Below are 57,671 nucleotides of genomic sequence, written 5' to 3'. Positions count from 1 at the left end.
GCTGGAGCAGCACGGGATGGCCCCCGGCAAAGGGAAGGTGCTCGTCACCGGGGCAACCGGCGGCGTGGGTGCTACAGCCGTGGCCCTGCTGACCCGGGCAGGCTATGAGGTGGCCGCAAGCACAGGCAAGGCCGATGCCCATGACTACTTGCGCTCTCTTGGAGCGCATGAAATGCTGTCTCGGGACGAGGTCTATGACGGCGTCCGCATCAAGGCGCTCGACAAGCAGCTTTGGCAGGCCGCCATCGATCCGGTCGGCGGCCCATCGCTCGCTGCTGTCCTGAGCCGCATTGCCTATGGCGGCTCCGTCGCCGTCAGCGGCCTTACGGGCGGAGGCGGCGTGCCGACTACCGTGCATCCGTTCATTCTGCGCGGCGTCAATCTGCTCGGCATTGACTCGGTCTTCTGCCCTTATGACGCGCGGCTGCGGATTTGGGAGCGCCTCGCGGGCGATCTGAAGCCACAGCAGCCTGAGCTGCTGGTGGAGAAGGAAGTGTCCTTGGAAGCTCTGCCTGGCTCCCTGGCCGGTATTTTACAGGGACAATCGCGAGGAAGAACACTCGTACGCTTCTCTTAATTTTACTCACGACACAGGGTATGCACGGAGCATCGGAGAGATCGAATTTGAGCGTATCGTCACAATATCGAAAAAAAGAGCGCCCCCCGGTCGATGGACCGTTGGGGCACTTCCCTTTTCATCCATATTACTTTACCGACCCCTGTGTAACCCCGTTAATAATCCATTTTTGTGCGAACAGGTACACGATGATCATTGGCAGCAGCGCCATCAGATATGAGGCGAACGCCAGATTGAAGTCGGTGTTGAACTGCCCCTGGAATACATATTGTACAAGCGGCAGCGTGTACTGTTCCTGGTCGCTGATGATGATCAGCGGCAGCAGGAAGTCGTTGTACGTGGACAGACAGGTCAGAATGCCGACGGTGGCGCTGATCGGTGTCATCAGCGGGAAAATAATGCGCCAGAAGGTGCCCCACGTCGTAGCCCCGTCCACCCGGGCCGCCTCCTCCAGCGCTTCCGGTATGGAGCGAATGTAGCCCACATAGACGAACACGTTGAACGCCAGGCCGTATACCGTATGCAGCAGTATGAGACCTACGAGATTTGTCATGTTGAGTCCCGCCGCCAGCTTGACAATCGGCAGCATGATGATTGGAAACGGGATGAACATGGCGCTGACGAAATAGAAGTACAAACCCTTAAAAAACCTGTGCTGCATATTGCGGGCAATCGCGTAAGCGACGAGCGAGTTGGACAGCAGCGTCAGGATGACGGTGGCCGTCGTGACGAGCACGCTGTTGCCGAAGGCCTGAAAGAAGTTGGTCATTTCCACGGCACGGGCAAAGTTATCCCATTGCGGCACCGCCGGAAAGGCGAACACGGACTGGCGCATTTGCTCCGGATTTTTCAGCGCAATCGTCACGGTCATATATAATGGAAACAGAACCATGATGGTGCCGAGCGCCACCAGAAGCATTACAATCCAATTTGTACGTCTCATAGTCATTACATGTCCATCTCCCTTCTCTGCAGGAATCTGAGCTGAGCAAAGGAGATGAGCGCGATCACGATAAAGTAAATGACCGAGTTGGCCGACTGATAGGCAAATTCTCCTCCCTCGAATCCCCCTGTAAATATCAGGTGCGAGATGGACTGTGTCGCACGCCCGGGTCCGCCGTTCGTGAGGGCGACGATCTGGTCAAACACCATCAGCGAGTTTTTCATCGCCAGCACCATATTAATCGTGAAGAACGGCGCAATCAGCGGAAAAGTAATGCTCCAGAACTCACGCCATTTGCTGGCCCCGTCCAGATTCGAAGCTTCATACAGGCTGGTGGGTATCGTCTGCAGACCTGCCAGATAGAGAATTGTATTAAAAGCAATTCCCTGCCAGACAGCCACGATGACGACCCCGATCCAGGCGTGGCTTTCGCTGCCAAGAATATTGGTCGATAAGACTTCAATCCCCAGATTCTGTCCCCATACCGTGAACACGTTCGAGAACAGGTAATTGAATATGTATCCCACAATCAGGACGCTCAAAATGTTGGGCAGAAAATAAATGCCGCGAAAGAAATTGCGAAATTTGATTCTGGCATTCAGGCCGAGTGCGATCAGCAGGCTCAAAATGTTGATGAGTATCGTGACCACCACGGCAAATTTGAACGTAAACCAGTAAGCATTGCCAACATTATTATCCTGGAAAAGATTGATGTAATTCTTCAACCCGACGAAATCGTAGTTATCGCCAAAGCCGTTATAATTCGTCAGCGAGTAATACACGCCCTGCAGAGCCGGCAGGGTCAGGAACGTGAAGAATAAAACAACGGCAGGCACAGTCATCCAGTAAAAAGGCAGCAGACGTTTTCTCATCATTCATCCTCCTTGGAAGCAACGCCGGTGTTAACGGCGATTCGCCACTTTATCCCATTCGGTATCAAGCGTTTTCAAATAATGATCGATATCCCTGTCCTGCAGGAAAGCCTGGACGATGGAGTTAAGCTGTACGGCCGCCGGAATATAGTGGTCCGCAAAATCGACGATCCTTCCGCTCCGCAGATAAGGCTGAAGCTCTGCTACAGCCGGGTCGTCCTGCACTACGCCCTTCACCGCCGAAAACATCGTCTGCTCGGTAATGTACTGTTTGCTGTGTGCCGGATCGAGCAGGAAATCAATGAACCGCTCAGCCTCCTCCTTATGCGGCGAATCCTCCGCGATGGCAAACAGCGTATCCACCCCGGAGATCAGCTTGTTCGTCTCTGCTTTATTCCCCGTAGGGAGCGGAAAGAATCCAAGCTCAATATCCGGATTGGCCTTGCGGATTTCCGGGATCGCCCATGTGCCCTGAATGTACATGTAAGCTTCCCCGTTGGCAAAAGCACGGTTGCCGTCCGCATAGGACTTGCCGAAGTTGTCGCTGTGCCCGAACTGCAGCAGCTCCAGCTGCTTCTCCGCGACTTCGTGGAACTTCTCCTGGAAGGTGACCTGGTTCTCCCTGCGCTTCAGAAAGAAATCAATCCCGACCAGATTGGGAGCAAGCTGGTTGAAGGGCAGGTTCGTCTGCCAGTCATCCTTATATGTATAATAAAAAGGGATTTTGCCCGCATCCTTGATCTTCTGCGCCGTGGTGATCAGCTCGTCCCAGGTGCGCGGAACACTCAGCCCCATTTCACGGAACAGCGCCTTGTTGTACATGACGCCGTTTGCATTTGCCGCGAAGGGGATGCCCGTTATTTCCTGCATGCCGGTAACATCCTTCAGCATCTGCACATAAGCCGGTTCAACCTTGTCCACGAGCGGGCTGGCAGTCAGGTCCGCAAAAATCCCGCTGTTGGCCAGCACCGAATATGTATCTGTCGCGCCAAGCGCGATGATATCAGGCACATCCTCCTTGACCACCCGCGTCATGAGCACCGTCTCCGCATCCGGCGGATTCACCTGTGCTACTTCGACATCGGGATTTTCCTGATTGAATTGGGCGATCAGCTTGTCAAACGATGCTTTCGCCTCGGGCTTGTTCTGGAAAAACTCCACTTGCACCCTGCCGTTCGCTGCCCGGTCCTGCCCGCAGGCAGCAAGCAGCGTTGTCAAGAGCAGCAGCGCGGCCAGAACAGCCGGCATTTTGCCTATTCTTCTCATCCTCATTCCTCCTGTCCTTCCGACTCCCGGTTTTCCAAAAACATTTACCCAATTCAGTGATATAAGAAACCAATCAGTAATTAGAAATTATACCCAAAATAATAGACATCCAAACGATGTTACAACGAATTCAATACTGTATTCTTATGTATTCAAATAGCCTAATAGCTAGAAATAATGGTATAATTGGAAGGACAGAGCAACCGGTGGGAAAAGGCACGGTGAAGCTAACCCGAGAGGGGGTGGCACCGTGTCACTTCTTGCATTAGTGCAGAATTTCCTTGAGATCAGCGATAAGCTGGTGAGTATTGCCGTGGGGATAGTTACCTTGTGCATTACGTGGAAAGCAGCGCGAGACAAGAAAAACCACCGGGAATAGGTTGGCTACCTAGGAATCCGGTGGTTTTTCGTAAACCCTTATGAAAATCTCGCCGTGGTACCTTGGAACTGCTTGTCATTAGTTTCAACCCTCCTTGTGTGATATTTTAGGTTTTTATGTCAAATAATTGCACAGTAAACGGAAGGCATTCCACCAGTTATTGGAATTCAAAAATTAAAGCTCTATGGGTATTTCCAAATAACTGTAATAGATAAAAAGGCACTCCACACGAGCATGGAGCACCTTGGTCAACAGAATCGAAATTATTCAGCCGTTTTAATAATATTACCCTTATTGATAGTAAGCACGCACATCCCCGTTTACTGAATGCATTTATTCATTTCACATAAGCTTCTTCATATCCATTTTGGGGTCCAACCTCAGCATCATACTCTACTGATCCATCTAAATTCACCAGTACACTGCGATATTGCAATTTATATTTCCCATTCTCAAAAGCCATATTATATTCGATAGGTGGTAATTCACCATCCGCAAATTTCATTGTGGCCGTTACAACCACGTTTGACGGATCGGAGCTATCTACGGAATCAATCTCGTAATCAAGAACCGTTTGGTTGTCCTTCAGGAAATTGATTCGTGCCTTCACTGTTGTAAACCGGCTGTCTTCGGACAATTCTACCATTTCTTTGTAGTCATTCTGTTTAGCTGCATCCATATACTGCGTAAATGTAGATACGGCCGCCTCTTTTGGATTTCCAGGCAGTTCGTTGGTATTTCCTACGGTAACAAAGCCTGTAGCGATAATAAAGGATAGTCCCAGAATTGAGCCAATTAACAGTGTTTTAGATTTTGATGAAGCCACTTGTTCATTCCTCCTTTTTTATAGATTATACCACGAAAAAAATACCAAATATTTCTATTCCGCAAAATGTAAAAAAAGACCTTCCGCTTGGAAAGTCTTTTAAAAAAACGAAATTTAGAAGAATTATCACGTACCCGCACCATGACCTAATGTTGATACGACTTGGACCGCCGTGACAACTACAGCTACAAAAGCTGATTTACCTCTCTTGATAGCTGTTTGAATTTCTTTTTAGCATCCTCATTCGCCCATTCCCGGTCCATTTCAAATAGTGTCAAACAGTTAACAATATTCCGTACACTGTTGATATTAACAGATAAATGCAAACCATCGAGTAAGAGATTCATTGCATTACTATGGCCCCTTTTGAATCGATACACTCCTAAATCGCTATAAAATTGGACAATTCTTTCCTTCACCACAGAGTCTTTATATTGACCATATTCCCCCTGCATCTCAAGTGATGGAATGTACGCCGAAAAGCGCTCCAATATTCGATCAATATCAAAATTAAAACGGTTAGCCGCTTTGACCATATATCCCAACGCAATAAAGATTTCCTCTGGCCGGGAAGCAACAAAATCGGAGTATTCCTCTAACGCCTCAGCTTGGCCAGATAATACCCGGTACAAATATCTATTGGCAGTTGCCCATTCAGAAAATTGGTGAATATACCTACGTGCTTCTTCATCTTTCTCACGTATCCACAATTCTCCTTGTTCGTACTGTGAAACATAATCTAAAGCCCCATCGTAATCCTGGAATTCTTCACAGACAGTAGATCGAATAAGCCAACCATACAAAATATAGTAATAGAACGGCCGTTTCGGTTTGCGCTCAGTTGAGGGACGTTCATACTGGATCGTAGCGATCCGCAGCATTTCCACTGCAAGTTCATCTACCTTTTTCCACTTATGAGCGGTCACCATAACATCAATCAATTCTTTCAATGCATCGAGCTGATCCGCTTCATCCAAACGACTCACATACGCCTCAAACAAAATAGCCGATCTTAAATTCTCTTCCAGGTCATTCCCTAACGAGAGTTCGAATAAGCGATAACGGCAAATGGCCAATCGTTCTGAATGCTGGAATCTTTCCGCTTCGCTCACCTGGTTATAAATAATCGCCGCAGCCTGTCTATGTTCAGAAGCAAATAAGTCTTCTGCTACATCGGACAAAGCAGAAGTGTACGACAGATCATCCAATAACCGATGAACCATCCGTTCGATCAAGTCTAAGCGCTTCAGTTCCGCACATCGAAAAATAAAAGGGCGAATCCGCCGCATGCTCGTAGTAAAAGCAAAGCATTCTTCTACGTAGGATTCAAAAAAGTAATCTTCTGGAAATTGTATAGCTGTCGTAATCGCCTCTAATTGCCGGATTGAAATTGGCTTCGTCCCTTGAAGAATTCGGCTCAAGGTGCCGGCATTCAGGTCGGCTATGCGTAAAAATTGAGTGAAACTTATATTATGTTTCTGCATGTATGTACTGAGTGTTTCACGAATTGTATTGTCTGACTTCAAATCAGACTCACCTCCTCTAGCACACAAACAAAAACCAAAATTTAGTATTTGTTTATAGATAATAGTACACCTCAAATTGAACAGCGGTCAACAGTATATATACGTCCAATTTGTACACCGAAAATCGCCCAACCAGAAAACCCACGTCTTTTTATTTTTGTTAGTTTCGTAGCGTACAATGCCTCCTCAGTTTGAATTTATGTTCATTATAGACGATGAGAGGAAAAAGCACCGGCCCATGCCGGTGCTCACCCTGTAAAATTATTCTTCATAAAAAATAAAGGCCCGGTTCATTGACCGCAGCCTTTGTTTTTTATAAATTTAGATATTCAGAAAGAAGAGGTGTTTCTCCATCCAACTGTTATCTGTTTTATGCGAACGATGGTTTTTTTCGATCTACATCGCCGCTTAGAACCTTAACATACACTTTATCTTCTTCGTCAACAGAAGGTCCAACATACTTTTTCCCACTATTAACATCATGATAAATTACGCCTTTAAGGTTAGTTTCTACTTTTGAATTAGTAGAGCGCAGTATTTTTCCTGCGAGTCCTTCATCATTTAGCACTTTATTGACGACCTCTCGATCTATCCTAATAACTTCATTTTTGGTGGTTCCATGACGCCCTGTTAAATTATCGCGTATCATACGGAATCCCCTCCAACTAAATGAGTAATTACACTTACTTAGTAAAGTTTAACGAATCGCTCCAAGCACCTCATAGAGCATGGCGGTAAATGCCTCCCGGTTCACTTCCTCGCACACTCTAACATTGCGTGGACGCTCCAACCGGTTGTTGATGTCCACGAGGCTGTAACCCCGGGTCAGCTCACCCGCCGTCTCCACATCCACATGGTACATGCCGGAACGGGCCATGATCGATTCATCAGCCGCTACTGCCATTAGCAGCGTATCCGGGTGCGTCGTGCCCGGCAGCCGGTGCACCTCTTTGTTGAACTGCTTGACGACTTTATTAATGTCGATGAAAAACTTCGCCCCCGCTGTACCGATCTGCTCAATTTCCTCATGATTGGCATCGTCCATTACCGAATAACGGGTACACATCTCCCAGCCGACCATCGTGATCGGCACGCCGGAATGCAGCACAATTCTTGCCGCTTCCGGGTCAACCCAGAAATTGTATTCTGCCGCAGGCGTAATATTGCCCAGGGAATTATTTGTTCCGCCCATGATGTACAGGTGCGGAATTTTCGGGATGATCGCCGGGTCCTTCTGCATGGCCATGGCAATGTTGGTCAGCGGCGCAATCGCCAGCAGATGAATCTCACCGGGATGGGCATGGATTTTCTCAATCAGAAAATCCACCGCATGCCCCTGCTCCGGCCGCTGTACAGCACGCGGAAAGTTCGCTCCGCCCATGCCGTCCGAGCCGTGCACATCCTCCACCGTCCGGTGCCGCTGCTCTCCGATCGCCAGCATCGGCTTCTCATGCCCTTTGTAGACCGGGATGCTGCCGCCCTTGCCGGCAACCTGAATCGTATAAAGCGCATTTTCCACCTGCTGGTCAAACTGCACATTGCCGCCGGTAATCATCACGCCTTCAACCTGAAAATAATGCATGGCCGTCAGAAGGGCTATCGTATCGTCCCCTGCCGTATCGGTGTCTATGATGACTTTTTTTCTGTCTGTCATTGCCTTGCTTCCCCCTTCTGCTCATCGAACCTTCTGGTTCATCGTCATTATTCATTGAAGCATTCCGGGGGCGTCAGCGCAACTATTCCAACTCAATCCACTCGGCAATCAGCACATCAAGCCGTTCTTGCTGCTCTTCGCGAGCAGACCACAACTCCCGCAGCTTCACCGGATCATCATCGGCCTGCTCCAGCTCAACATCCGCAGCGGCCAGCACCGCTTCCTGGGCGGCGATGCGCTGTTCCAGCTTCGCTCGGACAGCCGAGACCCGTTCAGGGCTTTCCGCTTTGCCTGGGTTCGGCTGCACTTTTTTCGCCTTGGGTGCGGCTGCTTCTTTCCCCTTGCCTGATGCGGCTTCTTCCTGCTCCTCCAGGCTTTTGCGAATATCTGCAAGCTGACGCTTCTTCTCCCGGTAATCGTCAAACCCTCCCAGGTAAGAAGTCACGCGCCCTCGCTCCAGCTCCCACACCCGTTGTGCAAGTTTGTTGACGAAGTATCTGTCATGGGAGATGACCATCACTGTGCCGGGAAAAGCTTCAAGCGCCTCCTCCAGCGCCTCCCGCGAATCGATGTCCAGGTGGTTGGTCGGCTCATCCAGCAGCAATAGATTGGGCTTTTTCATCACCAGCAGCGCCAGCCGCAGTCGGGACCATTCCCCGCCGGACAGCATGCGTACAGGCTTGAAGACATCGGCCCCATAGAACAGATATCTCGCCAGAATACCGCGGGCCTCGCCCTCTTCAATCCCAGCTTCCTTCCGAAAAAAGGACAGCACCGTATCTGAAAGCTCCTCCCGCTCCTCCTGCTGGGCCAAATAACCGTACTCCACACGCGAGCCCCATTCCACACTACCCGTGTCGGGCTGCTCCTGACCGAGCAGAAGGCGCAGCAGCGTGGATTTCCCCGCTCCATTATCCCCCAGCAGCGCGACCTTTTCACCAAACTCCAGGCTTCCTTCGGCACCGGCCAGGATCGTTCGCCCAGCGTACGCTTTATGCAGATTTTCAAAGCGCACCACCCTCCTGCCAGATCGATCCTGCGGATTCAGGTCAAAATCGGCGCTTTGCCGCTCCAGCACTGGGCGCTTGATCAGCTCCATTCGTTCCAGGGCTTTACGGATGGAGGCGGCTTTTTTGAAAAACTTCTCATTGTCGCCAATACGGCCCCATTCCTCAAAGCGCCGGATGGCCTCCTTCATTTTCTTGATCCGCTTCTGCTGCTCCTGGTAATCTGCGAACTGGATCAGGAGGCGCTCCTCCTTCTCCTTCACATAACCGCTGTAATTGGTCAGATACGTGTGTGCCTCGCCGTCCTCAATCTCAATCACTTTCCCGATGACAGCATCGAGAAAGTAGCGATCATGGGATACGATCATACAGGCCCCCTCATAACTGCGCAGAAACTGCTCCAGCCATTCCAGCCCTTTCAGATCCAAATGATTTGTCGGCTCATCCAACAGCAGCAGGTCCGGCTTCCCGATCAGCTGCGAAGCAAGCACGATCTTGGTCTTCTCGCCCCCTGACAGGCTGCCGAAGACACGATGATATGAAGACTTGGGAATGTCCAGTCCGTCCGCGACCTGATCAATATTCGCCTCCATCTCATAGCCCCCGGCCTGTTCGAAGCGCTCTTGAAGTGCGGAATAAGATTTTAGCAGCTTCTCCATTCGCTTAGTATCGTCCGCCGCTCCCGGAAGGGACATCTCCTGCTCCAGCCGGCTCATCTGACGGCGGCAGTCCTGCAGCTCCCGGTAACTATAAGCAAGCGTCTCATAAACCGTCATCACATCGAATTCCTCCGGAATTTGCGGCAGATATCCGATGCGGATATCCTTCTTATGCGTCAGCAAACCCTCGTCCGGCTTGTTCTGGCGAGCGATCAGCTTGAGCAGTGTCGTTTTCCCGCTGCCGTTGCGTCCGATCAGCCCGACTTTTTCTCCTTCGTGTATTTCAAAACCCACTCCGTCCAGAATGAGGTTCGCTCCATGATAAGCTTTCAATTGTTGTCCGTTTACAATATACATAATACAGGTCCTCCTCAGTTGATGAAGACCCTGCCCCGCACAGCACAAAAAGGGCCGCAGGAATATGCCTGCGGCCCTTTTCGGATAAAGCAATCCGTTCGGTTAAGGTAGGCGTCTTCTCGCGATAGTTACTTCCGTATGGTTAAAAATGGACAGACTTCTCCCGTTGACGGAAAAAGCATGTACAATGCCAGCCATAGCAATTGGAAGCTGGCTAATACGGTCGTTCACCATCTCGAAATTCACCTACCATCACCTCCTTAACATAGTTAAAAACAATTTAGCACAAAGTCATTTGCCTGCGCAAGCGGCAATTCGCCCAGCCTTCTTTTCCTGCTGTAAAGTTCAAGCCTGCTGTCAGGAGCGTGCACCCGGGAACGAGCTGCCTGCAGCATTCAGAACGGGCAGCATTCTGATCTCCTGAGTCATGGACGAGTCACAGAGAGGACAGCTTGGCTCCCCGTTGAACGTAAATCCCGTACGCATCCACCCGTTGCAGTCATGATTCGTGCATGACCATACCTCCGTATTCTCCTCCGGTATGGGCTCGGGAACATGGCGTTTATACATGGGAATCCCCCCTTGGCGTATGTAGACCATAATAATATGCTCCCGATTGCCAAATTCATGCATACTTTTGAAAGAAAAACAAAGCATGCCTTGACCGGGCGATGAATGAGTCATTAACTATTGACGACTCTGGCTTCTCCGGATGTGTCATGCCACTCTACAGAAGCGCCCATGCTCAAAGAGGTGGATCGAACAGGGAGAAACACCCTTCCATTGTTGATGGTTACTGGCACATCTAATGAGATTTGAACACCATTTATGGAAGCTGTGGTGCTCCCCACCTGCAATTGTACGATCCGTGCCCCTTTGATTAAGGTGACGGTTTGGGTCGTTGGGTCCCATAACACGTTGTTATCTGAGATATCAAGAGCATCCGCTACATAACGAAGCGCCAGATATGTCCGTCCTTCATGGATATACGGTGCGACATCCGCCGTCTTCTCTGTGCCGTTCACCGTATACACCGTCTCTCCAACTTTAAAGCTGGCCTGGCTTACGGTCTCTTCCGGAGCCTTGGTGACAACCCGCGCCAGCGGAACCCTTACTTCTTTCCCCAGGTTATTAAATGGTGTGTAGCTGCTCACTTCGGTCGTCCGGGCCACCTTCAACTCAATTTCCCCTTTGGCAACCGTCCGGTCTAACGTTAATTTGACATTACTGAACTGAAGGGTGGTGCTTTCATCGCTCTCGCCTGTAATTGTAAAAGCGGCCGACCGCTCGTTATTTACCAGCTTCAACGGTTCAAATTGCAGATCCCCTTGATAAACATCAACAGTAGGCGTGGCTGCAAAAGTTACCCCTTCAGGAAGGGTAAGTGTGATCCGCTCCCCATCTTTCAGGCCGCCCGCAACATTTTCCGCTAGGGTGAAGTCAGCAGCTTCCTGTCCAGATCGTCCAATAATCGCATCGGGAACAGCCGATGCAGAGACAGTCAGCCCTGCGTGCACATCCGCAGCTTTAACATTTCCTTTGGCACCCGCGCTGCCGCCAATTTCAATCGTCAGATCTCCCGCAAAATCGGGCGCAGTAACGACATCCATCTCCTGCAGCGTAAACGTCCCGGGGCTGGATGGTGTTGCACCGGTTACTTCAAATACGGCTGTCCGGTTATCCGTACCGGTATATCGCACAAATGCAAGCTCCAAATCTTCCTTATTGTCGGTGTCTCCGGCAGGACTTTCCGAACTGCCTGCATAAACCGGCTGAAACGCCACACCTTCGGGAAGAGTTAAGGTGAGGGTGCGGCCTTCGGGCAGTGTTCCATACAGCGCTTCTTTAATGACGATATCCGAAATCCGCTGTTCCTCGCGCCCGGCATATATGGCAGGCAGCTTCTCCGATGCCGCACTCACCGTGACACCATACTTTGCATGAGTACCTACAACCAGTTCCGTCACATCCAGATCGGCTTCACCGCTAATGCGGGCTTTTATATCCCCGTCAACGGCATTTTCAGGCTTGGTTAAGGTAAATTTCAAACCGCTCAAAGTCCATTTGCTCATCTCATAGGTTGCCCCGGTGACTTCCACGGGCTGCACGCTTCCGTCTCCATCCTCGTCTTCCCAAGTCGTGCCTAGAACGTCTACCGTCAATTCATCGGCCGTGGAGGTAAGTTGGAAGTACATGTCTTGTCCATAAGTCGATCCATATTCCACTTTTCGGATACTATCATTCAGGTTCCATTTATAACCTGCAGGCAATTTAACTTTTACGCTTTCATTCATCGGCTCAAGCGCCCCGGCGGATGCCTCCTTTAAGGTGAGACTGAAGGAGTAATCACTTTCCGTACCTTTCTTGGAACCGGCGGTGACCGCAACCTTGCCACCGCCTACTGTAGCTATGGAGACTTTACCTGCCGGAAAAGCGCTATGACCAGGAGCTGTAAACGCAACCTCCACCGGCCCCTCGTCCATATCCTCCCAGGTAACATCACCCAGCTGAATCAGAAAGGAGGCGTCTTCCTCCAATGTATAGCTCTCTCCCCTGTCCGATATCTCCAGCAGGAAGCCATCCTCGTCCGCCTTTACCACCTCGATGGCAGGTGCGCCCGGAGCTGAGCCGTTTAAATCCCTGAGCGGATTGGAACTGCCCAATATGTATACCCGATTCGAACCGCTGTCATCCATAGGATCGATAACCTCGCCGTTGGAGTCTGTCGACAAGTCCATTCCTCCGGGAAGCGAGATGTACAGCTGGTCTCCTCCGCCAAGCACGGTGTATGCCGGAATCGTTACTTTAATAGAATGCATGGATCCGCTTCCGCTGGCTGGCAATATCATGCTGCCCAGTGCTTCCAGCTTCCCTCCTCCTGCCGCATGAACAGGCCTCAGCCCGGACAGCCCGCTTACCAGCAAAGATGCAACAGCAATCATCTTAATTGATTTTTTCCATTTGTTTTTATGTAATTTCCCCAATTTCACCAAGCTCCTTTAGTGTTATTTAATTATTCATGTTTTTTGGCACTCACCCCCATTCCAAAATTAAGGTTTTAGGATAATGCATGACTTGACTGTGATTTCCTCTGTTTATCGAGACACCTCCATCCATTTTTTGATAATGATAATCATTATCATTAAGCAACATGTTAAAACCTGTCCTTTATCATGTCAAGTATTATGTCAACGTTTTTTGAAATTTGTAAAAATCTCTAGAAATCTGTCCCTAATAGACGCCAGCTTATAAAGACACCGTCACCTGTGTTAACAGCAACACCCCCACGCTCCAGGTATTCCAATTGATAAGGGGAACAGAGTTTCACCTCCTTTCAGCAATTCATTACTTGCTTGGAATCGTCCGATTGGGCGACGCTCTACCTACATCTCAGCTCTCCCTTCACATAACAAGTACTTCCGGCTTCCTGTAACCGTTTTCAAAAATGCATACCATGCTGCAAGAATCACTGCCGATATTAAAAGATAAGCATGTTGCCTGCAATAAGACATTTTTAACTCCGGCTTTATTGGGAGTAATACTTTTTTGCCTTTCTTATCGGCCCCCTTCAAAGTGCAAATAAGCACATGTTTCCGACGGAAACCATGTGCTTATTTGCATCCGCATAATTCATCGCTTGTTCATATGATGTTGATCCATCATTTCTCTCAGCTTTGCCGTTTCAATGTAATTCAGACTCCACTATATCCCCTTTCTGGGGGAAGGAGTCGAGACTTGGTGAAGGGGGATTTTTCAAAAAATAATTAAAATTAAGCTATTAACAGCAACCTATTACCGCCTTGTTGCGTCTAACATGTAGAAGAAAGATTTTGGCAACAGGTTACATTACTGATGTTGTTTTCTTTCTTTTAATAATGGTACTCTAGTAGTATGTTTTCCGTTACCCAACTTTTGCTAGAATGGGAAACGGGTCATCCGCACCGTTAGCGGACATCCATTTTAAGAAAAAGGAGCAGACAAACGCATGAAATTCAAGAAACCCGTCATTATTGCTGCAGTATCGGCCTTGGCCGTATCCGGAGCGCTTTTAACGCAGCCTACATATGCCGCACAAGCTACCAAAACCATCAAAGCGGTGTACAACAACATTGCCATCGTTTATAACGGCAACACAGTGCCTTCGGACGCATCCACAGAACCGTTCATGATTAACGGAACTACTTACCTGCCGCTTCGTATGGTAGGTACAGCTCTGGATAAGAAAGTTACCTGGGACGGTAGCAACAAACGCGTTGTGATTGAGGACAACGCACCTGCCGTTGATCCAAGTACAATTACAGCCCTTAACAACCAGATCAACACCTTGAATCAACAGGTTGCTACGGCAAAGTCCGAAGCAGCAACTAAAGACGCGACTATCGCCCAGCTTCAGAAGGATAAAGAAGCCCTGCAGAAGCAAATTGATGACAACAAGAAAAACAACAGCAGCACCAGCCTTGGCGACCTGGAAGATGACCTGAACGATGATTACGGCAATTATGAAAGCACGAAGGCCGAAGTTAAATTGAGCGGTAACTCCGACAAAGTTACACTTCGTGTAAATGTGTCCAAGACTGGATGGAACAAATTGTCCAGCAGCAAGAAAACGAACCTGATCCAGGACATCGTGGACGACATCCGTGACAAATACAAAGATGCCGACATCTCCGGTACCGTACGTGATGACAATGGTGGAAGCACGTTAGCCGACATCTCAGTAAGAAGCTCAGGTACCGCATCACTGAACGAGAAGTCCTCCGGTGCAGACATTAGTGACCTTCAGAATGACATCCGGGATGATTACGGTAACTGGAAAAATGTTAAATTCGACATTAGACTTACCGGTGACGAAGATGAAGTGAAAGTAACAGTCTACGTTAACAAGGACGACTGGAATAATCTGAACACTACCCAGCGTTACGACTTCAAGCAAGGTATCATTGACGCTATTGAGGACGAGTATAGCGGTGTTGATATCAGAGGAACTATTCTTGACAAGAGCGACAGCAGCAACAAACTGGATAATATCAATAACTAATTATTTTCAGCACGGCAAAGGGCCGGAGTGGATTTCTCACTCCGGCCCTTGTTCATTCCTTTAAACACATGCAAACCTTGTTGGAAAATTTATCACCCATATATTTAGCTAAGATGAACCTTTCTTCAATCGATATTTGGTTATAGTCCAAAAATTCCCGAAACATTTCATAATCCTTCATTTCAATTTTTGGGAGTGGATATCCCTTTTGCAATCTGAATAGTTTCTGAAGTTTATTCCAAAGCTTTTGTGCGTCTTCTTTTCAAAACTTATTTTTTCCTCTTCTTCCATCCGCTTTTCCAATTGAAGATGATATCTTTTTATGGCTTCATTTTTACCACGAGCAATCATCATTTTGAGACTAAACGGCTTCACACGCTCAATAATTTCGTAATGATACCAGAATGGCTCTTCAAAAAGCTCATATTCCATGGCCGTTTGTATACTATCATTTTTATCTATCTCCGAGATATCATGTCCACTTTCCAACAACAGCTGAACAAGCAGGTTGTCATCTATTTCAGACAGAACTTCAATGCAACATTGAAAAACAAACTCTCTGATTATATATTCGTATTTTTCTTCAAATCTATTATGTAACAAACCCATACCACTCATATAGCTAGCCGTAGTTTGACCTGTATACTCATCAAAAAAGTCTTCAACACTGTTATACTCATCAATTGAAAACGATTCATTTGTCCGGAGCAGCATGCCCGAACAATCCCATGGCGGGTCATAGCTGTGAGTGATTTTATATTTGGGCGCGAACATGAAGTCATACGCCAACTCTTCTGCCAAATTAGTCAATAACACTGAAAACCTTGCATCAACCCTATTTCTTATTTGTTCCGAGATACTTTCCACTGAATGTTCCAATACTCTAACCTCCTCAACAAAAAAACCATGCTTAATAAAAAATTAGGCACGATTCTTCCGTAGAAAATAAATATTCGATTGTTTAAAAGTGTACTATATTTACAATGTTAAATCTAGTTCTGCGAGTGTCACCATGATACTCAGTTGGATAATACTTATTGTAACAGAAACGAATTTCTCCCCTTGCCTTCCAATTCATCTATGTAGCCTAATAACATACGAAAACGGGAATTTGGATACTCCATTAACAAGCGATAGTCTCTAGATGCCAAGCCAGGATTTTTTAACCTAATTGCCTGCAACTTAATCATTTCGGCTACATCATAACGTGTTTTATGTATCATAAACCTTGAAATGTAGTTCCCAATTGACAGCTCCGATAAGTTTTCACTGCCATTCCACGAGAACAACTTGATTTGATTTTGGAAACGCTCCACATTTCTTCCTTCGGATAAAAAACGATAAATCAAATCACCTTTAATCAAAGAAGCATGAGAAAGCCCTGTGTAACTCTGCTCCATCAGAAAAACTACAATGCCCATAAAAGTATCAATGATTTGCAGTGGAATAGATTTATGGGATTCCTGCGACTGGACCGAGGTGATTCTGTATCTTTTATTTCGATATACGGAATGTGCATTCATTTGATCTTTAATTTTTGAATATAATTTCAATGAGCTATACTCATCGTTACGGTCGATTTTTATTTTTATATCAACAGGATTGGATAGGTGGCGGGTCACACCGTAAAATAGTCTTTCTGGCATTTTAATGTAGAATAGGCCCCTCAACTCCATCATCGTAAGATTCAGTTGCTTGGCGATTGAGTGAGCCTCAGTATTATTAATAACGAGAATATTAATATTGATTTCCTTGTTAATAATGTGATTCAACACCTTGAAATATTTCTTCAAGTGCTGGTCATGATTGTACTCCCGAAAATGCAATTCACTTTTGGTCTTCAATTCTTTGAAGATATCTCTAACAGATCGAGTAATATCCGTTAAAACATTCTCGCTTCCTCCATAAGCCCCCGTAGTATGAATACACTTTACCAGGCTGGTCAATTTTGTTAGCTTCATCAAAATAAAGTCTGTAGCTCATATTACACATCCTATACTCATCATTAAGAATCAAATGTTTAAAATATTAATTACTACTTGACTTTCAGCCTCGCACATAATATTCTGATTCTACAGAAATACTACAGTTGAGTATAGCTTTCTCCGCTTCGTTAGTAGAGCCGGCTATACTCAAGAAAAACCCTTCTCCGCTTCATTAGCAGAGTTGGGTTTTTTATTATTTTGTACATAAATGGACATGACTCCCCCACACTTCATGGGTTTGCCACACATCATTAGCCCGCAGGCAGAGACTAAACAGTGTGTTTAAAAAAAGAAACCCGCATCCTGAAGCAGATGCGGGTTTCCTGATGATAATGATTCAATATTAATAAGCTAATGCAAACAAACCTTTGATGTGGGACAGGTAGCGCATGTTGCTTCCTTCCTTCATCAAGGTCGCTACCGCGCCTTTCAGTTGGGTCTGGTTCGCACCCACGGTACCGATGGCGTCCGTTCTGCCCAAGCTTCCCAGTGTACCGGAGAATACAGGGGTGAAGGTTTCCATTTGATGTCCGTTGAAGAGTGCGAAGATGTTGTAGCCAACCGTTTCGCCCATCTGCCAAGCCAGCTGTGCCGTTGGCGGATATGGACGCTGTCCTTCCCCAGGGAATACAACCGCGCTGTCGCCAGCCAGGAAGATGTTTTCGTGGGAAGTGGACTGCAGGGTGCCGTTTACTGTAGCGCGTCCGCGGTCTACGTCGATCCCGGATGCTCCGACCAGCACATTGCCTTGAACGCCGCCCGTCCAGATCAGGGTGTTCGTCTTGATGGAACGTCCATCCTTCAGCAGCACTTCGTCAGCCTTCATTTCCGTGATTGCAACGCCGGTGATAAACTCAACGCCGCGTTTTTCCAAGCTTGTTACGGCACGGTCAACCAGTGGCTGGGCAAAGCCTGCCAGAATGGAAGGACCCGCTTCAACGCAGTACAGTTTGATATCATCGTAGTTGATGCCTTTCGCACGGCATACTTCAGGAAGCTTATCCGCGTATTCGCCGACCAGCTCGACACCTGTCAGACCGCCGCCGCCGATAACGATGGTGGCATCCGCCGGATTGCCGGATTTCTTGTATGCATCCAGGCGAGCTTCCACATGCGCGCGGATTTTGTTCGCTTCATCCACGGATTTCAGCGTCAGGCTGTACTGCTCCAATCCAGGGATTCCGAAGTAAGCGGTTTGGCTGCCCAGGGCGATAACGAGCGCGTCATAGCTGAGCGTTGCGCCGCTTGCCAGAGCTACCTTTTGCTCCGCAGGTTTGATTTCAGTTACCGTATCCACCTTCAGGGTGATATCCTTGTTGCGCAGCAGCTTCTCGAGCGGCAGAGCCACAGCTTTTTCGCTGATGGTGCCTGCAGCCAGCCGGTGCAGCTCAGTAATAATTTGGTGTGTCGCATAGCGGTTAACTACAGTAATCGTAGCTTCCTGCGGGCCCATATGTTCACGAGCCGTCAGAGCGGTCAGCAAACCGCCGTATCCGCCGCCAAGAATCAAAATTTGCTTCGACATTTCCATCCTCCGTTCTTGTTCTACCTGTTACCTAACGATGAATCAACAGTTATTTGTTTTGCGCCTGGCGCTCGTTCATAATGTCCAGGAAAGCTGAAGCGAAGCGCAAGCCCTTCTGTACATTCGGATCCTTGAGCATTTTGAGCATAGCAAACAGCCCGATTGTACCCGACTCGGTCTGTACACGGTCACCCGCTTCAATCGCAGCAGAAGCGATACCTTTGGCCGATTCTGTTACAGGCTTCACAAACTCGGTCATGGAGTTTTTCATATCCCCGATAAATACCGGGTCTGTTGCGAGGCTGCGCGCTACATCATAAGCGCCAGTCATAACTGTGACCATCTCGGTCAGCTTTGGCAGATTCTCAACCAGAACGGTCAACGATTGTTGAACCTCCGGCTTCATCAATTGGTCCAGCACATCGCGGGACTCCGTGGTAGCTTCCTGTATTGCTGCCACCTCTTGTTGATTTTCTGACATGACGTGAACGTCCTCCTTTACTATAAAAATAGAAGTCCATTCCTTTCTCGTTACCTGCTTTGCATTAAACGGCTCAACGAATCCCGGTCAAACAAATCCATAACACATTGAAAAAGCCCGCGCCGCCTAAAGGCGGAATCTTGCCACACGGGCTGAATGCCTGGTTGCCTCGGTCTTCGGTGTTTTTGCTGCTGCAATGACCACGCATTTCATGTTCGTGAATCAAACAGGCCGAAACGGAATCCTATAACTATATATTACACCTTTCACAAGCCCAACGTCGAAAAAATTTTTAGTTTTACATAAAATTCTTACGTTCTATGCCTGAATTTTCATGAAAGAACCCGCAACATTCGAAAAATTACCATATTTTTAATAAAAACAGGTTGATTTTTTGACGAAGCTGGTGATCATTGGATATCATTATAGGGTAATATCCTATAGCAGGCCTGCTCCGGTGACCCGGGAAGGTCTGGCTCTGCGATACGAAACTAAATCCTTTGGAATGGAGGCTACAACCATGGCTCTGACATTTATGGATATGCTCAAGCAGGCACAAGCAAACGTAAAAGGTGTAAGCTCCCAAGAAGCAAAGAAAATGATCGAAGAAAATCCGAACACCTTTATTATTGACGTTCAGGATGCCACTGATGCAGGTGCATGCGGCCTGATTCGCGGAAGCGCGAATATTTCACTCGGCATGCTTCCCATCCGCGCTGATCTGGAGCTGCCGCAAAATCTGCGTGATGAACGTCTGGCAGACCGCAACCGTCCTATTCTGACCACCTGCGGTGCAGGCGGACAAGCCGCCCTGGCTGCTTATCTGCTGAAACAGATGGGCTTCACCGACGTGGCCTACATTGAAGGCGGAACGGCAGCATGGAAGGACACCGGCTACGACGTGGAAATATACTGATTAACGAGATACAAAACAATTAAGCTTCCTGTTCTCCATGAACGGAAGCTTTTTTTGTCAGGTCATTTGGTTGATTCTAATCCCATGCCATCGCCCGCATGAATTCATCCGCATCCCGGTCGGCCTTGGACTGGTTGCACTCATTGCACGCGCAGACACAGTTGACAGGGGTTGTATGCCCGCCTTTGGCACGGGGAAGGAGATGATCCAGCGTGTCGCCGTATTTACCGCAGAAATAACAGGTGTACTTGTCCCTCATCATGATATAACTGCGGAATTCCCTATTCGTGTATAAACGCCGGATCGTGGAGCGGTTGACCACCACCGCCATGTGCTCCTTCACCAGGGTTGCCGCCAGCTCCGGGTCGATCTCCTGGTGCCAGCGCCGCCCTTTGTCCGTTTTGCCACGCAGACGGATCATTCCGTTGCGGTTCGGACGCAGCGCCTTTGGGTCCGTGGGGTCCAACTGCAGTTTATTGTTCTTGGAGGGCGGCTGCCGCCTCTCGGGATGAGCAGGATGTGCACGAGCAGCCCCCTTGCCGCCATGAACATGGGCAGCGCCGTTCCCCGCAACGGAAGGCTTCGCTGCAGCTTTTGCAGCTGCCTTTTCTCCTTGCGGACTGTCAGGTAAGGCTTGAGCAGCTTTCTGCTTGCGGCGCCTGCAGTCCAGACATGCCCCTCTGCGCGACAGCGGGCCTGCTTTACGGCCGGTTCTGCGCTGGAATCCGGTCAATGGCTTGTATTCCTTACAATAATTGCAGTATTTCAGTAATGTCTGTTCGGCTGCTTCCATCATGCCCAAGCAGAATGCTTCTGCTCTTCGGGTCACCTCCTTTAAGCTTGTCCGGTATCTATATTTGTCCACAATTTTTTTTCAATAAACCGCCAACCCGTCTTCTAACTAAAATTACCACCTGCTTCATGTATTGTATCACATTCAGTTCAAATCAAGACGTATGTCTGCCACACGCACCCTGCTTGCAGGGAGTTGATTACATGCCGTACCAAAGAACATAGGTATTCTTTTTACTGGCAAGAATAACTACAACGGAAAAGACTGACGGAGATCATGGATAGCGGGAACAGTCTCCTCCATTCATCTGCTGTTTTTTGTACGCTCTTTGGCGGTATGGGAGTTTAGCCTGCCTTGCCTGATGGGTAACTTGTTATATAAAGCAAAGGGAGGGACGTACATGATAAGAAATCATACGATGATGCAGTTTTTTGAATGGAATGTAGAGGCTGACGGGAAACATTGGCAGCGGCTGATTGAGCGAGTCCCCGAACTGAAACGAAAAGGGATTGATGCCTTGTGGATTCCGCCTGTAACCAAAGGGCAATCTCCGGACGATACGGGCTACGGCGTATATGATCTGTACGACCTCGGTGAATTTGATCAGAAAGGAGCGGTTAGAACCAAATACGGCACCAAGAACGAGCTGCTGGAAGCCATGTCCGCCTGCGTCAAGCACGGTCTGTCCGTCTATGTCGATCTGGTCATGAATCATAAAGCGGGAGCAGATGAAACCGAGCTGTTCAAGGTGGTCGAGGTCAATCCGGATAACCGGAACGAGGTAATCTCCAAACCTTTTGACATTAAAGGATGGACGAAATTTACTTTTAAGGGGCGCGGAAACCGCTATTCGGCGTTTCAATGGAACTTCGAGCATTTCAATGGAACCGACTATGATGCCAGCCGGAACAAGACGGGCATTTATCGTATATTGGGCAAGAACAAACAGTGGAATAATAATGTGGATGATGAATTCGGCAACTACGATTATTTGATGTTCGCCAATATCGATTACAACAATCCGGCTGTACGGGAAGAGATGATCCGGTGGGGCAAATGGCTCATCGACATGCTGCAATGCAACGGGTTCCGGCTGGATGCCATCAAACATATCAATCACGACTTTATCCGGGAGTTTGTGGCAGAGATGATCAAGAAGCGCGGACAGGACTTCTACATTGTAGGCGAGTTCTGGAAACCCGATCTGAAGGCCTGTCAGAAATTCCTGGACGCCGTCAATTATAAAATCGATCTGTTTGACGTGGCCCTCCATTACAAGCTGCATAGTGCTTCTCTGGCCGGAAGTGATTTTGATCTGTCCACCATTTTTAAGGATACACTGGTCGGCACACATCCCCTCAACTCCGTTACGTTCGTGGACAATCACGACTCCCAGCCGAATGAGGCGCTCGAATCCTGGGTGGAGGATTGGTTTAAACAGATCGCCTATACGCTGGTGCTGCTGCGGAAGGACGGGTATCCCTGTGTGTTCTACGGTGATTATTATGGAGTTGGCGGTGAGAAGCCTGTCAAAGGCAAGCAGGATAAGATCGATCCTCTGCTCTATGCCCGTTATGAGAAAGCTTACGGCGACCAGCAGGATTATTTCGATCATCCCAACACTATCGGCTGGGTAAGACTGGGAGTGCCTGAGATCAGAAACTCCGGCCTGGCTGTCGTAATATCCAACGGCAAGGACGGAAAGAAGCGAATGCGTGTCAGCCAGCATAGAGCAGGTGAAATATGGACCGACCTGACGGGCAACCGGAAAGACAGCGTCAAAATCGATCAGAACGGATGGGCGGAGTTTCCCGTAACCGGGCGCAGTGTATCCGTATGGGCGCTGAATGGATGAGGCGGTTACGGATTGATCAACTCGAACTCGGCCGACGCCTGCTTCACGCCATTTACGATAATATCCAATCCATGCGTGCCGGGGTAATGCTTCCGCGTGGTGATCGGCTTGATCGTATGCCGCCTGGTAACAAGGCTCGCTCCAGGTGGGTATTCCTTTTCAGAAAGCTTGAAGCGCTTGGGAGCCGTTCTTCCGTTTGCCTTCATGTACAGGATGTCGTATTCAATCCGGAGCTGTTGCGGCTGCCCGGCAGGGTTGAATACGGTAAACGAAAATTCCAGCCCCTCCCCTTCCTTAATCACCGGCCGCGTTAGGCGCAGATCACGGATCTCCACTCCCTCCGCTCTTTGCAGTCCGAACAGCTCCAGTGTCTGCGGATCGCCTTTCTTTAGCAGGGTCCGGCAGCCGTGCCGGACAATCCAGTCCGTGTCCGGCTGCTCCCCTTTCCACGCACGGGCGATGTTCAACACCAGCTCCGGATGATCCTTGGCAATATCATTCAGGTTGTTGGCTACGCTTTTGCGCACATACAAGGAAGGATCTCTCTTCAACAGCTCCAGCAGTTCAATGACCGGGGCCGGGTCGGCAATGAACTGTTTCAGCTGTCCTCCCCAGGGCAAACGGGGCCTGCAGCCCTCGCTTGCAAGACGGCGCACGTGCTCTGAATCATCCGTGGCCCATATCCGCATACGGTTCATGACGCCCTCCGGGTTCCGCCCGATAAAGGCGCGAATGGCAAATTCGGAGGTTGAGTACCTGGTGAGCTGCTTCAGCGCCTCCAGGGAGAGTTCCTCATGCTCAAGCCCGTTCAGCTCTACGAAGTCCGGAAAGAAAATATATTCGACTCCTTTACAATCAGGCGCAGCCGTACATAATATATCCAGCGCTTCCGGATAAGATGGCGGCAGCACCTCCGTAAGCGCACGTGCAATATGGCGGATGCGCTGCTTGAATTCCTCCTGCTCCCATTCCCCGTCCTGGACAAGCTCCACGAAACGGCCACAGTCAAAGACCGGGTAGGCCTTGCGGAACACCGCCGCCGTATTTTCCAAAAATTCAGGGGTAAACAATTCTTTGAATGTGGACATCTCTTACCTCCGGGGGATTTCCCTTAGTGGTTTCCTCATATAACTTGATATTATAGCACATATGTTCCCGTTTCAAACGCAAAAAATTTCGGTTTAGAAAAAGCCCCACCCGTCATGTTAAACTAAGATCAGCAAATTAGTCTTTGGAAAGGAGTTTGAATCCGTGAAACAAGAGCTGATTCAACGCTTGAGCACCTATGCCCAGGTCGATACACAATCTAATGAGGACAGCGAATCCTGCCCCTCGACGCCCGGCCAACTAACCCTTGCACGCATGCTCGTTGAAGAGCTGAATGCCATAGGCATGCAGGAGGTAACCGTGGACGAGAACGGCTACGTGATGGCAACCCTGCCTTCCAATACAGACAAATCCGTACCGGTCATCGGCTTTCTCGCTCATCTCGACACAGCGACGGAAGTTACGGGCGCGAATGTCCGCCCGCAAGTGGTGGAAAATTACGACGGACAGAATATTGTCCTAAATGAGCAGGAGCAGGTTATTCTCACGCCCCGGGATTTCCCGAGCCTGGCCCGATACAAAGGACATACCCTGGTCACCACAGACGGCACCACACTTTTGGGAGCGGACAACAAGGCCGGTATTGCCGAGATTATGACAGCAATGGATTACCTGATCCGCCATCCGGAAATCAAGCATGGCAAAATCCGTGTCGCCTTTACCCCTGATGAGGAAATCGGCAGAGGGCCGCAGCGCTTTGATGTCGCTGCCTTCGGCGCAAAATACGCGTATACGATGGACGGAGGCCCGCTCGGCGAGCTGGAATATGAAAGCTTTAACGCCGCGGCGGCCAAAATCACCTGCCTGGGTGTCAATATCCATCCCGGAACAGCTAAGAACAAGATGGTGAATGCCGCCAAAATAGCGATGTTCATACATACCAAGCTCCCTCCGCTGGAGGCACCGGAGCATACGGAAGGATACGAGGGCTTTTATCACTTGATGTCGATTCAGGGAGATATTGAGCGGACGAGAATGCACTACCTTATCCGGGACTTCGACCGCGAGCAGTTTGAGAACCGCAAAGCCCGGCTGGCCGAAATCGTGGAGGAAGCCCGTTCTGTTTACGGGCAAGAACGCGTTCTGCTGGAAATCAAGGATCAATACTTCAACATGCGGGAAAAAATCGAGCCTGTAAAGCATATTGTGGAAATCGCAGAGCAGGCGATGAACAATCTGAACATTGAGCCTGAAATCAAACCCATCCGCGGCGGAACGGACGGTTCCCAGCTCTCCTATATGGGGCTGCCGACACCCAATATTTTCACAGGCGGCGAAAATTATCACGGCAAATATGAATTTATCTCCGCCGATGTCATGGTGCAAGCAACCGAAGTGATCCTCGAGATCATCCGGTTGTATGAAGAGCGCGGGATCAGCTAATTCCTGGCAACTCCCGACAGGAACATAACCTTTTGAACCGTATCCCTTATTAGGATCGGTTCTTTTTTGTTGCTTATTTGATTTTCCCGGGTGACTCAGAGGTTCCATAGCCGCTCCCGCCGCTCGCGAAATACAGTTTGGCGCTAATGGATTTTTGGAAATATCTCATATACAATGGAATGATCAGCTTTTCGGAGGAGTCGGAATATGGGAAACCAACAATTCAAAACAGCAGTTGAGCTTACGCTTAAAGTGATCGGGGGCAAATGGAAGCCCGTTATTCTCTGCCATCTGACCGATGGAGCCAAAAGGTTCAGCGAATTAAGGCGGGATATGCCGGATATCACACAGAAAATGCTGACCCAGCAGCTGCGCGAGCTTGAAGAGGACGGTATCATTCATCGGGAAGTGTATTCCCAGGTACCTCCCAAGGTCGAGTATTCTTTTACCGAATACGGCCTGACGGTCAGGCAGCTATTGGATGAAATGGCGGACTGGGGAACACAGCACCAGGAGCACCTGAGACAGGACGGATCGTGAAAAAAAGCAATACAAATTATAGCCCCTCGGAAGGGGCTTTTTTGTTGCGCCCAATGCCAGAAACACAGGCTGCATCTGCGTTTTCCTTGGTTCCCATCCGGTAACTGCCTTACCTCATGGGTACTGCGTTCCGAAAAAGTGCGTACTTACATTCTAAAAAGACGGCAAGTACAATGAATCTGACTTCACAACGATTAAAGGAGCGAACATAAGAATGGAACTGCAATTGGCACTGGATCTGGTGGACATTCCACAAGGCATCGCACTGGTAAAAGAGGTTGAATCATATATAGACGTGGTTGAAATCGGTACTCCTGTGATCATCAACGAAGGGCTGCACGCGGTAAAAGCGATGAAGGAGGCCTTTCCCAATCTGAAAGTATTGGCCGACCTGAAGGTCATGGACGCAGGCGGTTATGAGGTGATGAAGGCTTCCGAAGCGGGTGCGGACATCGTCACCATTCTGGCGGTGGCCGAGGATGCAACCATCCGGGGAGCTGTTGAAGAAGCCAAGAAACAAAGCGGGAAAAAGATTCTCGTGGACATGATCGGCGTAAAAAACCTGGAGCAGCGGGCTAAAGAAGTAGACTCTCTCGGTGTAGACTATATCTGTGTGCATACAGGCTATGATTTGCAGGCTGAAGGTGAAAGTCCTTTTGAAGCTCTTAAAACAGTCAAAGGTGTAGTAAAACACGCCAAGACTGCGGTAGCTGGAGGGATCAAGCTGGGCACTCTGCCAGAGGTCATTGCTGCAAAACCGGATCTCGTTATTGTAGGAGGGGGCATCACAGGGGAAGACGACAAACAGACTGTTGCAGCACAAATGCAGCAGCTGGTTAAGCAGGGCGTCTGAGCGTCATGCAGACGGTTCAATATCTCAAGGAAATTCTCACGGAGCTTGATAGGGCTCCGGAGCTGATTTCCGGCGAGGCGGCTGAGCAGTTGGCCTCCGCCATTATGGATGCCAAGCGGATTTTCGTTGCCGGCGCAGGCCGTTCCGGGTATATGGTCAAATCCATTGCCATGCGGCTTATGCATATCGGCCTGAACAGCTATGTGGTAGGCGAGACGGTTACACCGGGTATCGGCAAAGGAGACCTGCTGCTCATCGGCTCCGGCTCCGGTGAGACAAAAAGTCTGGCGGCCATGGCCGATAAAGCCAAATCCTTGGGCGCTGACGTAGCCCTGCTTACCACGTCGCCACAGTCGTACATCGGCTCCGTTGCGGATACTGTGATCCGGCTCCCAGGCTCTCAAAAGGATCAGGCGAATGCCCATTACAAGACCATCCAGCCGATGGGCTCTCTCTTTGAACAGAGCATGCTCCTGTTCGGTGATGCTGTTATTCTGAGGATTATGGAGCACACAAAGCAAACAACGGAAAGCATGTACGGAAAGCATGCCAATCTTGAGTAGACAAAAAACTGGTTGTCCTTTCTGATCAAAGTGGCGTCCCCTAATATTTTGCGGGACGCCACTTTTTTGCAGTTAATTCAGTGTCAAACTATATTAACTCCAGCGCTGCCGTACCCGGCTACTGCTGTAACAGGGTCAACACCGGTGGCTGTAGTGGAGAATACCATTAACAAGCGAGTATTTGCCGCAACCGGGATGGACAACCCGGTAGCCAAACCATTGCTGATCGTACCGATGGCAATCAAGCCGGAAAGCGGCGGAGCCAAAGTGACCAGAGTTCCCGCGATCGGGCTGAAAATATTGCTTGTTCCCGGTGCGCTGTACAGCTGAGCCGTAACTGTAACGGTTGCGCCAAGAAGATTGACCGTGAGTGTATTACTGAACGTAACTGATATATCTGTTATGGTGCCAGCCCGTGGTGTATTGAAGGCAAAATCAAGAAGAGTGCCGGCCGCGCCCGTCAGATCGATAGTTCCTCCCGCCAGTGTAACCGTCGGAGCTGAGTTGCCGAATCCGACAAGCCCAACGGTTCCAATCAGCCCGCCTGCTACAGTGGTCAGTGTAAGCGGTATGCCGGATGCAAAAGGAATTACAGCTCCTGCACCGGGGGGGCCTGTGGGACCCGTAGTGCCGGTTGGGCCTTTCGCGCCCGTTACCCCGGTGCCAGTTGCTCCTGTCGGGCCTGTTACTCCCCTTGGGCCTGTCGCTCCTGCCACACCCGTCGCGCCCGTTGCTCCCGTCCCTGTCGCTCCTGTCGGGCCTGTTACTCCCCTTGGGCCTTTCGCTCCTGCCACGCCCGTCGCACCCGTTGCTCCCGTTGCCCCGGGGTCCGCCGCTCCTGTCGGGCCCGTCGCGCCCGTTGGGCCAGTTGGGCCTATCACCCCTGCTGCCCCTGCGGTTCCGTCGCAGCCTGTCGGTCCGGGCGTGCCTGGAATCCCCCTTGGCCCAGGAGGCCCGGGTGGACCTGGAGGACCCGCAGGGCCGGCTAAGCCCTGCGGCCCTGCAGCTCCTTGGGGACCTCTAAGGCTGCGGCGGTGGACGTGCTTGTGTTTACCCTTGTGGGCGAGATCAATGATGATCGGATGACTATCCGTGTGAACCACTTTTTTTTCTAGCTTCTGTAGTGATCCAAACCTCTTTCTTTTTGAACGATCCAGTTTAGACACCTCCTTATGGAATTGGTTTATCATACGGTCGCTTCTTTTAAACCGCATGGGTTAATGACGCTAGGCGGATGCCTGTTTATAGGTAAACGCGTTTTTTCCATTATGAAACTGAGGCGACTGATAAGCGTCCAAGCACTTATTATTTTTTTGCATTAAATATAGAGAACGATCCAAATAGGACACTCTCCATCATCAAGGTTCCGAATCCGGGATCTTGATTTTTTTGTCCAAAACAGTGTTTACACAAAGTTTACATATATCCCATTTCCCTCTAACAATTAACAGCTACTGTTTGTATGAACAAGCTATCATGTATTCATTCAATAAATGGGAGGGTTAATGATGAAAAATAGAATAATGAAAAAAATGCTTCCAGTTGCGCTCGGTCTGACCCTGAGCACTTCAACCATTCTGGCCGGAGCCCCTGCCGCAGATGCCGCCAACGCTAACGCCAACTCCAACGCCAAAGGCAAAGTGAAAAATGTGATCTTTCTGATCGGCGACGGCATGGGACAATCCTATACTTCAGCTTATCGCTATATGAAGGACGACCCTTCAACACCTGTGATGGAAAAAACGGAGTTTGACAAATACCTGGTCGGAACACAGATGACTTACCCTGAGGACGAGTCCCAGAACGTTACGGACTCCGCATCCGCAGCCACAGCCATGTCGGCCGGTGTTAAAACCTACAACGCCGCCATCGCAGTCGACAACGACCAAACCGAAGTAAAAACTGTTCTGGAGCAGGCAAAAGAGCTGGGCAAATCAACAGGTCTTGTCGCCACCTCCGAAATTACGCATGCAACCCCTGCTGCCTTTGGCGCTCACGATATCAGCCGTAAAAATATGGATGCCATCGCTGATGACTATTACGACGAAATGATCAACGGCCAGCATAAAATCGATGTGCTGCTCGGCGGCGGCCTGACCAATTTTGTGCGTGAAAACCGCGACCTGACGAAAGAGTTCCAGGATGCCGGCTTCGGGTATGTAACCAACCGTGAGGGACTGCTTAATGACAAGCATGACCAGCTGCTGGGATTGTTCGCTGATGGTGGACTTGATAAAGCCATTGACCGCAAACCAGAGACTCCTTCCCTGGAAGAGATGACCAATGCAGCTATTGAGCGTCTGAGCAAAAATAAAGACGGTTTCCTCCTCATGGTGGAAGGCAGCCAAATCGACTGGGCAGGACATGATAACGATGTTGTCGCCGCGATGAGTGAAATGGCAGACTTCGAGAAAGCGTTCAAGGCTGCTGTTGATTTTGCCAAAAAAGACGGTAACACGCTGGTTGTTGCGACAGCTGACCACTCCACCGGCGGTTTCTCCGTCGGCGCGAACGGGGAATACAATTTTGATGTAACACCGATCAAAGCGGCTACACACACGCCGGACTTTATGGCTGCTGAAATTGTTGCAGGTGCTGATCCGGAAGAAACCTTGAAGAAATATGTATCGTTGGACTTCACGGAAGAAGAGCTTCAATCCGTTAAGGATGCCGCCGCTACTGCGAAGGATGTCACTGAAATTGATAATGCGATCGAGAAGATTTTTGACACCCGTTCATTTACCGGTTGGACCACAGGCGGCCACACCGGAGAGGACGTTCCTGTGTATGCCTACGGACCGGGCAGTGAGCTGTTTGCCGGGTTGATCGACAACACCCAAAATGCGGAAATTATCTTCGATCTGCTGGGTTCAAAAAAATAATACGCCAAAACCCGCCAAAGCCGCGAGCACTGATGCTTCGCGGCTTTGTTGTGTCAGGAATAATTCAACTTTGGATAAGCGTCCCTTCTTAACAAACCTGCCTTAATCCCAGTTAAACTTGGCGAGAATTTCACACTGTCTCCCCGCGCATGGTTCAGGAAAAAATTTGCTATAATAGGCCGAAAGAAACTCAGCGTCCTTTTTCCGACGCCAAGGAGGAAAATAACCATGCCACAGACCATTAACCATCCCACCGAAGTTCTACTGGATCATATCACCATACAGGCTCTTAACTTTACCGCCCGCACACTGAAGGATGATGCGAACGGGCGCGAGCGGCAGCTGATCGGATTTGATTTCATAGTCGCCGGCCCTGATCAGTACCATGACATTACCGTGCATTTGTACAAGCAAGTGTTCGAAGTATCCGTCCCGTCACGGCAGCTGGCATTCACCGGAACGATCCACAACTACTCCACCTCCATACCAAAAATGACGCCAGGGGATGATACGGTAGATTTCAGGCTTGAGCTGATCGAAAAGAAAGCTTGACAGTAAATTAAATTGTAACTATCATGATTACATGATAGTAACTTTATTATAGCTGCTCCATATTATTAAGGAGGGAAATTCGATATGAAAATATTGGTGACCGGAGCAACCGGACAACTCGGTTCAAAAGTGGTCGATAACCTGCTCGCCAGAGTCTCGGCCGACAACGTGGCTGTGAGTGTACGTGATCCCCGGAAAGCAGACGCCCTGGCCGCTCGCGGCGTAGAGGTAAGACAGGGTGATTTTGACGATCCCGCTTCGCTTGACAAAGCTTTCGCGGGCATCGACCGCCTGCTGATCATCTCCGCTACGGATGACAACGATACACGGATTCGCCAGCATCAGAACGCCATTTCCGCGGCACAGCGCGCAGGAGTAGGCTTTATCGCCTACACCAGTGTGTCCAAAGCTGATGAAAATCCGTTATTCCTCGCCCCTGTTCACCGGGCCGCGGAGGAAGCCATCAAGAAGACAGGCATCCCCTACTCCTTCCTGAGAAACAACTGGTATCTTGAAAATGAGCTCGGCGTATTTCAGGCGGTGCTGGCAGGCGCTCCCGTAACCATATCCGCAGGCAGCGGCAAGGTCGGCTGGGCACTCCGCGAGGATTATGCCGCAGCCGCTGCGGCTGTGCTGGCAGGCAGCGGTCATGAGAATACGGTCTATGAGCTGTCCGGCGCTCCCGCAACCTATGACGACCTGGCGGCTGCGCTCTCCAAAGCGCTCGGCCGCGAGGTGCCTGTGCAACATGTCGATGATGAGACTTACGGTCGCGTCATGACGGAAGCGGGCGTGCCGCAGGAGGCGCTGCCGATCGTGACCGGCATCCAGTCCGCCATCCGGGATGGCGCGCTCGAAGTTGAGCGGAGCGACTTTGAAGCCCTGCTCGGCCGGCCGGCTGTTGCACTGGACGAAGCTGTTGCCAAGTTTGTAAATCAGCTTAAAGCTTAACTAAACAGACGTTGACACAGCCTATTGAAAAAGCCGTGATCGCTTAAGATCCCGGCTTTTTGGCGTTCTCGGCTGCCTGCCGCCCCGGATTTTTGTCTGCAATGAAAAAAGTTGATGCTAACTACCATACTTGTATGGTAGTATGGTGAACAAGGAGGTGAATACATGGATGAAACCATGTACCGCCATGGCGGCTCTGCCGGAAACTCCGTTTATGCCCAACTGAAGCAGCAGATTATGAGTCTTGAGCTGCCACCCGGTACCGCTTTATCCGAGAAAGAAACCTCCATCCGCTTTCAGGTCAGTCGGACTCCGGTACGCGAAAGCTTCGTCAGGCTCGCCCAGGAAGGGCTGGTGCTGGTGCTGCCGCAGCGCGGTACAAAAGTATCCCTGATCGACACAGCGCTTGTAGAGGAGGCTCGCTTCATGCGCGAGCAGCTGGAATGCGCCGTGATACGGCTGGCCTGTGCAGGCTTCCCTGAGACCCGGCTCGCAGAGCTGGAAGCGAATCTGGCGCGGCAGCGGGACAGTATTGAAGTCCATGATGGACACCGGCTGTTCGATCTGGATGAGGAATTTCACCGCATCCTGTTTGAAGGCTGCGACAAGCTCGCAACCTGGAGTGTCATGCAGCAGATGAACATTCATTTTAACCGGGCGCGTATGCTGCGGCTTGACACGAATCCACAATGGGACCATCTGTATGAGCAGCACAGCAGGATGGTGGATGCGATCCGCGAACAGTTCCCGGACACAGCTGAACGGATCATGCATGAACATTTAAATCTCGGTGTGGCGGATTTGAATGTCCTCCGGGAGCAGTATCCCGAATATTTTAAATGAGCTCTTGCTTCAAGGTTCAGGCGCCAGCCCGCCTGTTCCGCGGGAGCGGCAGTATTTTGTAAGCGCTATCCATTAAAAAGAAAGGCGGTGTCGCTATGCGAATGACATTTCGCTGGTTTGGAGAAGGCAATGACACGGTTTCTTTGCAGCAAATTAAGCAGATTCCGGGTGTAGAAGGCATTGTATGGGCCCTGCATGATGTGCCTGCAGGCGAAGAATGGCCTATGGAGAAGATCATGGAAATCCGGCGGCAGGCCGATCAGGCCGGGCTGCATCTGGATGTGGTGGAGAGCGTCAATGTGCATGAGGATATCAAGCTGGGACGGCCTACACGTGATCTCTATATCGGGAACTACATAAGAACGATCGAGAAGCTGGCCCAGGTCGGCGTTAAGGTGATCTGCTATAACTTCATGCCGGTGTTCGACTGGGTGCGGACCGATCTGCACAAGGAAACGGAAGACGGGGCTACCGCGCTCTTTTTTGAGAAATCCAAAATTCACGGCATTGACCCGTTCGAGCTGGTGCACCAGATTAACGAGAACAGCGCCCTTACAATGCCCGGTTGGGAGCCGGAGCGTCTGGAGCAATTGACGTCATTGTTTGAGGCCTATAAAGACGTAACTGAAGAGGATCTGTGGAAAAACCTGCAGTATTTCCTGGATGCCGTCATCCCTGTTGCGGAGCAGAACGGAATCCGAATGGCCATCCATCCTGACGATCCGCCATGGCCGATCTTCGGGCTGCCGCGCATCATTACGAGCCAGGGCAATCTGCGTAAATTTCTGGCGCTGCATGACAGCCCGGCCAACGGCATCACGCTGTGCAGCGGCTCGCTTGGCGCCAATCCGGATAACGACATCATCGCGATGATTCACGAATTTGCCGACCGCATCCCGTTCGCCCATATCCGCAATGTGCGGGTATTCGATAACGGCGATTTTATCGAGACCTCACACCGGACACAGGACGGGACCGTCGATATTTCCGGTATCGTGAAGGCTTACCACGATGTCGGCTTTACCGGTTATGCCCGGCCGGATCATGGCCGCCATATCTGGGATGAGCAGTGCAGACCGGGTTATGGCCTGTATGACCGGGCGCTCGGCATCATGTATTTGTGGGGCCTGTGGGATGCCTACCAGCGCGGGGCGGATGTGCATGCAGGTGCTAAGGAGGCCGTACGATGACCGCCCTTCCCCTTCATCCGGCCTTATCCGGAAAAACAGCCGTCGTGACCGGCGGCTCCGGCGTGCTGTGCAGCGCCATGGTGAAAGAGCTTGCCCGCCAGGGCGTCAGGGTCGCTATCCTGAACCGTACTGCTGAAAAAGGCGAACAGTTGGCTCAGGAGGTTCGTGCGAATGGCGGAGAAGCTGTTGCGGTGGCCTGTGACGTGACCGATACCGAAAGTATGAAGCAGGCCGAGGAGACGGTTCGCCGTCTGCTTGGGCCTTGCGACATCCTTATTAATGGGGCTGGGGGCAACCATCCGAGCGCCAACACGAGCCGCGAGATATTTTCCCCCGAGGACCTGGATCAGCCGGGGGTGACGACCTTTTTTGACCTAAGTGTGCCGGGCTTCCGCAATGTGCTGGACTTGAACTTCGTTGGAACTTTAATTCCGACACAAGTGTTCGCCAAAGGAATGATCGGGCGCCCTGGCGCTGTCGTGCTCAATGTCTCCTCCATGAGCGCTCCCAGTCCGATGACGAAGGTTCCAGCCTACAGCGCCGCCAAGGCGGCTATCAACAACTTCACCCAGTGGCTGGCTGTGCATTTGGCCGAGGCGGGGATAAGGGTGAACGCGATCGCTCCGGGATTTTTCCTGACAGAGCAGAACCGACAATTGCTCATGAATGAAGACGGCTCACTCACCGAGCGCTCGGCCAAGATCATCGCCCACACCCCGATGCGGCGCTTCGGGGTGCCGGAGGATCTGCTCGGCACGCTGCTCTGGCTCGCCGACGATACTGCCTCCGGCTTCGTAACCGGCACCGTCATTCCGGTGGACGGCGGCTTCATGGCGTATTCGGGGGTATAATTTTCGTATTGACAGATATATCGAGAGCATAAACGGGGCTGTTCCAAAAGCTATGATTATAGCTGAGGGACAGCCTCGTTAGCTTGTATTAACTTCTTCATAAGACAACTTGCAGCCCTGATCCTTTCCAGATTTCCGCAAAAGCTCAGGTTTTCGAGCCGATATTGCACCCACCGGAAATCTAACGGTTGCAGCTGCTGCTATTTTACGAAAAAAGGCCTTTTCTAAATTCTAACGGTTACGACCGCCGTTATTTGCCTTAATCTAAGCGAAAATAACCGGGTTTAGTGAAATAAGCGCAATAGCAACCGCTAGAATTTGAAATCAACGATCTTGGCACCAATAGCGGCTGTGGCACCCATTAGAATTGTTAAATGCCAAGGCGGCGCCCGAAATCCTCCACCGCTTATTGGATAGCCGCTTGCGGTGCGTCAATCATGGGCCCGTGGCCGACAGCCAGCAGCGAAGGCTTCATCTCCAGCAGCTTGCGCGCGCTGTGCAAAGCCGTCTCCTTGTGCCAGGTCGCCAGTGCCGGAAAGGGAAAGAGCGGGACCACTCTCCCGGCAACGGCAACCCTTCCGCGTGTTGTAAAGGCATCACCCGCAAGCAGCGCGCCTGTCCGGGTATCCATGAATGCCATGGAGCCGGGCGTATGTCCGGGGGAACTGACTGCCTGCAGCGATCCTACCAGGTCTCCTTCATCAAGGAGGATATCCGGCCGGGTATGCAGCTTGGACGGAACCCCGCCGCGCACCGGAACGTTGGGCTCGGCAGGGTCCAGGGACACATCGCCGGCCAGCAGCCGCGCATCACGGCGCGAGATGTATACAGGTACCTCCGGAAAATGCTGCTTCAATGCATCCAAGGAGCCGACATGATCGTTATGCCCATGGGTGAGCACAATGCGGGTGATCGGTTTTCCGATCCGCGCCGCCGCGCCGATGATGCCCTTTGCACTGGAAGGGAGCGCAGCATCCACCAGTGTCAGTTCCCCCTCCTCCTCAACCAAATAACAGTTCACAGGAAAAAAATCCGGAAGAAAAGTCAACTGATGCAAATGCTGTCTGCTTTGAACTCGCATAGGAAGGCGTCCCCCTTAACATTGATGATTTGATTTTAACTAATATAATTAGTTTTATCAATAAAAAAATTAGTTTTCGGGTTTGCGATGGCCTATTTGCTCAAGGCCTGCTATAAAAATGTCCATGACAAACCGGAGGCTGTCATCCTTTCCGACAGGCATTTGGAAGCCCCCACTGCCCTCAATGGACGCAAATCCATGCAGCAGGCTCCGCCATCCGCGCACCGCATGCACGACCTCCTCTTCCGTCAAAGAGTATCCGGCAGACAGCACCCTGAACACAACCTCCGCCGTCCTATCGCTAATACGTCTAACTTCCTCATCCTTTAAATTGGCCGCAAGCATCATCGCCTCATATAACCCTGGGCGGGTGCGGGCAAATTCAATATAAGCCGCCGCCATGTTCAGAACAGCCTCCCGTCCCGCATGGCCGACAGCGGCCCGTGCAAGCACTTTCTCCAGCTCCTTCATGCTGTACATGGCGAGTTCCCTGCGCAATCCCGCCAAGCCGCTGATATGGTTATACAGGGACGGCGGGCGAATTTGCAGCTTGCCTGCGAGTGTCGTCAGCGTCACTTCCCCCATCCCCTGCTCGTTGGCGATCTCCTCCGCCGCCTGCAGCACCCTCTGCAGAGTAAGCCCTTGCCTTGGTGACATATTCGGATTCCCCCTTTACTCTCCGCTTTATGAAAGCGGCCATCATAGAATAAGCAAAACCTTAATTGTTATTTTAACTAATCTTCTTAGTTTAGACAAAATAAAAAAATGACGTTATAAATAATTCTATTTTGTGGAAATTTCTATGTTCTTTAACAAAAAGGTTTAATAATTTTATACTGCGTTGATATTACGTTAACAAATGTCGATTATTGTTGAAAAAGAGCGTGATTACGAAGGAAGAAGGAACGCCCATGAATATCAGAGAGCTGCTCCATACTCATCCCATCATTGCCGCTGCGGAGCATGACCATCTGGCGTTGGCCGTCCGTTCCAAAGTGTGCGCGGTGCTGTTGATGCATGGCAAGGTTACAAATCTGCTGGAGCCACAATTTCAGGAGCTGAGCAAGCTGAAGCCCGTGTTTGTGCATACAGATCTCGTTAGAGGCCTCTCCAACGATAAGGAAGCTGCTGCCTTTCTGGCCGGGCATGTACATCCCGCAGGTATCGTGAGCACGAAGAGCGCCATGATTCGAGCGGCCAAGAAGGAAGGTCTGCTGACCGTGCAGCGTGTTTTCCTGATTGATACCGGATCATTTCATACCGCGATTCGCAGTATCAAGGAGAACGAACCGGATGCGATCGAGATTATGCCAGGGATTGCCCCCTCCATTATTCCGGCTTTCCGGGAGGAGACGGGTTTGCCCATCATTGCCGCCGGGCTCATTTCAACGAAGGAGCAGGTAGAGGAAGCTTTAAAAGCAGGGGCAGATGCCGTATCACTGAGCCGGGCAGAGCTATGGGGCGAGTAAGCCGCTGTTAAGCAAGGGGAAATACATCATGGCTCAGCACAATGAATTTCATATTGATAACTTGGGTGGAGACGATGAGAACCCATAGCTATCCTTTCTTGAGTGTGACAAAGGGATACCTATGTGCTTTTTATGGTCTCTTTTTACATTCGGGCGTGTCTTAAAGCAACAAAAAAATTCAGGAACAGGTGGTAATGAAGCGTATGATGAAGAAATTGGCAACAGGCGCATTGAGCGCAGTCCTGGCATTGTCCTTGGCTGCATGCTCAACTGGGACGGGCACAAATGGTGCTGCACAAGCAGGTACAGGTGCAGCCGGCGGGAGCACGGTAGCGATTGCGTACAACAATCCGCCGTTATGGGCCAATTGGGAGGCAGTTCAGGCGAAGTTTCTGGAAGAGACGGGCATTCGCGTTCCGGCTGACAACAAGAACAGCGGACAAGCGATGACCGCGATGATTGCCGAGAAGAACAAGCCCGTCGCTGACGTGGCATACCTGGGCATTACTTTTGGACCGCAGGCGGTGCAGGAGAATGTCGTTGAAGCCTACAAGCCGGAGCATTTCGATGAAATTCCTGACGATCTGAAAGACCCTGACGGCAAGTGGATGGCCATTCATTACGGAGCCATTGCTTTTATTGTCAATAAAGACGCCCTCGGCGATGTGCCTGTACCGAAGTCCTGGGCGGACCTTCTGAAGCCGGAGTATAAGGATAAAGTCGGTTTCTTGGACCCGACCTCTGCCGCGGTGGGCTACAGTGTAGTCACGGCCGCCAATATCGCCATGGGTGGAACGCTTGAAAATTGGGACCCTGGCATGAAGTATTTGCAGCAGCTTGAGCAAAATGGCGCCATCCATCCGAAACAGACCGCTACGGCCAAAGTCATGAAGGGGGAAATTCCCATCCTCATTGACGCGGATTTTAACGGGTACACGATGAAATATAACGACAACGCCCCTATTGAAGTCGTCATTCCGCAGGAAGGCTCGCTCAAGGTCCCTTATATCGCTTCTCTCGTGAAAAATGGGCCAAATCAGGAGAACGGCAAGAAGTATATCGATTTCATGTTGTCCGATGAAGGTCAACAGCTGTTCGCGGCTGGCTACGTCCGCCCGATCCGCAATGTGGACATTCCGCAGGAAACGAAGGATAAGTTCCTGCCGGAACAGGACTACGAGCGGGTGAAAAGCGTGGATTATGAACAAATGAACAAGGTGCAATCTGAAGTCAACGAACGCTGGAAAAGTGACGTGACGGCAGGTAAATGATGCAAAGGAGAGAGGCATGGCCAGACACAGAATCTATTTTTTAACGCCGATTGTCATCATCTTCAGCTTCTTTTTTCTCTATCCGTTAGTCATTCTGGTGCTGGCGAGCCTGCGCAGCGAGGACGGCGGAGCGCTGACTTTGAACAATTACGCCCAAATGCTCACCGATCCCTACTATTTCAAAGCGCTCGTCAACAGTCTCCTGCTCTCTCTTGCCGCAACCGTATCCTCGCTCATTTTGGCGGGGGTACTGGCTTTTTTTCTGGCACGGAACGACTTCAGAGGCAAAACGCTGTATTTTACGCTGCTGACCTTCCCGATGTCCCTGCCGGGCGTCGTTGTAGGGTTCATGATTATCATTCTGTTCGGCACGACGGGCGTGCTGCCGATGCTTAGCAAATGGCTGACAGGCACGCCATCGATGGCGTTCGCTTATACGATTATGGGGATTTTCCTGGCTTATTTGTATTTTGAAATCCCGCGGGTGATTTTGTCGCTGTATGGAGCCATTCAGCATTTTGACAGAACCCTGGAGGAAGCAGCGAGAACGATGGGGGCTTCGCCGTGGCAGGCGGTTCGTTACGTCGTTCTGCCGACGGTGTTCCCGATCTTCATTGCATCCGGCGCGCTGGCCTTCTCGACGTCCATGAGCGCGTTCGGCACGGCGTTCACATTGGCTAATGACTTCGATATATTGCCGATTCTGATGTACAACGAATTCACGCTGAGCTTCAAGATCGAAGTCGCCAGCGCCATCGCGGTGGTGATCGGGATCATCTGCGTGCTGATGAATGTGATGAACCGGATCATTCTGGAGAGGGGGATGCGCTAATATGCAAAAGCTGGGCAAAGGCTTCATGTATGCCTTGATTGTCATCGTCAGCCTGTTTATGATCGTCCCCCTGCTCTTTACAGTGGTCGGTTCCTTCGCCGGTTATTGGGGCTCAAGCCTGTTCACTTCGGGCTGGACCTTAAAATGGTACCGGGATGTATTCCACTATTATGGGCCTACCGTGCTCTTCACACTGGTGATAGCCGCCGCAACGGTCATCATAAATGTCCTGCTCGGCACAATGACAGCCTACCAGTTCTCCAGATCGAACAGCCGCTGGATGATGGTGTTGGAGGAGATTCTGACCCTGCCGATTGCCGTACCCGGCGTGGCGATTGCGCTGGCATTGATTCAGACCTATGCCCCGCTCCGGGAAGCCGGCTGGCTGATTCTGATCGGACATGTCATTGTAACGTTCCCGTTAATCTTCAGAACCGTACTCGGCACGCTGCGCACCAGAAGTTTCAAGGCGCTCGATGAAAGCGCGGCGACACTCGGGGCCGGGCCATTCTACCGTTTTTTTCACGTGATCCTGCCGAGCATCAGATCAGCCGTGCTCTCGGGAGCCATGCTGGTGTTCCTGCTGTCGCTCGGAGAGTTCAACATGACCTTTTTCCTGTATACACCGCTCAAGGTCACTCTGCCTGTCGGCTTGTATGAAGCCTATTCCTCCCTGCGGATTGAGATTGGGAGCGCGTATACCGTGGTATTTCTGGTCATTGCGGTGCCTGTCATGTTCATCCTGCACAAACTGAACCAGTCTGCCGCGTACAACAGAGGAGGAGTCTAATGATGGGGAAACCCTATATCCATATTCATGAAGTGCATAAGACGTATCCGGACGGGACGAAGGCACTGGAGCCCATTCATTTGGAGATCCGCCATGGCGAGGTGCTGGTTCTGCTGGGACCTTCGGGATGCGGCAAAAGCACGCTGCTGCGCATGATCGCCGGACTGGAGCAGACGAGCGGCGGTTCCATCACCGTGAATGGCGAAGAGATCAGCCATCTGCCCCCCGAGAAACGGGATATCGGGCTGGTGTTCCAGCAATATGCGCTGTTTCCGACCATGACCGTTGCGCAAAATATTGCCTTTGGCATGAAGCTCCGCAAGAAGAGCAAGCAGGAGATTCAACAAAAGGTGCAGGACATGCTGGAGCTGATGAACCTGCAGGAACTGAAGGACCGCAAGCCAGCCCAACTGTCCGGTGGGCAGCAGCAGAGGGCGGCGGTGGCGCGCGCTTTGGCCACAGAGCCTAAAATTCTGCTGATGGATGAGCCCCTCACCGCCCTGGATGCCAAGCTCAAAGAGTATTTGCGGATTGAACTGGCCCAGCTCTTCCGCAAGCTGAACATTACAACCGTCTATGTCACACATGACCAGGTGGAAGCCATGGCCATCGCCGACCGGATTGCGGTGATGGATAAGGGTGTGATCCGGCAGATCGGCACGCCCAAGGAAATCTATCATCAGCCGAAATCTCCCTTTGTGGCCCAATTTGTGGGGCAGGTCAACCGCTTGAAGGGACAGGCTGTCCGCACCAAGGAAGGCTGGTCCGTGCATTTCGGGTTTGCCCTCTCCCCTTATCACGGAACGCGTGATATTGAGGAAGGCGAAGAGGTGGAGGCATTCCTCAGACCGGAAGATATTGCCGTTGAGATTTCCGGCGGCCCCGGCTTTCCGGTCCGCATCCGGGACAGCATTTTTCTCGGCGAGCGCTACAGAGTCATCGCCGAGGCCGCGGGACAGAAGCTGTTGCTCGACGTACCCAATGATATTCAATTGAACGAGGGCGATCAGGTACAGCTTCAGCTGCAGCATCACAAGCTCATTTACACGTAGTTATTCTATTTTTTCATACGTCTATACAATCTTGAGAGGGGAAATTTCAGCATGAACAAGCAAATCAGTTACTCCGACCTGCCTTTGTTGACCCGCTCCGTGGAGGAGAACGTGGAACAGCTGCTGGAGCATGGGGCCGATAAAATAGAGCTGCTCATGGACGGTATCCAATGGGACGATATGGACGGACAAATCCGTAGAATGGGAAAAACCCTGCGGCGCTATCGCGCGGCCTTCTCCGTCCATCCTCCGGCATGGGACACGAATCTGACGAGCGAAAATCAGGCAATTCGCACAGCATCCTATGAGGAGTATAAAAAAGCCATTGAATTCGCTCATGAAATTGAAGCGGAGCATGTGGTGATCCATCCCGGGTTCAGCTTTTCGCCCGCTTTTGATAAAGCAACCGCCCAAAAGCGCGCACAGGATTATCTGGAACTGCTTTGCCGGGTGGCGAAACCGCTTGGCATCAAGCTGGCCGTGGAAAACGTAGGCTACAAAGGGGCCTCCATCTATTCGGAGCAGGAGTATCTGTGCTGTCTGGACGGAATTGATGCTGCCGCGGGTTATTTGATAGATACGGGGCATGCCCGCTTGAATGGCTGGGATATTCCGGGCATGATCCGTAGCGTGAAGGACCGTCTCTGCTCCGTGCATATTCATGATAATTCCGGCGAAGGGGACGAGCATCTGCCTATTGGAGGAGGGTCTATTGATTGGCAGCCAATTTACGATGCGCTGCGGGAAGTGGAGGCACCTTGCCAATTAATCCTGGAGTATTCGCCCGGTACGGACCTGAATCAGCTGGCGAAAGGAAAGCAGCTGCTTCAGCAGAACCTTGCGCTATAATCCATTGAACTCACATGCTATAACCCGAGGAGAAGGGATGATCAGGGAGCTGGACCCGTCCCGGTATCAAGCCTACTTCTTTGATCTTGACGGAACGATTTATACCGGCAGCAAGCTTCTGCCCGGAGCGGGCGAATTGATCGCCCGTCTGCACCAGTTGGGCAAAAAGGTTATGTATCTGACCAATACGACGGTGTATACCCGTGAACAGTGCCGCGCCAGATTGCAGGATATGGGTCTGAATCCGGAGCGCGAGGACATTATGACAGCAGGCTATGTGGCTGCCACGTATCTGCTGCAGGAGCAGCAAAAGGTACAGGCGCTCGTGATTGGAGAGCGCGCGCTCACGCTGGAACTGAACGGCAAGGGCATTATGCTGACGGAGGACCCTCTGTCGGCAACCCATCTGGTTGTCGGATTGGACAGGGAATTCACGTATGACAAGCTGGCTGCCGGGATGACGGCGGTCAGAAACGGGGCCCGTTTTATCGTGGCCAACCCGGACCCGTTCTGTCCGGTTCCCGGTGGAATCATACCCGATTCCTGGCCCATCGCCAAAGCGATTGAGGCGGCGAGCACCCTCCGCATTCACGCCATGACCGGCAAGCCCTCCGCCTACTATACAGACCTGGCCTTGCGGAGCTCAGGACTTGAGGCGGAGCGCTGCCTCATGATCGGGGACCGTCTGGAGACCGACATGATGATGGGAGTGAACAGCGGAGTGCACACAGCGCTCGTTCTGACCGGAGTTACCACCCCTGAGGACCTGAGGCAAAGCAATATTGTACCGGACTATGTATTTGCTACACTTGCAGATTTGCTGAAACAGGTGTAACCAAGAATAAGCGATCACACCAGGGAGCGCCGCCACCTCATGACCAGGATGAGTATGGACGGCGCTCTTCGGCTTTTTCTCCCGGATGTGTCAACTCGTTGCAGCCCCCAGGGCCGCTTGCTTCTGCACCTGCCGCTCCATATTCCCATCGTCATGTCACATTAATTGACCAATGGTAAGAATATATCCATACTTTTCATTCAACAAATTACATAAGAATGTCATGACAGACAAGAAAAATTGGGATAGACTTATGAGCAATTACAAGCGGAAACAGGTGAGGATATGAATCGAAGCGGATTGACGGTACGTGAGCTGCTCAAGCTTCCTTTCTTCAAGGATGCTAGGCTTATCAGCGGAGAACAGGGCCTCGACCGGGTTGTACGTTACATTGATATTCTGGAAGTGCCTGATATCAAGTCCTGGCTCCGCGAAGGGGAAATGATCATGACGACCGGTTATTCGGTGCGGGATGACCCTTCTCTGCTGGCTGGCCTGGTGAAAGAGTTGGCGCATGCCGACGGGGCCGCGCTTGCCTTCAAGCCGGAACGCTTCATCGGCAGAGTTCCCCAGGACATGGTCGAGATGAGCAACCTCTATCATATTCCCGTGATTGAGCTGCCACCGGGCATGCCTTATATAGACATCACTTTTACGGTGATGGAACAGATTGTCGACAGACAGGCCGCCCTGCTCAGAAGGTCTGAAGAGGTGTACACGACACTGACACATCTCGTGCTGAATAACCGCGGCATTCAGGCCGTGGCCGACCATGTGGCCGAGCTGATCGGGTCAGGCATCTGCATTGTGGGCAGAACGGGGGAAATGCTTGTTTCTTCCTCATATAATGCCTCTTCCGAGCGCAGCGGGGACCGCTCCCAATGGGACATCACGGTCGACAATCAACTCGTGGGCAAGCTGGTTGTGGCCAAGGAGGAGCTGGACGAGCTGGACCTGGTGTGTATCGAGCAGGCGAGGCTGGTGTTTGCCCTGGAGCTGATGCGGAGCAAAATCGCCAAGGACACGGAGCTCAGACTGCAGGGCAGCTTTTTCGAGGAGCTGCTGATGGGCGTCCACTTATCCAGGCAGGAGGTTGAGGACAAGAGCAGGCAGCTCGGCCTGCAGCCCTACTGGGCATGGGAAGTCTGCCTTATTGAGGGAGGCCAGCAGCTTTGCAGCGAAGGCTCCTCTTTTGCGGTGCAGTTGAAAGAGCTCGTCCACCAGGAGGCTGCAAAGCGCAAAGTACGCGGATATGTGCTGCCGCAAGGGGAGCGGCTGCTCCTTCTGCTGTCCACCACGGAGGGTGATTCTCCAGCGAGAAAGCAGCCGCACAAGGAGTGGATTCAGAGCCTGCGGCCGTTTCTTCAACGCTGGAACAACATCCGCGCCGGCTTCGGCAGCAAAAGGCCGCTGTGGGAGCTCCATGCCGGGTACATGGAGGCCCGCAAGGCTATCGCCATCGGTACCCGATTGGATCGTGAGCCGCATATTTACACCTTTGACCAAATTGAAATGCTCAGCTTGATGCTGGAGGCTGGCAGCTTTGTTAACTTCGATACGGTCATCGACCGCAACCTGGGCCAGTTGGCCAAATATGACAAAGAAAACGATACGGACCTGGTAACGACGCTCTATTATTATTTGACGACCGGCGGCAGTCTAATTGAAACAGCCAACCGTATGTACATTCACCGCAACTCCGTCAAATACCGGATTGACCGGATTAAAGAGCTGACCGACATCGATCTGGATAACTCTGTAAACCGGCTGATGTATCAGCTGTGCAGCGCTTTTTATCTGGTTAAGAAAGCGGATTAAACAGAGGGTCATTGTGCTTTGAGCACAATGACCCTCTGTTTGTTTTGGCATATGAGTACATTGTTTATATTTATGCGGCTCTCTAGAATGTTAAATAACATCACACAGGGGAGGTTGAATTGAATGATAGGCGTAATACGTGTTTTTACAACGGATAACCATGACGTTTTGGAACAACACGGAAGGGTCATTATAGAAAAGTACGGTGTTCAAGTGATAAGCAAGAGCATCCCGGATCAGCCTTTGGGTATCTATAATGATGAAACGGAAGAAATCGCAAATCCCAAGATCGTAGAGCTGGGCAAAAGCATGGAGCGCGATGGTTGCAAAGTGCTGATTATCAGCTGCGCGGCGGACCCAGCCATCGAAGCCCTGCGTCAAAGCGTGTCCATTCCAGTCATTGGCGCGGGCAGCGCCGCATCCTACAGCGCGCTGGCGACCGGTCTTCCCGTCGGTGTTATGGGCATCACCAAGGAGGCTCCTGCGGTTGTATCGGGCCTGCTTGGCAGCCGCCTGGTCAAATATCTTCGTCCCGAGGGAGTCACCAATACGACAGATATTCTGACGCCGGCCGGACGTGAAAAAGCCATCGAGGCAGCGCAATCTCTTATCAATCAAGGAGCCAAGGTCATCCAGTTTGCCTGCACCGGCTTCTCCACCATCGGACTTGCCGATGTGCTTAGAAACGAGCTGCGGATTCCCGTGATTGATCCGGTGGAAGCCGAGGGGTTGTACGCATCCTCCCTCTACCAGCAAACGGTGACCGATAACCCGATCCACTAAAAGCCCGCTTCACTAAAAGAGGGATGATTTTTTGGCAAGAGCTTATCTGATACTCGCAGGATGCGTATTCATCTGGGCATTGAACTATATTATCCGGCAGATACTATTACAGTATTTTTCTCCCATTTTCTTATCAGCATTCAGCCTCACCGTCGTATCCGCCGTCTTTCTAATCTGGGCCTGTGTCCGGAAAAGGATGGCAAAGCCCGGCGGCAGAGACCTTCTAATCCTGTTTCTGTCGGCAACCATCGGACTGATCGCCAACCAGCTCCTGCTCTTCAAGGGACTGCAGCATACGTCCGCAACGAATGCTTCGCTTATATTCTGTATGTCCCCCCTCATCACTGCCGGGCTTGCAGCCTTGATATTGAGGGAGAAAGTCACCTGGCGCATGATCGCCGGCTGCATGATTGCCGTGATCGGCCTGTTGTTAGCCTTGAACATGAAGGGGCTGCGATTCAGCCTCGGTGACCTGATTATGCTTGGGGCCACCTTCAGCTTTTCCTGCAATCTGATTTTTGCACGGATGCTGTCCGGTCGGCTCACACCCTTCATTGTAACGGTCTACAGCTTTACATTGAGTGCGGTTATATTCGATCCCTTCGTCCTGTCCCTGACCGATATCCGCTGGACTCAGCCTGCTGGAATTTGGGCGCTCGCCTTCGCTTCCGTCATTATAGGGCAAGGGATAACGAGTGCGGCCTGGAACAAAGGGATGGAAACCACAGGCGCTTCCAGGGCATCCATCATACTGAATTTACAGCCTCTCATGACGATTTTACTGGAGTTCCTTATTTTCCGCAGTCCGGTTTCTGTTCAGCAGATTCTGGGCGCATGCCTTGTTCTCGCAGGCGTTCTCTTCGGGACGTTGTCAAAAGGGCTTTTTCACTCCAAAAAAAAACGTAAAGACGGCACTCAAATCATAGATCTACAGGAGGGTTAACTATGGATAATCAAAAACAGCAGCACCCTACGATTTTTGAACCTGTCTCCCTGATTCTGATCATTGTAACCAGCGTTCTGGGAGCCATTATCGGCATGCAGATTGTAACCTCTCTGGGTGTGACGCCAAATACCGCCATTATTGGCGCCCTGATCGCCATGCTGATTGCCCGGATACCCATCGCCATTCTCAATAGGTTCAAATCCATTCACCGGCAAAATCTCGTGCAGACCTCCATATCATCCGCCACATTCGGGGCGGCCAACAGCCTGCTGATTCCCATCGGCATTCCGTTTGTGATGGGTGAGCCGGATTTGATTCTGCCGATGCTGATCGGGGCGGCGCTCGCCATGTTCCTTGATGCGGCGATTCTGTACAAAATCTTTGACTCGAAGCTGTTCCCGGCGTCGGGCACATGGGCTCCGGGCGTCGCTACAGCCGAGTCGATTCTCGCCGGGGACAAGGGCGGCAAACGCGCGGGACTGCTCGGTGTCGGCACGCTCATCGGCCTCATCGGCTCCGTCCTGCATATCCCGATGTCCGCCTTCGGTGTAGCCTTCATCGGCAATATCTGGGCCTTGACCATGTTCGGCATCGGGCTGCTGATCCGGCAGTATTCCGGCCCCCTCTTCAACATTGACGTAGACAAGATGTGTATTGCTCACGGCATTATGATCGGCGCCGGTATCGTCGCCCTGATCCAGGCCGGCTTCCTGATCTTCAGCAAAACGAAGCCTAAAGCCCCGGCGCAGGACGGAGCCGTTCAGACAGCGGCAGAACCGGAGGAGTACACACGTCCAATCAATGAAGCACGGCGGGTACTGGGCATCGGCTTCCTGCTCTACCTGGCCATCGCCCTGCTCATCGCCATCATCGGCGGCCTGATTACGCACATGTCCATTGGCATGCTGATTGGCTTCATTGTGTTTGCTGCCTTTGCCGCTTTTGTACACGAAATTATCGTTGGCATCGCGGCCATGCACTCCGGCTGGTTTCCGGCCTTTGCCGTTGCCTTCATTACCCTGCTGGTCGGCATGATGATCGGCTTCCCGATGCTGGCGCTGGCTTTGCTGGCAGGCTTCAGCGCCGCTACCGGTCCCGCCTTCGCGGACATGGGCTATGACTTGAAGACAGGATACATTCTGCGCGGGTACGGCAAGGATAAAGAGTTCGAGGTGCAGGGCCGGAAGCAGCAATATCTCGCTTCTCTGATCGCGTTCGGTGTAGCCCTGATCACTGTTATTGTGACTTACCAGACCTTTTTCGCACAAAACCTCGTACCGCCGATTGACAAAGTGTATGTATCCACCATTCAGGCCGGCACCTCCGGCGATGTCGCCCTTCAGCTTCTGATCTGGGCCATTCCCGGAGCCATCGTACAGCTGATCGGCGGTCCGCACCGCCAGCTTGGCGTATTGTTCGCCACAGGCCTGCTGATCTCGACCCCGAATGCGTGCTGGGCTGTGCTGGCCGGTATTCTGATCCGTGTCATTGTGCTGAAGGTGACAAACAGAAGAGCCGAAACGAACCTCAGCATTCTGGCAGCCGGATTTATCGCCGGGGATGCGCTTTACAGCTTCTTCAACTCGATCTTTAAAATGAACAAATGAGGTGAGCCGGATTGACCAGAATCAAACTGGATGAACAAATTGTGAAATATGCCGTATACGGCGGCGCTGTTCTGGGCGGCGGCGGCGGCGGCTGGATCAAGGACGGGCTGCAGATCGGAAGGCTGGCCCTTGAGGTCGGCCAGCCCGAGCTGGTGACCATGGATGAATTCGCCGATGACGATGTGTTCGTCACCGTCTCCCTGGTGGGCGCACCCGCGGCCAAGGAGCAGTTCGTCAAGCCGATCCATTACACCAGAACGCTGGAGCTGCTCGCACAGAAGATCGGCCGGCCGATCCAGGCCATCCATACGAACGAGAACGGTGCAGGCACGTCCGTGAACGGCTGGTTCCAGTCCGCCATGACGGGCATCCCGCTCGTCGACTTCGCCTGTAATGGCCGTGCCCACCCAACCGGCACGATGGGTTCGATGAACCTGACGGAGGTGGAGGGTTACGTCTCTCACCAAGCGGCGGTCGGCGGTCAAGGGGATCGTTATGTGGAGATGGTCATTTCGGGATCGCTCGACATCGCTTCCACGATGGTCCGCAAAGCTTCCGTGGAAGCCGGCGGTCTTGTGGCGGTAGCCCGGAATCCCGTCACCGCAGCCTATGCGAAAGCAAACGGGGCGGTTGGTGCCATTACACAGGCGATCGCCGTGGGCGAAGCGCTGCTCTCCAACCAGGGAGAAGCTGCAATCAGCGCTGTCGTATCCCTGCTCGGCGGGCAGGTGACCGCTATGGGCACTGTTACGGACTTCAGCCTGGAGACCACCGGCGGCTTCGACGTTGGTACGGTCGTGATCGACGATGCTTACGAAATGACGTTCTGGAATGAATATATCACGCTCGAGAAGGATGGGCAGCGCTATGCCACCTTCCCGGACCTGATCATGACGCTGGATGCCAAGACAGGCAAGCCGGTGATCACGGCCACGGTGGAAAAAGGCCAGCAGCTCGCCGTCATCACCGTTCCGAAGGACAATCTGCTGCTCAGCACTACCATGAGCAACACCAAATTATTGAAGTCGGTTGAAGATATCATTCAAAAACCGGTCATCCCTTATCTGGGCTAATGCCCGGCAGGGATTGCCACTAATATTTAACTGGAGGATAACAACATGACACTTAAGCAAACACTGATTGCAATCGATGAACTGGACAATGGATCTGTAAACGGAGAGCAGGTTAAAAAGCTGTTCAGCAGCTATCCTGACGTGACTTTTACCGTCACCAAGGTTACAGGCGAGAAAGGCAGCACGGATTTCATCAAGATTCTCATTCCAGGCACGAACGGCAAAAGCAGCGGCGGCGATGCCCCAACCTTCGGCATCGTCGGGCGGCTTGGCGGCATCGGCGCGCGTCCAAGCCGGATCGGTCTTGTATCGGACGCCGACGGCGCCGTAGCGGCAGTGGCCTCTGCGCTGAAGCTGGCTGACATGCAGACAAAAGGCGACAAGCTGAAGGGCGATGTGATCGTAACGACACATATTTGCCCGGATGCGCCGACCCGACCGCACGAGCCGGTGGATTTCATGGATTCTCCTGTAGATATTCTGGCCATGAACACCCATGAAGTGGTCCCGGAAATGGACGCCATTTTGTCCATCGACACAACCAAGGGCAACCGTGTCATCAATCATAAAGGCATTGCCATTTCCCCTACCGTCAAGGAGGGATACATTCTCCGCGTCAGTGAAGATCTGCTGCGCATCATGGAGATGGCGACAGGCAAATTTGCCGTAACCTTCCCTATCACCATGCAGGATATTACGCCTTACGGAAATGACCTGTACCATATCAACTCCATTCTTCAGCCTGCGGTAGCGACGGATGCGCCGGTGGTCGGTGTTGCCGTAACCGCACAATCCATCGTACCGGGCTGCGGAACCGGGGCAAGCCATGAAGTGGATATTGCGGACGCTGTCCGTTTTGCCGTGGAAGTGGCCAAAGAAACGACAAACGGCACCTGCGCGTTCTACGACGCCGCCGAATTTGACCGCATTACCTCACTGTACGGTTCCATGAAAATTTTGCAGACGAGCGGAAAATAACCCGCTTAACGAAGGGCGGCGGGGGGAAGCATTCCCCCGCTGTTCCTTTTCCCGCTTCAATATATGCAATGTGCAAAAATTACGGAGGTGGATGGCAATGAAACAACTGGGCATGATCACGATCGGCCAGGCACCGCGCACCGATGTGGCGCCAATTATCGAGAAATACCTGGATGGACGCGCCGAGCTGGTACAGGTGGGTGTACTGGACGGCATGACCAAGGAATATATTGATGAACAGCTTGCCCCCGAGGCAGGCGACTATGTGTTGACCTCCCGTCTGGTGAATGGTGAGTCGGCCGTTATGGGACGCTCCAAAATCCAGCCGATTCTGCAGCAAAAAATCTATGATCTGGAGGAACGGGGGATCGAGCAGATTTTACTGCTTTGCACAGGCGTATTTCCTGGACTGGAAACACGCACCTCCTATCTGATCGAGCCGGATCATATTATTCCGCCGACGGTCAAAGCGCTGGTAGGGCCGCGCCGTTTTGGCGTCCTGGTGCCGCTGGAGGAGCAGCGGGAGAATCTGAAGCCCAAGTATACTCCCTACGGAATGAACCCCGTATTCGCCGTCGCCTCCCCCTATGTCAACAATCCGGAGTATTACCGCGCCGCAGCTCTGGAATTAAAGGACAAGGCCGATATTATTTTGCTGGACTGCATGGGGTATACGGAGGAAGCGCGCCAGCTGATAGCCTGGACGTCTGAGAAGCCGGTCGTTCTATCCAACGCCATCATGGCCAAACTGGTATCTGAGATGATTTGACACGGTACGCGCGGAAATCCTGTTATAATGGAACTATGAAGTTCCAGACACTGCGCGATGAAGGAGGAAGACGGATGAATCAACAGCTGGTGGATATCAGTAAAAATGTATTGCAAAGCTGTCTCGGCCTGAAGGCGGAAGAAACCTTCCTGGTCGTGGCGGATGATGTGAAAAAAGAGCTGGCCGAAGCGCTGTATGAGGCAGGCAAGCAGCTCGGCGCGGAGGCGATGCTCGTCGTCATGAAGGAGCGGCTGAAATCCGGCGAAGAGCCGCCGCTCGCTATCTCCATCGCCATGGCGCAGTCGAATGTAGTCGTCTGTGTGACGAAGCATTCGCTGACACACACGCTGGCCCGCAAGCAGGCCGCCGCCGCGGGTGCACGCCTGGCCACGATGCCGGGCATTACGGAGGATATGTTCCTGGAAGGCGCCATCTCGGCCGATTACAACCAGGTTAAAGCGCTGACCGAGAAGGTAACCGCCATGCTAACTCCCGCCGAAGCGGTGCGGATTGAAAAAGGCGGCTATACTCTTACCTTCTCCATCGCCGGCCGCGAAGGTGTGCCCAGCACCGGCATGTACCTGAATCCGGGGGAATCTGGCAACCTGCCGTCAGGGGAAGCGTACATAGCGCCGCTTGAGGGCACGGCGGAAGGCCAGATTCTGATCGACGGCTCCATGGCCGGTATCGGCAAGCTGAGCTCCCCGCTGCTGCTCACAATTGAGCAGGGCCGGATTGTAAAAGCGGAAGGCCCGGACGGCCCAAGGCTGCTGGAGATTCTCGGCGACGGCGACGGCCGCATGCTGGCCGAATTCGGCATCGGCACGAACGACAAGGCGAGAATCACAGGCGTCGTGCTGGAGGACGAGAAGGTGTACGGCACCATCCACGTCGCTTTTGGCAGCAACAACACGTTCGGCGGAACGATCTCGGCCGGTGTGCATCTCGACGGCGTAGTCGGCCAGCCGGATGTATACCTGGACGAGAAGCTGATTATGAAAAGCGGGAAGTTTGTTTGAGGAAGCTTGGACCTTGGGGAATGCTTTAGCAGGCATTCCCCTTTGCTTTGATTTTCTAGCCAAAAAAGCATTGTATAATGTGGCTTAAAACCGAAAGTGTTGCTTGACCGGGGATTAGGTACGAGTAGGCAAGCGCGAAAGTTCTAACGGTTGTGATCGACGCTACTTGGGAAAAAACGGGTGGTTACAAAATATAACGGTTGCCAGCGAGCCTATTTCCCGTTTTATCGCAGGTAAAGGAGCTGTTTCTCCTAAATAAGCGCGCCTACAACTGTTAAAAAAGAAACCTTGCTTTTCTCGACCGAATAAGCGCTAGTACAACCGTTAGCAATGAAATGTACCGGATAGATCGATCATTCGGAGCAAACTCATTGGTCAAGCACAGATTTCTGGATTGAGCTTATAATGTATTAAAGAATATAAAAAACCACCGGATCAGGTCCCAACCTGGTCCCGGTGGTTTTTCTTGTCTCGGGCTATTTTCCAGGCATATGCCCCCATTCTCTTCAAGTATGTTATTTCCACAGACTCATTCATATTTTCATAAGTTACAATTTGGGTACAATCTCTCTAGTTTCTGCAACAATTGCTAGTTATACTATATTAATCGCATAAATTAATATTCACTGAAAGTAGGTCAATTTAAATGAAGCAGCAGTATCACCTATTGAGGCTGGTCGTCTTTACCGCAATGGTGGTGGCATTGGTTCTAGCCCAAAATTCTTTAGTTCTGGCTGCAAACCAGCCTAAAGGATCTGAACCGGTGTCCTCATCGGGGAAAAAGGCCAATAAAATGGTGGCATTAACCTTTGACGATGGACCAGACAAGATATATACCGATAAGGTGCTTGATATTCTGAAAGATTACAAAGTGAAGGGCACATTCTTTGTAATAGGAGAAAAGGTTAAACAATATCCCGGTGTTATAAAACGCATCGCACAAGAAGGCCATGCATTGGGCAATCATTCGTGGAGTCATTCTCAACTAACCAAGATTAACAAAGAGAAGATTCGCCAGGAAATTGTAAAGACGGATACTGCGATTCGTGAGATTACCGGCTTTACGCCAACGCTGGTACGCCCTCCCTATGGAGCAACATCGGCTCAGATCAAAGAAGAAATTCATGCTTTGGGGCATACTCAAGCGTTATGGAATGTAGATACCCGGGATTGGGCGACGAGCTCCTCGGTTGCCAGTATTCTCAAAACGGTGAAGTCAAGCTCTGGCAACAAGATTACCGTGCTGATGCATTCCGGGGGAGGAAAGCGGGACAAGACACTCAAGGCGCTTCCCCAAATTATCGATTATTACCGATCGCAAGGCTACACTTTTGTTACAATGTCCGAGCTTAACGGTGTGGCTGACAATATAGAGGGATCCACGGCTTCTACTGGAGATAAAGACGCTAGCAAGCCGGATTCTTCAGGCGATAAGCCCCAATCAAATGATACCGGCGGCACCATTGAGCGTAATATCCGCTTGATATACAATGGCTCGGAAGTTAATTTTCCGGATGCGAAACCGTTTATAGATGAAAATAGCAGAGTACAGGTGCCTGTCAGATTCATGGCGGAGACCTTGAAATTTGATGTGAAATGGGGAGCAAGCAGCGGCCAAAAAAGTATTATTCTGACGAAAGACAATTTGAGCGTAGATTTGAAAATTGGCGACAAAGCGGCTGTTGTCAACGGATCGCAGATAGATATGGATACTAGCGCCATGCTGTTTCACGAAAGAACTTATGTCCCGTTAAGGTTTTTGAGTGAACTTGCCGGAATGGATATTACGTGGAGCTCCGCCGGCGATACCATTAAACTGTCTTATAAGGAGACAAAAGAAGACAACTCCGATGAGCAGGCCCAGACTCAGCCGACTCAACCGACCCAACCTGCTCCACCGACTCAACTGGCTCAACCTGGCGATACGTACATCGTGTCTGCCCCGAGAGCTACTGTCCAACAAGCAAAAGCATGGGCAACGGCCAAAGGTGCAACGGATGTGTTCATAGATCTGGCGGATATTGTCTGGGATGAAGCGACTCAAGTGGGGGTTGATCCGACTGTTGTGTACTGCCAGTTTGCAAAGGAGACGGGCTTTGGAAAATTTGGGGGCATATTAGATGAAACGTTTATGAATCCGGCCGGCTTAAAAACGCCAATCGGAGGCTCCGACACAGACCATGAGGCACATCAACGCTTTACCAGCTGGGAGGAAGGGGTTCAGGCCCAGATTGACCATTTGGCGCTGTACGCAGGGGCGCCGGGTTACCCTAAAACCTTTACACCTGATCCAAGGCATTTTCCCGGTTTGATGGGGCAGGCAGCTACGGTGGAAGCATTAGGTGGAACATGGGCCATTAGTCCTACCTATGGCGTCGAAATCGTTAATATGATGATGGAGTTGGAAGCGACAAGCAGCTAGGTTACCAGCCTGACAACTAACAAGCTCTTGAAATGGTCCTTGTGACTATTCAGGAGCTTGTTCAGTCTCAAGGGCTGCCCCATAAGTAACTGGTTCAAGTATGTTATTACCGTAATGGCGCCTGCGCCCACTCCAATTTTGAACTCAGAACCAAACCTTCGGATGGATTCTTTATCTGCAGTTATCTTGAAGTCTTGGTCAGATCTGAAAAAACCTAATCTATATATCCCATTAGAGTAAATTTGTTCCCAATCAAGCTGGTAAAGATGTTTTTCGAACGATACATATAAGCCGTCCAATCTTTCAACCGGAAATTCTGCGGTGGCTTCAATATAGCTGAGCTCAATCCACGTTCCGTTTCTTAAGCAGTCTCGTAGAATTGCCATATTCCCCGCCCCTTTTAAAATCTTATTTGAAACTCCAGTTTGATTTCCATCAACGCTTGGCAGCATTAACTCGATAGTCAATTGTACTTCTACCAGTAGATTCAAAATGTTGCGATTCCAAAGTTTCTGAAATCCTGAAATTATGATCTATAGCACTCTGATTTAGTATTTTTTTTAATATACATTTCATAATAGGTATATAGCAAACTCTGAATTAAAAAGGTAGAGGATAGCTATTACTCACAAATAATCAATTATTTGACGGAGGTTCAATGAGTCGGTACAAGCAGTTTCTGTTGATGTTTATTATCTCAATCCCCTTTAGCATCGTGAATTTTCCTGCTTACTTAAAAGGACATATTCCAAGTGCATTGCAAGCTTCAGCATCCGTACTATTTATTACAATCTGGTTTGTATTTGGTTTGATGAGCCATTCCAGATGGAGAGATTTCATTCTTGTGTCCTCCATTTTCTGGGTAGGAGGAGCCCTGTTTCTTGCAGTAGGATATTTTGGGGATATTGCTGCTCTGTTTATTCCTACTGCTTTTGTCATCCCCGGACCCTCTTATGGGATAAGGTACTTCTGGAATGCTCCATCGGATATAACATTTGCCTTTGCAATTACAATGATAAGTTATGCATCTGGTATATTGGGTCTAGCTGTTGGACAAATAACCAAACTAAGAAGTCGGTAATAGCCGTAACAAGTTCTCACATTTATGACCTCCTGCACTCTTTTTAAGCAGTGTAGGGACTAATGGTACTTATAAAAAAAGGAAGAAACCCATTCAAGCAGGCTTCTTCCTTGTGGAAAATACTATTTTTCCGGATGCAAAGTCACAGACTTCGCCTCCATAATCGGATTCCAGTACCGTTCGATTGCTACGGTCAGAGGCTGAGGATAGCTCGCTGCCTGCTCCCCGAAGTTGTAACGTGACTGATACACCATTTTATTGCCTCCTGAGACAATACTCATTATATTACCTCCACCGCTTGTACTGGAGCTGTACGTCACACCGTTCCGGTCGGTAAATTGGCCAGATAGCCGCAAGCTGATGCCAAAGCTGCTCCTTAAGGAGCTTTGTACCCTTTGTTCAAGCAAAATGTCTCCTCTTCCTTCTTGCCCAGCCGCTATTTTTAAGTCCGGATCCGGAGCATCAATCATCTGTTTTTTGTTAAGATCAACTACAATCTTCATTTTACTTTTTTCAAGCGCGGAAATTCCAGCAACAGCAAACGCCGCAGTGTCATGCCGATCAAATTGGCTATTCTTGAGCACCAAGGTGTAATTATACGGAGAATTTTCCGTCTGGATTATATTGTATTGCATATCAGAGCTGCGGTAACCCAGCCGCTCTTCCTTCTCTCCGTTGGTCCCCTTCAAAACAGGATAAATCAGTTCAAAAATCTGTTTGTCGTTTGTCTGATCATACTCCAAATCCACGTAGGAGTTCAGTGGAGTGTATAACACTTGCTGAACGATAATTTGTTGTCCGGCGACCGTAAGCACCTGATCCGGTTTATAGGTTTGCATTCGGTCCTTCAGCATATCAGGGTCCAGATTAAAAGCAACCTCCAGGCCGGTGCGGTATTTGCCACTGCTGGAACTCAATGCTTCCGCAGAAGTTTCTGTAAGGGTAACCGTAAACTTTACCTCTTTCGTATTTTGAGTCTCTGGCGAAAGGTTGGCTGAATATGCAAAGTACGTGGTTTCACCCGGTTCAACCCTTGAGTCTCCCGGTGCTATATTCAGCGATGCCCGATAGGAGCTCACCTCCACACCTCCGTAGCTCAAGGAGTTGCCCACTGTCGTTACTTCCTGATCCGTATTGTTGTGCACACTGTACAAAAGATATATTTTCCGTCCATCGGTTACCGCGCCGGCCATATCCAGCTCGTATCCATTTTTTTCAACACCTTGATATACAGGTACTACCAAATCCTGCTGCAGTGCATTTGAGAGTATGGGATCATTAATGCCGAGAAAGGGGTCAAAACCGCTCCATTCACGGGGAGTGCCCCGCTGTGCCGTATCGGTGCCAATACCGACCGTAGAAGCTCCCATAAAGGAAAAGCTTAATAATACCAGCACCACCAACGATGCCGCCATTCCAGCTCCTAAAGAATAATTGCGGCGCGCACCGCGTTTTCTTCCTCGAACCATGCCATTTCGGACAGCAGCGGAAAGCTTGGCTTCTTCAAGCCCTTCAGCAGCACGATGAACCTCATAGGCATCCTTACTTAATAGTTGCTCTTCATTTTGTCCCATCATCCATCCACCTCCTGTAGCTTCCTAGAGATAACCGCGGAGCTGCTTAAGGCCTTCACGCAGCCAGGTTTTAATCGTACCTTCCGGCTTATTCAGCACCTTCGCAATCTCGGCAATCGTCATGTCCTGGTAATACCTCAAAACGACAACATGCCTATACTTCGGCTTCAGCCGGTCCATTGCCCTCTTCAAATCGATCCTGTCATTGCTTTTCATTTCGTGAGCCGCATACTCTTGTAAATGCTCAGCAGGAAATACACGCTTCCGTCTCCTCAACTCATCCATACAGCAGTTGATCGTAATGCGGATCAGCCAGGGCCTGAAGGACTGCTCGTCCTTGAGCTTGCTACGCTTCATCCAGGCACGGCAGGATACTTCCTGTACTACTTCCAATGCATCCGCTTCGGTGCGCATATAGCTCAAGGCTATGGTGTACAGCCTGCGCTGCTCGGCCGACAGGCGCTCGTAGAATGTATCTTCGTCCATGAGCTGTGATCGTGACATTCTTGGCTTGCTCATTGTGTTTTCCATCATACCCCTCCCCCTTTCTCTCTATCTGTCTGATATGTAGAGGCTAATATTTTCGATTCCTAAGTTAAGACGGTACTTGGAGGAAAAACGATTGAATTTTCTGGAATAACACAAATTCGGCGGTCTTACTTAACTGGCTAAAGCCTAAATAAAAGGACGGCCACTAGGCCGCCCTATAACTCTACTTACTATCTTCTACCTTCTTGCTGGGCTCGTGACTTCTCCATCAACCAGAATGACGTCAGACTTTAAACTACCGTCCAAAGTAGCAAATTAATAGGTAGCTGCAGCAGGTACACGAGAAGCTGGGCCAGTAGTCTGTACTAAAGTACCAGCATGAGGTTTCCTTCTTAAGGCAGCATCTTCATTAACCCCTTCTCCTGCATGTCATACAGCGCCAGCTTGTAATTGATTTGCTCCAGATATTTATAGGTCTGTCTAAGGTCCTCTTCCACCTTTGCCTTATGATCGAGCATCATTTGTTTGCGGATAGCCAGGGTGCTCTCCCCTTCCCGGT

Annotated in this window: 56 protein-coding genes (2 of these 56 cut by a window edge); 30 read left to right on the top strand and 26 right to left on the bottom strand. The window is 50.8% G+C overall.

The window, feature by feature from the left end; all coding sequences use genetic code 11:
* Positions 1-577, top strand: the 3' portion of a protein-coding gene (locus ACI1P2_RS21755; RefSeq protein ID WP_355322557.1) for an acrylyl-CoA reductase family protein. The gene continues 419 nt to the left of window position 1, outside the view; the window shows 577 of its 996 coding nt (coding positions 420-996); the start codon falls outside the window, past its left edge; its stop codon occupies positions 575-577.
* 127 nt (positions 578-704) lie between these two features.
* On the opposite strand, the gene ACI1P2_RS21750 is transcribed toward ACI1P2_RS21755, so the two are convergent.
* From ACI1P2_RS21750 to ACI1P2_RS21695, 12 genes are all read right to left on the bottom strand, one after another.
* A complete protein-coding gene (locus ACI1P2_RS21750) occupies positions 705-1,526 on the bottom strand; it encodes a carbohydrate ABC transporter permease (RefSeq protein WP_408976297.1) in 822 nt (273 codons plus the stop codon).
* A complete protein-coding gene (locus ACI1P2_RS21745; RefSeq protein ID WP_355322553.1) occupies positions 1,526-2,392 on the bottom strand; it encodes a carbohydrate ABC transporter permease in 867 nt (288 codons plus the stop codon). The genes ACI1P2_RS21750 and ACI1P2_RS21745 overlap by 1 nt, the downstream gene beginning before the upstream one ends.
* Before the next feature lie 30 nt (positions 2,393-2,422).
* Entirely contained in the window at positions 2,423-3,658 is a 1,236-nt protein-coding gene (locus tag ACI1P2_RS21740) for an ABC transporter substrate-binding protein (protein ID WP_355322551.1), read from the bottom strand.
* A gap of 716 nt (positions 3,659-4,374) precedes the next feature.
* Positions 4,375-4,863 carry a hypothetical protein gene (locus tag ACI1P2_RS21735; RefSeq protein ID WP_355322549.1) on the bottom strand — a complete coding sequence of 163 codons (489 nt, stop codon included), beginning with the start codon at positions 4,861-4,863 and terminating at the stop codon, positions 4,375-4,377.
* A 185-nt stretch (positions 4,864-5,048) separates the two neighbouring features.
* Positions 5,049-6,389 (bottom strand): helix-turn-helix domain-containing protein, encoded by a 1,341-nt coding sequence (locus tag ACI1P2_RS21730; RefSeq protein WP_355322547.1) that lies wholly within the window; start codon positions 6,387-6,389, stop codon positions 5,049-5,051.
* 370 nt (positions 6,390-6,759) lie between these two features.
* Complete coding sequence (locus tag ACI1P2_RS21725; RefSeq protein ID WP_355322545.1) at positions 6,760-7,038, bottom strand: hypothetical protein; 279 nt, start codon at positions 7,036-7,038, stop codon at positions 6,760-6,762.
* Between the two features lie 48 nt (positions 7,039-7,086).
* Positions 7,087-8,043 (bottom strand): nucleoside hydrolase, encoded by a 957-nt coding sequence (locus ACI1P2_RS21720; RefSeq protein ID WP_355322543.1) that lies wholly within the window; start codon positions 8,041-8,043, stop codon positions 7,087-7,089.
* 82 nt (positions 8,044-8,125) lie between these two features.
* The gene (gene abc-f, locus ACI1P2_RS21715) at positions 8,126-10,066 is read right to left on the bottom strand and encodes a ribosomal protection-like ABC-F family protein (RefSeq protein ID WP_355322541.1); all 1,941 of its coding nucleotides are present in this window, start codon (positions 10,064-10,066) and stop codon (positions 8,126-8,128) included.
* Between the two features lie 102 nt (positions 10,067-10,168).
* Positions 10,169-10,312, bottom strand: coding sequence for an RAxF-45 family protein (locus ACI1P2_RS21710; protein ID WP_355322539.1), 144 nt, complete (start codon positions 10,310-10,312; stop codon positions 10,169-10,171).
* Positions 10,313-10,423: 111 nt separating this feature from the next.
* The gene (locus tag ACI1P2_RS21705) at positions 10,424-10,636 is read right to left on the bottom strand and encodes a cold-shock protein (protein WP_355322537.1); all 213 of its coding nucleotides are present in this window, start codon (positions 10,634-10,636) and stop codon (positions 10,424-10,426) included.
* A gap of 113 nt (positions 10,637-10,749) precedes the next feature.
* On the bottom strand, positions 10,750-13,008 hold the full coding sequence (locus tag ACI1P2_RS21700; protein ID WP_355322535.1) for a copper amine oxidase N-terminal domain-containing protein: 2,259 nt from the start codon (positions 13,006-13,008) through the stop codon (positions 10,750-10,752).
* A gap of 275 nt (positions 13,009-13,283) precedes the next feature.
* Positions 13,284-13,394 carry a rhamnogalacturonan endolyase family protein gene (locus ACI1P2_RS21695; protein ID WP_355322533.1) on the bottom strand — a complete coding sequence of 37 codons (111 nt, stop codon included), beginning with the start codon at positions 13,392-13,394 and terminating at the stop codon, positions 13,284-13,286.
* 657 nt (positions 13,395-14,051) lie between these two features.
* Between ACI1P2_RS21695 and ACI1P2_RS21690 the strand changes: the two genes are divergently transcribed.
* Complete coding sequence (locus tag ACI1P2_RS21690) at positions 14,052-15,104, top strand: stalk domain-containing protein (protein WP_355322531.1); 1,053 nt, start codon at positions 14,052-14,054, stop codon at positions 15,102-15,104.
* Positions 15,105-15,281: 177 nt separating this feature from the next.
* On the opposite strand, the gene ACI1P2_RS21685 is transcribed toward ACI1P2_RS21690, so the two are convergent.
* The 4 genes from ACI1P2_RS21685 to ACI1P2_RS21670 all read right to left on the bottom strand — a co-directional run bounded on the left by ACI1P2_RS21685 (position 15,282) and on the right by ACI1P2_RS21670 (position 19,095).
* Entirely contained in the window at positions 15,282-15,983 is a 702-nt protein-coding gene (locus ACI1P2_RS21685) for a hypothetical protein (RefSeq protein ID WP_355322529.1), read from the bottom strand.
* A 155-nt stretch (positions 15,984-16,138) separates the two neighbouring features.
* Positions 16,139-17,065, bottom strand: coding sequence for a hypothetical protein (locus tag ACI1P2_RS21680; RefSeq protein ID WP_408976296.1), 927 nt, complete (start codon positions 17,063-17,065; stop codon positions 16,139-16,141).
* Positions 17,066-17,432: 367 nt separating this feature from the next.
* Positions 17,433-18,614, bottom strand: coding sequence for an NAD(P)/FAD-dependent oxidoreductase (locus tag ACI1P2_RS21675; RefSeq protein WP_355322525.1), 1,182 nt, complete (start codon positions 18,612-18,614; stop codon positions 17,433-17,435).
* A gap of 49 nt (positions 18,615-18,663) precedes the next feature.
* A complete protein-coding gene (locus tag ACI1P2_RS21670) occupies positions 18,664-19,095 on the bottom strand; it encodes a DUF1641 domain-containing protein (RefSeq protein ID WP_355322523.1) in 432 nt (143 codons plus the stop codon).
* A gap of 520 nt (positions 19,096-19,615) precedes the next feature.
* Here ACI1P2_RS21670 and ACI1P2_RS21665 point away from each other — a divergent pair.
* The gene (locus ACI1P2_RS21665) at positions 19,616-20,011 is read left to right on the top strand and encodes a rhodanese-like domain-containing protein (RefSeq protein ID WP_355322521.1); all 396 of its coding nucleotides are present in this window, start codon (positions 19,616-19,618) and stop codon (positions 20,009-20,011) included.
* Between the two features lie 76 nt (positions 20,012-20,087).
* Here ACI1P2_RS21665 and ACI1P2_RS21660 read toward each other — a convergent pair whose 3' ends face one another.
* Positions 20,088-20,807, bottom strand: coding sequence for an HNH endonuclease (locus tag ACI1P2_RS21660; RefSeq protein ID WP_408976299.1), 720 nt, complete (start codon positions 20,805-20,807; stop codon positions 20,088-20,090).
* A gap of 397 nt (positions 20,808-21,204) precedes the next feature.
* Between ACI1P2_RS21660 and ACI1P2_RS21655 the strand changes: the two genes are divergently transcribed.
* Positions 21,205-22,659: an alpha-amylase gene (locus tag ACI1P2_RS21655; protein ID WP_355322517.1), complete on the top strand. Its 1,455-nt coding sequence runs from the start codon at positions 21,205-21,207 to the stop codon at positions 22,657-22,659.
* A gap of 5 nt (positions 22,660-22,664) precedes the next feature.
* Here ACI1P2_RS21655 and ACI1P2_RS21650 read toward each other — a convergent pair whose 3' ends face one another.
* Complete coding sequence (locus ACI1P2_RS21650) at positions 22,665-23,747, bottom strand: DNA alkylation repair protein (RefSeq protein ID WP_355322515.1); 1,083 nt, start codon at positions 23,745-23,747, stop codon at positions 22,665-22,667.
* A gap of 163 nt (positions 23,748-23,910) precedes the next feature.
* Between ACI1P2_RS21650 and pepT the strand changes: the two genes are divergently transcribed.
* The 4 genes from pepT to hxlB all read left to right on the top strand — a co-directional run bounded on the left by pepT (position 23,911) and on the right by hxlB (position 27,105).
* Positions 23,911-25,149: a peptidase T gene (gene pepT / locus ACI1P2_RS21645; protein WP_355322513.1), complete on the top strand. Its 1,239-nt coding sequence runs from the start codon at positions 23,911-23,913 to the stop codon at positions 25,147-25,149.
* A gap of 207 nt (positions 25,150-25,356) precedes the next feature.
* Positions 25,357-25,689, top strand: a complete 333-nt coding sequence (locus tag ACI1P2_RS21640) for a winged helix-turn-helix transcriptional regulator (protein WP_355322511.1) — start codon at positions 25,357-25,359, stop codon at positions 25,687-25,689.
* 214 nt (positions 25,690-25,903) lie between these two features.
* On the top strand, positions 25,904-26,542 hold the full coding sequence (gene hxlA, locus ACI1P2_RS21635; RefSeq protein ID WP_355322509.1) for a 3-hexulose-6-phosphate synthase: 639 nt from the start codon (positions 25,904-25,906) through the stop codon (positions 26,540-26,542).
* A 5-nt stretch (positions 26,543-26,547) separates the two neighbouring features.
* On the top strand, positions 26,548-27,105 hold the full coding sequence (hxlB, locus tag ACI1P2_RS21630) for a 6-phospho-3-hexuloisomerase (RefSeq protein WP_355322507.1): 558 nt from the start codon (positions 26,548-26,550) through the stop codon (positions 27,103-27,105).
* Between the two features lie 83 nt (positions 27,106-27,188).
* On the opposite strand, the gene ACI1P2_RS21625 is transcribed toward hxlB, so the two are convergent.
* Positions 27,189-28,208: an exosporium glycoprotein BclB-related protein gene (locus tag ACI1P2_RS21625; RefSeq protein ID WP_355322505.1), complete on the bottom strand. Its 1,020-nt coding sequence runs from the start codon at positions 28,206-28,208 to the stop codon at positions 27,189-27,191.
* 405 nt (positions 28,209-28,613) lie between these two features.
* On the opposite strand from ACI1P2_RS21625, the gene ACI1P2_RS21620 reads away from it, so the two are divergent.
* From ACI1P2_RS21620 to ACI1P2_RS21595, 6 genes are all read left to right on the top strand, one after another.
* Positions 28,614-29,987 (top strand): alkaline phosphatase, encoded by a 1,374-nt coding sequence (locus tag ACI1P2_RS21620; RefSeq protein WP_355322503.1) that lies wholly within the window; start codon positions 28,614-28,616, stop codon positions 29,985-29,987.
* A 228-nt stretch (positions 29,988-30,215) separates the two neighbouring features.
* Positions 30,216-30,539, top strand: a complete 324-nt coding sequence (locus ACI1P2_RS21615; RefSeq protein WP_355322501.1) for a DUF3219 family protein — start codon at positions 30,216-30,218, stop codon at positions 30,537-30,539.
* Between the two features lie 84 nt (positions 30,540-30,623).
* On the top strand, positions 30,624-31,490 hold the full coding sequence (locus ACI1P2_RS21610) for an SDR family oxidoreductase (protein ID WP_355322499.1): 867 nt from the start codon (positions 30,624-30,626) through the stop codon (positions 31,488-31,490).
* Between the two features lie 165 nt (positions 31,491-31,655).
* The gene (locus tag ACI1P2_RS21605; RefSeq protein ID WP_355322497.1) at positions 31,656-32,333 is read left to right on the top strand and encodes a GntR family transcriptional regulator; all 678 of its coding nucleotides are present in this window, start codon (positions 31,656-31,658) and stop codon (positions 32,331-32,333) included.
* Between the two features lie 95 nt (positions 32,334-32,428).
* Positions 32,429-33,523, top strand: coding sequence for a mannonate dehydratase (gene uxuA, locus ACI1P2_RS21600; protein ID WP_355322495.1), 1,095 nt, complete (start codon positions 32,429-32,431; stop codon positions 33,521-33,523).
* The gene (locus ACI1P2_RS21595; RefSeq protein ID WP_355322493.1) at positions 33,520-34,374 is read left to right on the top strand and encodes an SDR family oxidoreductase; all 855 of its coding nucleotides are present in this window, start codon (positions 33,520-33,522) and stop codon (positions 34,372-34,374) included. Before uxuA ends, ACI1P2_RS21595 begins: the two co-directional genes overlap by 4 nt.
* Before the next feature lie 406 nt (positions 34,375-34,780).
* On the opposite strand, the gene ACI1P2_RS21590 is transcribed toward ACI1P2_RS21595, so the two are convergent.
* Positions 34,781-35,455, bottom strand: coding sequence for an MBL fold metallo-hydrolase (locus ACI1P2_RS21590; RefSeq protein ID WP_355322491.1), 675 nt, complete (start codon positions 35,453-35,455; stop codon positions 34,781-34,783).
* 69 nt (positions 35,456-35,524) lie between these two features.
* A complete protein-coding gene (locus ACI1P2_RS21585) occupies positions 35,525-36,112 on the bottom strand; it encodes a TetR/AcrR family transcriptional regulator (RefSeq protein WP_355322489.1) in 588 nt (195 codons plus the stop codon).
* Between the two features lie 254 nt (positions 36,113-36,366).
* Here ACI1P2_RS21585 and ACI1P2_RS21580 point away from each other — a divergent pair, with 254 nt between their 5' ends.
* From ACI1P2_RS21580 to ACI1P2_RS21505, 16 genes are all read left to right on the top strand, one after another.
* Positions 36,367-36,924 (top strand): glycerol-3-phosphate responsive antiterminator, encoded by a 558-nt coding sequence (locus ACI1P2_RS21580; protein WP_355322487.1) that lies wholly within the window; start codon positions 36,367-36,369, stop codon positions 36,922-36,924.
* A 203-nt stretch (positions 36,925-37,127) separates the two neighbouring features.
* The gene (locus ACI1P2_RS21575; protein WP_355322485.1) at positions 37,128-38,195 is read left to right on the top strand and encodes an extracellular solute-binding protein; all 1,068 of its coding nucleotides are present in this window, start codon (positions 37,128-37,130) and stop codon (positions 38,193-38,195) included.
* Positions 38,196-38,211: 16 nt separating this feature from the next.
* Positions 38,212-39,027 carry an ABC transporter permease gene (locus ACI1P2_RS21570; RefSeq protein WP_355322483.1) on the top strand — a complete coding sequence of 272 codons (816 nt, stop codon included), beginning with the start codon at positions 38,212-38,214 and terminating at the stop codon, positions 39,025-39,027.
* 1 nt (position 39,028) lies between these two features.
* Positions 39,029-39,817 (top strand): ABC transporter permease, encoded by a 789-nt coding sequence (locus tag ACI1P2_RS21565; RefSeq protein WP_355322481.1) that lies wholly within the window; start codon positions 39,029-39,031, stop codon positions 39,815-39,817.
* Positions 39,817-40,869 carry an ABC transporter ATP-binding protein gene (locus ACI1P2_RS21560; RefSeq protein ID WP_408976295.1) on the top strand — a complete coding sequence of 351 codons (1,053 nt, stop codon included), beginning with the start codon at positions 39,817-39,819 and terminating at the stop codon, positions 40,867-40,869. Before ACI1P2_RS21565 ends, ACI1P2_RS21560 begins: the two co-directional genes overlap by 1 nt.
* 51 nt (positions 40,870-40,920) lie before the next feature.
* Complete coding sequence (locus ACI1P2_RS21555) at positions 40,921-41,718, top strand: sugar phosphate isomerase/epimerase family protein (protein ID WP_355322477.1); 798 nt, start codon at positions 40,921-40,923, stop codon at positions 41,716-41,718.
* 37 nt (positions 41,719-41,755) lie between these two features.
* Positions 41,756-42,553 carry an HAD-IIA family hydrolase gene (locus ACI1P2_RS21550; RefSeq protein WP_408976294.1) on the top strand — a complete coding sequence of 266 codons (798 nt, stop codon included), beginning with the start codon at positions 41,756-41,758 and terminating at the stop codon, positions 42,551-42,553.
* 285 nt (positions 42,554-42,838) lie between these two features.
* The gene (locus tag ACI1P2_RS21545) at positions 42,839-44,371 is read left to right on the top strand and encodes a PucR family transcriptional regulator (RefSeq protein ID WP_355322475.1); all 1,533 of its coding nucleotides are present in this window, start codon (positions 42,839-42,841) and stop codon (positions 44,369-44,371) included.
* Between the two features lie 123 nt (positions 44,372-44,494).
* A complete protein-coding gene (locus tag ACI1P2_RS21540) occupies positions 44,495-45,154 on the top strand; it encodes an aspartate/glutamate racemase family protein (RefSeq protein ID WP_355322473.1) in 660 nt (219 codons plus the stop codon).
* Positions 45,155-45,185: 31 nt separating this feature from the next.
* Positions 45,186-46,097 (top strand): DMT family transporter, encoded by a 912-nt coding sequence (locus ACI1P2_RS21535; protein WP_355322471.1) that lies wholly within the window; start codon positions 45,186-45,188, stop codon positions 46,095-46,097.
* A 2-nt stretch (positions 46,098-46,099) separates the two neighbouring features.
* Positions 46,100-47,707, top strand: coding sequence for an OPT/YSL family transporter (locus ACI1P2_RS21530; RefSeq protein ID WP_355322469.1), 1,608 nt, complete (start codon positions 46,100-46,102; stop codon positions 47,705-47,707).
* An 11-nt stretch (positions 47,708-47,718) separates the two neighbouring features.
* Positions 47,719-48,780 (top strand): DUF917 domain-containing protein, encoded by a 1,062-nt coding sequence (locus tag ACI1P2_RS21525; RefSeq protein WP_355322467.1) that lies wholly within the window; start codon positions 47,719-47,721, stop codon positions 48,778-48,780.
* 45 nt (positions 48,781-48,825) lie between these two features.
* The gene (locus tag ACI1P2_RS21520; RefSeq protein ID WP_355322465.1) at positions 48,826-49,758 is read left to right on the top strand and encodes a DUF1177 domain-containing protein; all 933 of its coding nucleotides are present in this window, start codon (positions 48,826-48,828) and stop codon (positions 49,756-49,758) included.
* Positions 49,759-49,855: 97 nt separating this feature from the next.
* Positions 49,856-50,527, top strand: coding sequence for an AroM family protein (locus ACI1P2_RS21515; RefSeq protein ID WP_355322463.1), 672 nt, complete (start codon positions 49,856-49,858; stop codon positions 50,525-50,527).
* A gap of 74 nt (positions 50,528-50,601) precedes the next feature.
* Positions 50,602-51,546 carry an aminopeptidase gene (locus ACI1P2_RS21510; RefSeq protein ID WP_355322461.1) on the top strand — a complete coding sequence of 315 codons (945 nt, stop codon included), beginning with the start codon at positions 50,602-50,604 and terminating at the stop codon, positions 51,544-51,546.
* A gap of 646 nt (positions 51,547-52,192) precedes the next feature.
* Complete coding sequence (locus ACI1P2_RS21505) at positions 52,193-53,968, top strand: polysaccharide deacetylase family protein (RefSeq protein ID WP_355322459.1); 1,776 nt, start codon at positions 52,193-52,195, stop codon at positions 53,966-53,968.
* Here the strand turns inward: ACI1P2_RS21505 and ACI1P2_RS21500 are convergent.
* The 5 genes from ACI1P2_RS21500 to ACI1P2_RS21480 form a co-directional block, all read right to left on the bottom strand.
* Entirely contained in the window at positions 53,965-54,435 is a 471-nt protein-coding gene (locus ACI1P2_RS21500; RefSeq protein WP_355322457.1) for a hypothetical protein, read from the bottom strand. The two genes, ACI1P2_RS21505 and ACI1P2_RS21500, sit on opposite strands and share 4 nt — an antisense overlap.
* Before the next feature lie 262 nt (positions 54,436-54,697).
* Positions 54,698-54,907 carry a hypothetical protein gene (locus ACI1P2_RS21495; protein ID WP_355322455.1) on the bottom strand — a complete coding sequence of 70 codons (210 nt, stop codon included), beginning with the start codon at positions 54,905-54,907 and terminating at the stop codon, positions 54,698-54,700.
* Between the two features lie 264 nt (positions 54,908-55,171).
* A complete protein-coding gene (locus tag ACI1P2_RS21490; RefSeq protein WP_355322453.1) occupies positions 55,172-56,626 on the bottom strand; it encodes a hypothetical protein in 1,455 nt (484 codons plus the stop codon).
* Positions 56,627-56,647: 21 nt separating this feature from the next.
* Complete coding sequence (locus ACI1P2_RS21485; protein WP_355322451.1) at positions 56,648-57,157, bottom strand: RNA polymerase sigma factor; 510 nt, start codon at positions 57,155-57,157, stop codon at positions 56,648-56,650.
* 347 nt (positions 57,158-57,504) lie between these two features.
* Positions 57,505-57,671, bottom strand: the final stretch of a protein-coding gene (locus ACI1P2_RS21480) for a MerR family transcriptional regulator (protein WP_355322449.1). It continues 211 nt past the right edge of the window; the window shows 167 of its 378 coding nt (coding positions 212-378); the start codon falls outside the window, past its right edge — the gene reads right to left on this strand; its stop codon occupies positions 57,505-57,507.

This window comes from Paenibacillus jiangxiensis (assembly GCF_046098255.1).
GTDB classification, from domain to species: domain Bacteria; phylum Bacillota; class Bacilli; order Paenibacillales; family Paenibacillaceae; genus Paenibacillus; species Paenibacillus jiagnxiensis.
Note: the sequence above shows the minus strand (reverse complement) of the source record. Positions and strands in the feature narration are given on the sequence as shown.

Bases quoted from the DNA above. Each gene is read 5' to 3' on its own strand.
- ACI1P2_RS21750 (WP_408976297.1), bottom strand. From the start codon at position 1,526: ATGACTATGAGACGTACAAATTGGATTGTAATGCTTCTGGTGGCGCTC.
- ACI1P2_RS21745 (WP_355322553.1), bottom strand. From the start codon at position 2,392: ATGAGAAAACGTCTGCTGCCTTTTTACTGGATGACTGTGCCTGCCGTT.
- ACI1P2_RS21740 (WP_355322551.1), bottom strand. From the start codon at position 3,658: ATGAGAAGAATAGGCAAAATGCCGGCTGTTCTGGCCGCGCTGCTGCTC.
- ACI1P2_RS21725 (WP_355322545.1), bottom strand. From the start codon at position 7,038: ATGATACGCGATAATTTAACAGGGCGTCATGGAACCACCAAAAATGAA.
- ACI1P2_RS21720 (WP_355322543.1), bottom strand. From the start codon at position 8,043: ATGACAGACAGAAAAAAAGTCATCATAGACACCGATACGGCAGGGGAC.
- abc-f (WP_355322541.1), bottom strand. From the start codon at position 10,066: ATGTATATTGTAAACGGACAACAATTGAAAGCTTATCATGGAGCGAAC.
- ACI1P2_RS21705 (WP_355322537.1), bottom strand. From the start codon at position 10,636: ATGTATAAACGCCATGTTCCCGAGCCCATACCGGAGGAGAATACGGAG.
- ACI1P2_RS21700 (WP_355322535.1), bottom strand. From the start codon at position 13,008: ATGATTGCTGTTGCATCTTTGCTGGTAAGCGGGCTGTCCGGGCTGAGG.
- ACI1P2_RS21690 (WP_355322531.1), top strand. From the start codon at position 14,052: ATGAAATTCAAGAAACCCGTCATTATTGCTGCAGTATCGGCCTTGGCC.
- ACI1P2_RS21680 (WP_408976296.1), bottom strand. From the start codon at position 17,065: ATGAAGCTAACAAAATTGACCAGCCTGGTAAAGTGTATTCATACTACG.
- ACI1P2_RS21675 (WP_355322525.1), bottom strand. From the start codon at position 18,614: ATGTCGAAGCAAATTTTGATTCTTGGCGGCGGATACGGCGGTTTGCTG.
- ACI1P2_RS21670 (WP_355322523.1), bottom strand. From the start codon at position 19,095: ATGTCAGAAAATCAACAAGAGGTGGCAGCAATACAGGAAGCTACCACG.
- ACI1P2_RS21665 (WP_355322521.1), top strand. From the start codon at position 19,616: ATGGCTCTGACATTTATGGATATGCTCAAGCAGGCACAAGCAAACGTA.
- ACI1P2_RS21660 (WP_408976299.1), bottom strand. From the start codon at position 20,807: ATGATGGAAGCAGCCGAACAGACATTACTGAAATACTGCAATTATTGT.
- ACI1P2_RS21655 (WP_355322517.1), top strand. From the start codon at position 21,205: ATGATAAGAAATCATACGATGATGCAGTTTTTTGAATGGAATGTAGAG.
- ACI1P2_RS21650 (WP_355322515.1), bottom strand. From the start codon at position 23,747: ATGTCCACATTCAAAGAATTGTTTACCCCTGAATTTTTGGAAAATACG.
- ACI1P2_RS21640 (WP_355322511.1), top strand. From the start codon at position 25,357: ATGGGAAACCAACAATTCAAAACAGCAGTTGAGCTTACGCTTAAAGTG.
- hxlA (WP_355322509.1), top strand. From the start codon at position 25,904: ATGGAACTGCAATTGGCACTGGATCTGGTGGACATTCCACAAGGCATC.
- hxlB (WP_355322507.1), top strand. From the start codon at position 26,548: ATGCAGACGGTTCAATATCTCAAGGAAATTCTCACGGAGCTTGATAGG.
- ACI1P2_RS21620 (WP_355322503.1), top strand. From the start codon at position 28,614: ATGAAAAATAGAATAATGAAAAAAATGCTTCCAGTTGCGCTCGGTCTG.
- ACI1P2_RS21615 (WP_355322501.1), top strand. From the start codon at position 30,216: ATGCCACAGACCATTAACCATCCCACCGAAGTTCTACTGGATCATATC.
- ACI1P2_RS21610 (WP_355322499.1), top strand. From the start codon at position 30,624: ATGAAAATATTGGTGACCGGAGCAACCGGACAACTCGGTTCAAAAGTG.
- ACI1P2_RS21605 (WP_355322497.1), top strand. From the start codon at position 31,656: ATGGATGAAACCATGTACCGCCATGGCGGCTCTGCCGGAAACTCCGTT.
- uxuA (WP_355322495.1), top strand. From the start codon at position 32,429: ATGCGAATGACATTTCGCTGGTTTGGAGAAGGCAATGACACGGTTTCT.
- ACI1P2_RS21595 (WP_355322493.1), top strand. From the start codon at position 33,520: ATGACCGCCCTTCCCCTTCATCCGGCCTTATCCGGAAAAACAGCCGTC.
- ACI1P2_RS21590 (WP_355322491.1), bottom strand. From the start codon at position 35,455: ATGCGAGTTCAAAGCAGACAGCATTTGCATCAGTTGACTTTTCTTCCG.
- ACI1P2_RS21585 (WP_355322489.1), bottom strand. From the start codon at position 36,112: ATGTCACCAAGGCAAGGGCTTACTCTGCAGAGGGTGCTGCAGGCGGCG.
- ACI1P2_RS21580 (WP_355322487.1), top strand. From the start codon at position 36,367: ATGAATATCAGAGAGCTGCTCCATACTCATCCCATCATTGCCGCTGCG.
- ACI1P2_RS21575 (WP_355322485.1), top strand. From the start codon at position 37,128: ATGATGAAGAAATTGGCAACAGGCGCATTGAGCGCAGTCCTGGCATTG.
- ACI1P2_RS21570 (WP_355322483.1), top strand. From the start codon at position 38,212: ATGGCCAGACACAGAATCTATTTTTTAACGCCGATTGTCATCATCTTC.
- ACI1P2_RS21565 (WP_355322481.1), top strand. From the start codon at position 39,029: ATGCAAAAGCTGGGCAAAGGCTTCATGTATGCCTTGATTGTCATCGTC.
- ACI1P2_RS21560 (WP_408976295.1), top strand. From the start codon at position 39,817: ATGATGGGGAAACCCTATATCCATATTCATGAAGTGCATAAGACGTAT.
- ACI1P2_RS21555 (WP_355322477.1), top strand. From the start codon at position 40,921: ATGAACAAGCAAATCAGTTACTCCGACCTGCCTTTGTTGACCCGCTCC.
- ACI1P2_RS21550 (WP_408976294.1), top strand. From the start codon at position 41,756: ATGATCAGGGAGCTGGACCCGTCCCGGTATCAAGCCTACTTCTTTGAT.
- ACI1P2_RS21545 (WP_355322475.1), top strand. From the start codon at position 42,839: ATGAATCGAAGCGGATTGACGGTACGTGAGCTGCTCAAGCTTCCTTTC.
- ACI1P2_RS21540 (WP_355322473.1), top strand. From the start codon at position 44,495: ATGATAGGCGTAATACGTGTTTTTACAACGGATAACCATGACGTTTTG.
- ACI1P2_RS21530 (WP_355322469.1), top strand. From the start codon at position 46,100: ATGGATAATCAAAAACAGCAGCACCCTACGATTTTTGAACCTGTCTCC.
- ACI1P2_RS21520 (WP_355322465.1), top strand. From the start codon at position 48,826: ATGACACTTAAGCAAACACTGATTGCAATCGATGAACTGGACAATGGA.
- ACI1P2_RS21515 (WP_355322463.1), top strand. From the start codon at position 49,856: ATGAAACAACTGGGCATGATCACGATCGGCCAGGCACCGCGCACCGAT.
- ACI1P2_RS21510 (WP_355322461.1), top strand. From the start codon at position 50,602: ATGAATCAACAGCTGGTGGATATCAGTAAAAATGTATTGCAAAGCTGT.
- ACI1P2_RS21505 (WP_355322459.1), top strand. From the start codon at position 52,193: ATGAAGCAGCAGTATCACCTATTGAGGCTGGTCGTCTTTACCGCAATG.
- ACI1P2_RS21495 (WP_355322455.1), bottom strand. From the start codon at position 54,907: ATGACAAAAGCAGTAGGAATAAACAGAGCAGCAATATCCCCAAAATAT.
- ACI1P2_RS21490 (WP_355322453.1), bottom strand. From the start codon at position 56,626: ATGATGGGACAAAATGAAGAGCAACTATTAAGTAAGGATGCCTATGAG.
- ACI1P2_RS21485 (WP_355322451.1), bottom strand. From the start codon at position 57,157: ATGATGGAAAACACAATGAGCAAGCCAAGAATGTCACGATCACAGCTC.